This is a genomic window from Kitasatospora sp. NPDC057936 (genome assembly GCF_042887525.1).
Lineage (GTDB): Bacteria > Actinomycetota > Actinomycetes > Streptomycetales > Streptomycetaceae > Kitasatospora.
The window spans coordinates 1-53,519 of record NZ_JBHVPD010000020.1 but is presented as its reverse complement, the minus strand read 5'-3'; the positions used below and the strand labels follow the sequence as shown (position 1 = coordinate 53,519).

At 74.7% G+C, this 53,519-nt stretch carries 58 protein-coding genes and 1 pseudogene; 29 read left to right on the top strand and 30 right to left on the bottom strand.

What is annotated here, in order from left to right; genetic code table 11:
• Positions 1–159 precede the first annotated feature (159 nt).
• Together ACFVU9_RS13745 and ACFVU9_RS13740 are read left to right on the top strand one after the other, a co-directional pair.
• A complete protein-coding gene (locus ACFVU9_RS13745; RefSeq protein WP_387593196.1) occupies positions 160–570 on the top strand; it encodes a hypothetical protein in 411 nt (136 codons plus the stop codon).
• Between the two features lie 120 nt (positions 571–690).
• On the top strand, positions 691–888 hold the full coding sequence (locus ACFVU9_RS13740) for a hypothetical protein (protein WP_387593193.1): 198 nt from the start codon (positions 691–693) through the stop codon (positions 886–888).
• Here ACFVU9_RS13740 and ACFVU9_RS13735 read toward each other — a convergent pair.
• Positions 881–1,468 carry a DinB family protein gene (locus ACFVU9_RS13735; RefSeq protein ID WP_387593190.1) on the bottom strand — a complete coding sequence of 196 codons (588 nt, stop codon included), beginning with the start codon at positions 1,466–1,468 and terminating at the stop codon, positions 881–883. The genes ACFVU9_RS13740 and ACFVU9_RS13735 overlap by 8 nt on opposite strands.
• 111 nt (positions 1,469–1,579) lie before the next feature.
• Here ACFVU9_RS13735 and ACFVU9_RS13730 point away from each other — a divergent pair, with 111 nt between their 5' ends.
• The 5 genes from ACFVU9_RS13730 to ACFVU9_RS13710 all read left to right on the top strand — a co-directional run bounded on the left by ACFVU9_RS13730 (position 1,580) and on the right by ACFVU9_RS13710 (position 9,726).
• Positions 1,580–2,452, top strand: coding sequence for a class I SAM-dependent methyltransferase (locus ACFVU9_RS13730; protein ID WP_387593187.1), 873 nt, complete (start codon positions 1,580–1,582; stop codon positions 2,450–2,452).
• 9 nt (positions 2,453–2,461) lie between these two features.
• On the top strand, positions 2,462–3,067 hold the full coding sequence (locus ACFVU9_RS13725; RefSeq protein ID WP_387593184.1) for a hypothetical protein: 606 nt from the start codon (positions 2,462–2,464) through the stop codon (positions 3,065–3,067).
• A 202-nt stretch (positions 3,068–3,269) separates the two neighbouring features.
• The gene (locus ACFVU9_RS13720; protein ID WP_387593181.1) at positions 3,270–4,238 is read left to right on the top strand and encodes a hypothetical protein; all 969 of its coding nucleotides are present in this window, start codon (positions 3,270–3,272) and stop codon (positions 4,236–4,238) included.
• A 1-nt stretch (position 4,239) separates the two neighbouring features.
• Positions 4,240–6,270, top strand: coding sequence for a hypothetical protein (locus ACFVU9_RS13715; RefSeq protein WP_387593178.1), 2,031 nt, complete (start codon positions 4,240–4,242; stop codon positions 6,268–6,270).
• A gap of 312 nt (positions 6,271–6,582) precedes the next feature.
• Positions 6,583–9,726 carry an error-prone DNA polymerase gene (locus ACFVU9_RS13710; protein ID WP_387593175.1) on the top strand — a complete coding sequence of 1,048 codons (3,144 nt, stop codon included), beginning with the start codon at positions 6,583–6,585 and terminating at the stop codon, positions 9,724–9,726.
• A gap of 22 nt (positions 9,727–9,748) precedes the next feature.
• On the opposite strand, the gene ACFVU9_RS13705 is transcribed toward ACFVU9_RS13710, so the two are convergent.
• Together ACFVU9_RS13705 and ACFVU9_RS13700 are read right to left on the bottom strand one after the other, a co-directional pair.
• Positions 9,749–10,306: a Uma2 family endonuclease gene (locus ACFVU9_RS13705; protein WP_387593172.1), complete on the bottom strand. Its 558-nt coding sequence runs from the start codon at positions 10,304–10,306 to the stop codon at positions 9,749–9,751.
• A gap of 65 nt (positions 10,307–10,371) precedes the next feature.
• Positions 10,372–11,256, bottom strand: coding sequence for a TIGR03084 family metal-binding protein (locus ACFVU9_RS13700; RefSeq protein WP_387593169.1), 885 nt, complete (start codon positions 11,254–11,256; stop codon positions 10,372–10,374).
• A gap of 197 nt (positions 11,257–11,453) precedes the next feature.
• On the opposite strand from ACFVU9_RS13700, the gene ACFVU9_RS13695 reads away from it, so the two are divergent.
• The gene (locus ACFVU9_RS13695; protein ID WP_387593166.1) at positions 11,454–12,242 is read left to right on the top strand and encodes a LuxR C-terminal-related transcriptional regulator; all 789 of its coding nucleotides are present in this window, start codon (positions 11,454–11,456) and stop codon (positions 12,240–12,242) included.
• A gap of 94 nt (positions 12,243–12,336) precedes the next feature.
• Here ACFVU9_RS13695 and ACFVU9_RS13690 read toward each other — a convergent pair whose 3' ends face one another.
• Genes ACFVU9_RS13690 through ACFVU9_RS13680 form a run of 3 tightly spaced genes read right to left on the bottom strand, consistent with a single transcriptional unit; the run spans position 12,337 to position 15,194 of the window.
• On the bottom strand, positions 12,337–13,872 hold the full coding sequence (locus ACFVU9_RS13690) for an AMP-binding protein (RefSeq protein ID WP_380437438.1): 1,536 nt from the start codon (positions 13,870–13,872) through the stop codon (positions 12,337–12,339).
• A gap of 51 nt (positions 13,873–13,923) precedes the next feature.
• Positions 13,924–14,391 (bottom strand): MerR family transcriptional regulator, encoded by a 468-nt coding sequence (locus ACFVU9_RS13685; RefSeq protein ID WP_387593255.1) that lies wholly within the window; start codon positions 14,389–14,391, stop codon positions 13,924–13,926.
• Positions 14,392–14,426: 35 nt separating this feature from the next.
• Positions 14,427–15,194 carry an SDR family NAD(P)-dependent oxidoreductase gene (locus ACFVU9_RS13680; protein WP_380496903.1) on the bottom strand — a complete coding sequence of 256 codons (768 nt, stop codon included), beginning with the start codon at positions 15,192–15,194 and terminating at the stop codon, positions 14,427–14,429.
• A gap of 127 nt (positions 15,195–15,321) precedes the next feature.
• Here ACFVU9_RS13680 and ACFVU9_RS13675 point away from each other — a divergent pair, with 127 nt between their 5' ends.
• The 3 genes from ACFVU9_RS13675 to ACFVU9_RS13665 are packed head-to-tail and all read left to right on the top strand — an operon-like array spanning position 15,322 to position 16,738.
• On the top strand, positions 15,322–15,783 hold the full coding sequence (locus ACFVU9_RS13675) for a group II truncated hemoglobin (RefSeq protein ID WP_380437435.1): 462 nt from the start codon (positions 15,322–15,324) through the stop codon (positions 15,781–15,783).
• A complete protein-coding gene (locus tag ACFVU9_RS13670; RefSeq protein ID WP_380437433.1) occupies positions 15,780–16,346 on the top strand; it encodes a GNAT family N-acetyltransferase in 567 nt (188 codons plus the stop codon). Before ACFVU9_RS13675 ends, ACFVU9_RS13670 begins: the two co-directional genes overlap by 4 nt.
• Before the next feature lie 5 nt (positions 16,347–16,351).
• On the top strand, positions 16,352–16,738 hold the full coding sequence (locus ACFVU9_RS13665) for a VOC family protein (protein ID WP_380496905.1): 387 nt from the start codon (positions 16,352–16,354) through the stop codon (positions 16,736–16,738).
• An 84-nt stretch (positions 16,739–16,822) separates the two neighbouring features.
• Here ACFVU9_RS13665 and ACFVU9_RS13660 read toward each other — a convergent pair whose 3' ends face one another.
• Positions 16,823–17,218 carry a peptidoglycan-binding protein gene (locus ACFVU9_RS13660; RefSeq protein WP_380437429.1) on the bottom strand — a complete coding sequence of 132 codons (396 nt, stop codon included), beginning with the start codon at positions 17,216–17,218 and terminating at the stop codon, positions 16,823–16,825.
• 407 nt (positions 17,219–17,625) lie between these two features.
• Between ACFVU9_RS13660 and ACFVU9_RS13655 the strand changes: the two genes are divergently transcribed.
• Positions 17,626–18,273: an NAD(P)-dependent oxidoreductase gene (locus tag ACFVU9_RS13655; RefSeq protein ID WP_387593159.1), complete on the top strand. Its 648-nt coding sequence runs from the start codon at positions 17,626–17,628 to the stop codon at positions 18,271–18,273.
• Positions 18,274–18,284: 11 nt separating this feature from the next.
• On the opposite strand, the gene ACFVU9_RS13650 is transcribed toward ACFVU9_RS13655, so the two are convergent.
• Positions 18,285–19,067 (bottom strand): dioxygenase, encoded by a 783-nt coding sequence (locus ACFVU9_RS13650; protein WP_387593156.1) that lies wholly within the window; start codon positions 19,065–19,067, stop codon positions 18,285–18,287.
• A 123-nt stretch (positions 19,068–19,190) separates the two neighbouring features.
• Here ACFVU9_RS13650 and ACFVU9_RS13645 point away from each other — a divergent pair, with 123 nt between their 5' ends.
• Positions 19,191–19,667: a MarR family winged helix-turn-helix transcriptional regulator gene (locus ACFVU9_RS13645; protein WP_380496909.1), complete on the top strand. Its 477-nt coding sequence runs from the start codon at positions 19,191–19,193 to the stop codon at positions 19,665–19,667.
• On the opposite strand, the gene ACFVU9_RS13640 is transcribed toward ACFVU9_RS13645, so the two are convergent.
• Positions 19,633–21,267 carry a PucR family transcriptional regulator gene (locus ACFVU9_RS13640; RefSeq protein ID WP_387593153.1) on the bottom strand — a complete coding sequence of 545 codons (1,635 nt, stop codon included), beginning with the start codon at positions 21,265–21,267 and terminating at the stop codon, positions 19,633–19,635. The genes ACFVU9_RS13645 and ACFVU9_RS13640 overlap by 35 nt on opposite strands.
• Before the next feature lie 284 nt (positions 21,268–21,551).
• Here ACFVU9_RS13640 and ACFVU9_RS13635 point away from each other — a divergent pair, with 284 nt between their 5' ends.
• Positions 21,552–22,004 (top strand): molybdopterin-dependent oxidoreductase, encoded by a 453-nt coding sequence (locus tag ACFVU9_RS13635; RefSeq protein ID WP_380437419.1) that lies wholly within the window; start codon positions 21,552–21,554, stop codon positions 22,002–22,004.
• Between the two features lie 35 nt (positions 22,005–22,039).
• Here ACFVU9_RS13635 and ACFVU9_RS13630 read toward each other — a convergent pair whose 3' ends face one another.
• Positions 22,040–22,459 (bottom strand): molybdopterin-binding protein, encoded by a 420-nt coding sequence (locus ACFVU9_RS13630; protein ID WP_380437417.1) that lies wholly within the window; start codon positions 22,457–22,459, stop codon positions 22,040–22,042.
• Between the two features lie 226 nt (positions 22,460–22,685).
• On the bottom strand, positions 22,686–23,828 hold the full coding sequence (locus tag ACFVU9_RS13625; RefSeq protein WP_387593148.1) for a hypothetical protein: 1,143 nt from the start codon (positions 23,826–23,828) through the stop codon (positions 22,686–22,688).
• Positions 23,829–23,917: 89 nt separating this feature from the next.
• On the opposite strand from ACFVU9_RS13625, the gene ACFVU9_RS13620 reads away from it, so the two are divergent.
• The gene (locus ACFVU9_RS13620) at positions 23,918–24,436 is read left to right on the top strand and encodes a GNAT family protein (RefSeq protein ID WP_359974278.1); all 519 of its coding nucleotides are present in this window, start codon (positions 23,918–23,920) and stop codon (positions 24,434–24,436) included.
• A gap of 272 nt (positions 24,437–24,708) precedes the next feature.
• Entirely contained in the window at positions 24,709–25,746 is a 1,038-nt protein-coding gene (locus ACFVU9_RS13615; protein ID WP_380496912.1) for a sphingomyelin phosphodiesterase, read from the top strand.
• Between the two features lie 99 nt (positions 25,747–25,845).
• Here the strand turns inward: ACFVU9_RS13615 and ACFVU9_RS13610 are convergent, their stop codons facing one another.
• A complete protein-coding gene (locus ACFVU9_RS13610) occupies positions 25,846–26,874 on the bottom strand; it encodes a LacI family DNA-binding transcriptional regulator (protein ID WP_387593145.1) in 1,029 nt (342 codons plus the stop codon).
• A gap of 168 nt (positions 26,875–27,042) precedes the next feature.
• Between ACFVU9_RS13610 and ACFVU9_RS13605 the strand changes: the two genes are divergently transcribed.
• A complete protein-coding gene (locus ACFVU9_RS13605; protein WP_387593143.1) occupies positions 27,043–27,993 on the top strand; it encodes a DUF4436 family protein in 951 nt (316 codons plus the stop codon).
• Between the two features lie 46 nt (positions 27,994–28,039).
• Here the strand turns inward: ACFVU9_RS13605 and ACFVU9_RS13600 are convergent, their stop codons facing one another.
• Complete coding sequence (locus ACFVU9_RS13600; protein ID WP_387593140.1) at positions 28,040–29,218, bottom strand: alpha-hydroxy-acid oxidizing protein; 1,179 nt, start codon at positions 29,216–29,218, stop codon at positions 28,040–28,042.
• A 111-nt stretch (positions 29,219–29,329) separates the two neighbouring features.
• Entirely contained in the window at positions 29,330–30,193 is an 864-nt protein-coding gene (locus ACFVU9_RS13595; RefSeq protein ID WP_387593137.1) for a MurR/RpiR family transcriptional regulator, read from the bottom strand.
• A 62-nt stretch (positions 30,194–30,255) separates the two neighbouring features.
• Here ACFVU9_RS13595 and ACFVU9_RS13590 point away from each other — a divergent pair, with 62 nt between their 5' ends.
• On the top strand, positions 30,256–31,110 hold the full coding sequence (locus ACFVU9_RS13590) for an EamA family transporter (RefSeq protein ID WP_387593134.1): 855 nt from the start codon (positions 30,256–30,258) through the stop codon (positions 31,108–31,110).
• Between the two features lie 35 nt (positions 31,111–31,145).
• On the opposite strand, the gene ACFVU9_RS13585 is transcribed toward ACFVU9_RS13590, so the two are convergent.
• The 5 genes from ACFVU9_RS13585 to ACFVU9_RS13565 form a co-directional block, all read right to left on the bottom strand.
• Positions 31,146–31,919, bottom strand: coding sequence for a GNAT family N-acetyltransferase (locus ACFVU9_RS13585; RefSeq protein WP_387593131.1), 774 nt, complete (start codon positions 31,917–31,919; stop codon positions 31,146–31,148).
• 200 nt (positions 31,920–32,119) lie between these two features.
• Positions 32,120–33,214, bottom strand: a complete 1,095-nt coding sequence (locus ACFVU9_RS13580; RefSeq protein WP_387593128.1) for a WD40/YVTN/BNR-like repeat-containing protein — start codon at positions 33,212–33,214, stop codon at positions 32,120–32,122.
• Positions 33,215–33,376: 162 nt separating this feature from the next.
• Complete coding sequence (locus ACFVU9_RS13575) at positions 33,377–34,819, bottom strand: dihydrolipoyl dehydrogenase family protein (RefSeq protein ID WP_387593125.1); 1,443 nt, start codon at positions 34,817–34,819, stop codon at positions 33,377–33,379.
• A complete protein-coding gene (locus ACFVU9_RS13570; protein ID WP_387593122.1) occupies positions 34,816–35,262 on the bottom strand; it encodes an OsmC family protein in 447 nt (148 codons plus the stop codon). The genes ACFVU9_RS13575 and ACFVU9_RS13570 overlap by 4 nt, the downstream gene beginning before the upstream one ends.
• A gap of 185 nt (positions 35,263–35,447) precedes the next feature.
• Positions 35,448–36,182, bottom strand: coding sequence for an alpha/beta fold hydrolase (locus tag ACFVU9_RS13565; RefSeq protein ID WP_387593120.1), 735 nt, complete (start codon positions 36,180–36,182; stop codon positions 35,448–35,450).
• Between the two features lie 338 nt (positions 36,183–36,520).
• Between ACFVU9_RS13565 and ACFVU9_RS13560 the strand changes: the two genes are divergently transcribed.
• Positions 36,521–37,486 (top strand): helix-turn-helix transcriptional regulator, encoded by a 966-nt coding sequence (locus ACFVU9_RS13560; protein ID WP_387593252.1) that lies wholly within the window; start codon positions 36,521–36,523, stop codon positions 37,484–37,486.
• A gap of 8 nt (positions 37,487–37,494) precedes the next feature.
• Here the strand turns inward: ACFVU9_RS13560 and ACFVU9_RS13555 are convergent, their stop codons facing one another.
• Positions 37,495–37,884 (bottom strand): thioredoxin family protein, encoded by a 390-nt coding sequence (locus tag ACFVU9_RS13555; protein WP_387593117.1) that lies wholly within the window; start codon positions 37,882–37,884, stop codon positions 37,495–37,497.
• A 198-nt stretch (positions 37,885–38,082) separates the two neighbouring features.
• On the opposite strand from ACFVU9_RS13555, the gene ACFVU9_RS13550 reads away from it, so the two are divergent.
• From ACFVU9_RS13550 to ACFVU9_RS13540, 3 genes are read left to right on the top strand one after another with little or no spacing between them, the layout of a single operon-like run.
• Positions 38,083–38,709, top strand: a complete 627-nt coding sequence (locus ACFVU9_RS13550; protein WP_380503663.1) for a hypothetical protein — start codon at positions 38,083–38,085, stop codon at positions 38,707–38,709.
• Between the two features lie 33 nt (positions 38,710–38,742).
• A complete protein-coding gene (locus ACFVU9_RS13545; protein ID WP_380437389.1) occupies positions 38,743–39,315 on the top strand; it encodes a sigma-70 family RNA polymerase sigma factor in 573 nt (190 codons plus the stop codon).
• The gene (locus tag ACFVU9_RS13540; protein WP_387593114.1) at positions 39,312–40,043 is read left to right on the top strand and encodes an anti-sigma factor family protein; all 732 of its coding nucleotides are present in this window, start codon (positions 39,312–39,314) and stop codon (positions 40,041–40,043) included. The genes ACFVU9_RS13545 and ACFVU9_RS13540 overlap by 4 nt, the downstream gene beginning before the upstream one ends.
• A gap of 44 nt (positions 40,044–40,087) precedes the next feature.
• On the opposite strand, the gene ACFVU9_RS13535 is transcribed toward ACFVU9_RS13540, so the two are convergent.
• From ACFVU9_RS13535 to ACFVU9_RS13520, 4 genes are all read right to left on the bottom strand, one after another.
• Positions 40,088–40,750, bottom strand: coding sequence for a hypothetical protein (locus ACFVU9_RS13535; protein ID WP_387593111.1), 663 nt, complete (start codon positions 40,748–40,750; stop codon positions 40,088–40,090).
• A 25-nt stretch (positions 40,751–40,775) separates the two neighbouring features.
• Positions 40,776–41,396 (bottom strand): hypothetical protein, encoded by a 621-nt coding sequence (locus ACFVU9_RS13530; RefSeq protein WP_387593249.1) that lies wholly within the window; start codon positions 41,394–41,396, stop codon positions 40,776–40,778.
• Between the two features lie 79 nt (positions 41,397–41,475).
• The gene (locus ACFVU9_RS13525) at positions 41,476–41,985 is read right to left on the bottom strand and encodes a DUF1990 family protein (protein ID WP_387593108.1); all 510 of its coding nucleotides are present in this window, start codon (positions 41,983–41,985) and stop codon (positions 41,476–41,478) included.
• Positions 41,986–41,998: 13 nt separating this feature from the next.
• Positions 41,999–42,874, bottom strand: a complete 876-nt coding sequence (locus tag ACFVU9_RS13520) for a YndJ family protein (protein WP_380503654.1) — start codon at positions 42,872–42,874, stop codon at positions 41,999–42,001.
• A 209-nt stretch (positions 42,875–43,083) separates the two neighbouring features.
• On the opposite strand from ACFVU9_RS13520, the gene ACFVU9_RS13515 reads away from it, so the two are divergent.
• Positions 43,084–43,353: a DUF1876 domain-containing protein gene (locus ACFVU9_RS13515; RefSeq protein WP_380437379.1), complete on the top strand. Its 270-nt coding sequence runs from the start codon at positions 43,084–43,086 to the stop codon at positions 43,351–43,353.
• 277 nt (positions 43,354–43,630) lie between these two features.
• Here ACFVU9_RS13515 and ACFVU9_RS13510 read toward each other — a convergent pair whose 3' ends face one another.
• The 3 genes from ACFVU9_RS13510 to ACFVU9_RS13500 form a co-directional block, all read right to left on the bottom strand.
• The gene (locus tag ACFVU9_RS13510) at positions 43,631–44,071 is read right to left on the bottom strand and encodes a PPOX class F420-dependent oxidoreductase (RefSeq protein WP_380496934.1); all 441 of its coding nucleotides are present in this window, start codon (positions 44,069–44,071) and stop codon (positions 43,631–43,633) included.
• 267 nt (positions 44,072–44,338) lie between these two features.
• A complete protein-coding gene (locus ACFVU9_RS13505; RefSeq protein ID WP_380503648.1) occupies positions 44,339–45,868 on the bottom strand; it encodes an MFS transporter in 1,530 nt (509 codons plus the stop codon).
• Positions 45,869–46,027: 159 nt separating this feature from the next.
• On the bottom strand, positions 46,028–46,711 hold the full coding sequence (locus ACFVU9_RS13500) for a TetR/AcrR family transcriptional regulator (RefSeq protein WP_380496936.1): 684 nt from the start codon (positions 46,709–46,711) through the stop codon (positions 46,028–46,030).
• Positions 46,712–46,863: 152 nt separating this feature from the next.
• Here ACFVU9_RS13500 and ACFVU9_RS13495 point away from each other — a divergent pair, with 152 nt between their 5' ends.
• Both ACFVU9_RS13495 and ACFVU9_RS13490 read left to right on the top strand, forming a co-directional pair.
• Positions 46,864–47,439 carry a Uma2 family endonuclease gene (locus ACFVU9_RS13495; protein WP_387593103.1) on the top strand — a complete coding sequence of 192 codons (576 nt, stop codon included), beginning with the start codon at positions 46,864–46,866 and terminating at the stop codon, positions 47,437–47,439.
• Positions 47,440–47,563: 124 nt separating this feature from the next.
• Entirely contained in the window at positions 47,564–48,352 is a 789-nt protein-coding gene (locus ACFVU9_RS13490) for a VOC family protein (protein ID WP_380437371.1), read from the top strand.
• Here ACFVU9_RS13490 and ACFVU9_RS13485 read toward each other — a convergent pair.
• Together ACFVU9_RS13485 and ACFVU9_RS13480 are read right to left on the bottom strand one after the other, a co-directional pair.
• The gene (locus ACFVU9_RS13485; protein ID WP_387593100.1) at positions 48,336–48,809 is read right to left on the bottom strand and encodes a hemerythrin domain-containing protein; all 474 of its coding nucleotides are present in this window, start codon (positions 48,807–48,809) and stop codon (positions 48,336–48,338) included. The genes ACFVU9_RS13490 and ACFVU9_RS13485 overlap by 17 nt on opposite strands.
• Before the next feature lie 95 nt (positions 48,810–48,904).
• Positions 48,905–49,501: a TIGR03086 family metal-binding protein gene (locus tag ACFVU9_RS13480; RefSeq protein WP_387593097.1), complete on the bottom strand. Its 597-nt coding sequence runs from the start codon at positions 49,499–49,501 to the stop codon at positions 48,905–48,907.
• Positions 49,502–49,686: 185 nt separating this feature from the next.
• Here ACFVU9_RS13480 and ACFVU9_RS13475 point away from each other — a divergent pair, with 185 nt between their 5' ends.
• The gene (locus tag ACFVU9_RS13475) at positions 49,687–50,256 is read left to right on the top strand and encodes a DoxX family protein (RefSeq protein WP_380496942.1); all 570 of its coding nucleotides are present in this window, start codon (positions 49,687–49,689) and stop codon (positions 50,254–50,256) included.
• A 72-nt stretch (positions 50,257–50,328) separates the two neighbouring features.
• Here ACFVU9_RS13475 and ACFVU9_RS13470 read toward each other — a convergent pair whose 3' ends face one another.
• Positions 50,329–51,090 (bottom strand): PP2C family protein-serine/threonine phosphatase, encoded by a 762-nt coding sequence (locus tag ACFVU9_RS13470; RefSeq protein WP_387593094.1) that lies wholly within the window; start codon positions 51,088–51,090, stop codon positions 50,329–50,331.
• Positions 51,091–51,341: 251 nt separating this feature from the next.
• On the opposite strand from ACFVU9_RS13470, the gene ACFVU9_RS13465 reads away from it, so the two are divergent.
• From ACFVU9_RS13465 to ACFVU9_RS13455, 3 genes and pseudogenes are all read left to right on the top strand, one after another.
• Positions 51,342–52,349 (top strand): Dyp-type peroxidase, encoded by a 1,008-nt coding sequence (locus ACFVU9_RS13465; protein ID WP_380503642.1) that lies wholly within the window; start codon positions 51,342–51,344, stop codon positions 52,347–52,349.
• A 16-nt stretch (positions 52,350–52,365) separates the two neighbouring features.
• Entirely contained in the window at positions 52,366–53,211 is an 846-nt protein-coding gene (locus tag ACFVU9_RS13460) for a family 1 encapsulin nanocompartment shell protein (protein WP_380437359.1), read from the top strand.
• Between the two features lie 195 nt (positions 53,212–53,406).
• Positions 53,407–53,519 (top strand): annotated as a pseudogene (locus tag ACFVU9_RS13455) (electron transfer flavoprotein subunit beta); the annotation flags it as partial.

Below are 53,519 nucleotides of genomic sequence, written 5' to 3'. Positions count from 1 at the left end.
GTTGGGGATACGGCTGGAGGGTGGCTTGCCCGCAAGCGAGGTGCCGTGAACCCCGTCCACCTCCGTGGTCGGTGCCCCTGGGGCGTCTGGTTGCATGTGCGGCATGAATGCCATGGTCACGAGCATCATCGCGGTCCTCGGCACGCTCCTGGGTCGACGGTGACGCACGTCTTCCAGCGGCGCGCCGCACTCCGCACGGAGTACAACGCCCGCCTGGAGCGCGGTCGGCAGGAGCGGCTGGAGGCCTTCGGCTCGTACGCCGGACTGCTCGTGGAGTACCGGCAGGCCGCACTGCACCACTGGTTCTGCGTGCACGAGGGGCGTGACGCCGAGGACGAGGTCGAGTTGCGCAAGCGGTCGTTCGAGACGCGCTCCGGGGCGCAGCGGGCCCTGTTCCAGCTCCAGTTGCTCGTTGACGAGCCCGAGCTTCTGGCCGTTGCCGGGGAGGCCTTCGAGCGGATCGGCAGGATCGACCGGGCGGCGGTGGACCGGCAGGACGTCACCGCCCGGCGGGACGGCAGCCGGGAGTCGATCGACGCCTTCGTCGCGACGGCGCGCCGGTACGTGTAGCCGGTGCTCGGCGGACGTAGGCCATGGCCCATCAAATCCCGTTGCGGGCCGTCTCGTACCCGATCAGGGTGAGGACCTGCGGAAGCACACCCGCACCCATGCCCACTGATGGAGCGCCACATGACCGACGACGCCGACACCGGCACGAGCGCCGACACCAGCACCGGCACTGGCACCGGCACTGGCGCCGACGACGGCATCGACGAGAGCCATCTGGCCATGTACAGCCTGCTCGGCAGCCGGCTGCTGCGGGTGACCACGGCCCGGCGCCACGCCGCCGGCGGTCTCCGGCTCGCTGCGGACGCCGAGGTCAGCTGAGCCCGGCGTCCCGCGCGGCGCGCTCCACGCGGGCGTGGTGGGCGGCCCACCAAGGGGCGTCGCCCGGAGCCGTGTTGGCGCCGTCGGGGCGCTGGCCGGTGGCGCCGTCGACGAGTTCGCGGACGAGGTCGGCGTGGCCGGCGTGCCGGTGGGTCTCGGAGACCATGTGGACCAGGACCCGGTGGAGCGTCTGCTTCGACCGTGCGCCGAACGGCACCTGGCCGACCGCGTCGAGGGGCAGCGCCTCGATCGTCTCGTCCGCGTGCGCGCAGGCCCGGCGGTAGCGCCCGACGACGTCCTCCGTGGTCTCGTCGGCCCTGGCCCAGAGGTCGGCGTTCGGTTCGGCGGCGCCGGTGATCCAGAGCGGGGTGGGTTCGGGGAAGGGGCGGCCGAAGGTGTCGCCGAAGTAGAGCGCCTCGGCGCCGGTGAGGTGCTTGACGAGGCCGAGCAGGTTGGTGCCGGTCGGGGTGAGCGGGCGGCGGAGGTCGTACTCGGAGAGGCCGTCGAGCTTCCAGAGCAGGACGTCGCGGGCGTCCTGGAGGTAGACGCGGAGATCGGCCTTGGGGTCGGTGGCGGTCATGGGACCAGTCTGTGGACGGCCCCGGGGCTGTCCACCGGTTTTCGCCGGACGGATGTGGCGTAGCGTCACATCCGCGGATCCGAGGCGGGCGAACCCTGGAAGGCGGCGGCCATGATCGACGGCTGGACGTGGGACGAGACGCTGTTCGCGGGCACGGCCGCGTACTACGAGCGCGGCAGGCTGCCCTACGCGCCCGGCCTGGCGGACGCGCTGGCCGGGGTGCTGCGGCTGGACGGCCGGGGGCGGCTGCTCGACGTGGGCTGCGGGCCGGGGACGTTGGCGCTGCTGCTGGCGCACCGGTTCGAGGAGGTCGTCGGGGTGGATCCGGACGCCGGGATGATCGCCGCGGCCCGTCGGGCGGCGAAGGCGGCCGAAGTGGCCGGCCGCAGCACCTGGTTGCGAATCCGGGCGGAGCAACTTCCGGCCGGGCTGGGAACGTTCACGGTGGCGACGTTCGGCCAGTCCTTCCACTGGATGGACCGTGACCTGGTGGCGGCGACCGTCCGCGGCATGCTGCGTCCCGGCGGAGCGCTCGTGCACGTCTCGGACCTGAAGCCGGACCTGAAACCTGGCGCGGAGTTTCGCGACCCCCGCCCCGCCGAAGGCCTCCCGCACCCGCCCGTCCCCGACGCGGCGATCGGCGAGCTCGTCCGCCGCTACCTGGGCCCGGTCCGGCGCGCGGGCCGGGGCCTCCTGGCCGCCGGCACTCCCGGCAACGAGTCCGCCGTCCTCGCCCGGGCGGGCTTCGCGGGCCCGGAGCGCGTGGTCGTCCCCGGCGGGCTGGTGCTGGAGCGGACGGTGGACGACGTGGTGGCCGGGGTGTTCTCGATGTCCTTCTCGGCGCCGCACCTGTTCGGCCCCGGGCGGGCGGCGTTCGAGGCCGACCTGCGCCGGCTCCTGGCCCGCGCCTCCGCGGCGGGCCGCTTCTCGGTCCGTCAGCCGGCCACCGAGGTGTTCGTCTGGCGGCCCGTCGGCGTGCCCTAGCCTCGCCGCATGGGTGTTGACATCACGGTCCTGGTCGTCGACTGGGACCACCTCATGGGCATCGCGCCGGACGACCGGGCGGACGCACTCCAGGACGCGGCGTACCCGGACGACGACGACCGCGTCGTCCACGCCGGCTGGGTGTGGTTCGAGCCGGGCCCGTCGTGGCTGGGACGGTTCGAGTTCGACGGCATCAGCGGCTCGTACAAGTCGCACTTCTGCGCCGCGGACGGCTGGGACCACGCCCGGCGCGGCGTGGGACGCGAGCCGCGGGCGCTGCTGGACGACTTCCTCGGGGCGCTGATCTGGTGGGGTCCCGAGATCGAGACCGACACCGAACAGGTGGAGGCCGGCGTCTTCCCGCCCGACGACCCGGTTCTGCGGTCCGGGCCGCTGATCGCGTGGGGCCCGGCTGAAACGGCGCGGCTCAGCCGCCGCTGGCGGGAGATCGTCCCGGTCCTGCCGAGGGTGCGGGAGCCGTACGACCGCCTCGCGGCCTCCCCCGGCGGCAGGATCGAGGGCTTCGACGACTTCGCGGGGCTGCTGTCCGGGTGGGGGGAAGTGGTCGGCGAGGCCGAGCGGCGCGGGTGGGGGATCGTCGGGCTCCCGATCTGAGGCTTGCAGGGCGCGGAGGCCGTGCGCACGGCTCTCACCTCGCCTTTCGGCGCTGCTTGTCATGTCCCCAGCAATACGGAGCGTGACGGGTGGGGTGGCCCATTCGGACTTGAATCTTTGCGAACGAATGTTCGATCCTGGGGGTGTGCTCGTTATCGAACCCGTTTTCGAATCCACCGGAGGGCGGCCCACGCTCCGACCGGTGGTGCCGACGGCTGCGCCGACGGAGGCCACGGCCGCCGAACGGGGACTGCTGCCGGTGGTGCCCGCCCTGCGGGAGCTGCTGCCGGAAGGCGGGCTGCGCCGGGGCACCGCCGTGTCCGTCGCGGGCGGGGACGCCGGGCTGCTCCTGGCGCTCGCCGCCGGGGCGAAGGACACCGGAGGCGGCTGGGCGGCGGCCGTCGGCCTGCCCGACCTGGGGCTCGCCGCCGCCGAGGGGTACGGGCTGGACCTGCGGCGACTGCTGGTCGCGGACGACCCCGGGCCGCACTGGGCCGAGGTGGTGTCGGTGCTGGCCGGCGCCGTCGAACTGGTGATGCTCCGCCCGGACGGCCCCGTCCCGCCCCGCCTGGCCGCCCGGCTGGCGGCGGTCCTGCGGCGCAGCGGCTGCGTGCTGCTGGTGGCCGGACCGTGGCCGGGGGCCGCCCTGCGGCTGGGCGTGCGCTCCGGGCGCTGGTTCGGACTGGGGGACGGGTACGGGCAGCTCGCCGGGCGGCAGGTGGAGGTGGTGGCCGAGGGCCGCGGCTCGGCCGCCCCCGGCCGCACCGCCCGCCTCTGGCTCCCGGACGAGCACGGCGCGGCCCGCCCGGTCGGCGAGCCCGCGGGGGGCGCAGGGGAGACGGACGCGTTCGAAAACGGCGCGGCCGACGCCTCCGATGGGGTGCACCCGCTGGGGGAGGTGGCCGGAGCGGTCGTCGGGACGGAGCCGTTCGGACGTGTGCGCCGCCTGCCTGGCGCGTCCGGCGCCGCCGGGGCGGTGCATCCGCTCGGGGAGGCGCACCCGCGCGGGCGCCGCCGTCCCGCCGAGCCCGTTGCTGCCCTTCAGGCCGCGCGGGTTGCCAAGGTTGCCAAGGTTGCCCAGGTCGTGCAGGTCGCGCAGTCGGCCGAGATCGGCGAGATCGGCGAGATCGGCGAGGTCGGCGAGGCCGCCGAGCGCGTGGCGGTGGTGTGAGATGGCGGGCGGAGGCACGCCGCGCGTGCTGGTGGTGTGGTGCCCGGACTGGCCGGTGGTGGCCGTCACGGGCGACGACCCGGTGGCGGTGACCGAGGGCGGGCGGATCCTCGCGTGCTCGGCGGGAGCCCGGGCGGCCGGGGTGCGGCAGGGGCAGCGGCTCAAGCTGGCGCAGCGGCTCTGCCCGGCGCTGGAGCTGCGTGACCGGGATCCGGAGGCGGAGACACGGCGGTTCGAGCCGGTGGTCGCGGCGGTGGCGGGGTTCACGCCCCGGGTGGAGGTGATCCGTCCGGGCCTGTGCGCCATCCCGGTGAAGGGGCCGGGCCGCTACTTCGGCGGCGAGGAGGCGCTGGCGTCGAAGGTCCGGACGGCGGTCGCGGCGGCGCTGGCCGAGGAGCCGGTCCCGGACGCCGTCCCCGGTGGGGACGCGGTGCCCGTGCGTCGGGACGCAGAACCCGTGCGCCGGGACGCGGAACCCGCGACGGCCACCGCCCCCCACGCCCAGGTCGGCGTGGCGGACGGCCTGTTCGCCGCCGTGCTGGCGGCCAGGGCCGGGGTGCTGGTGCCGGCCGGCCGGACGGCGGAGTTCCTCGCGCCGTACCCGGTGAGCGCGCTCGGCGACGAGGACCTGGCGGAGCTGCTGGGGCGGCTCGGGCTGCCCACCGTCGGGGCGTTCGCCGCGCTGCCGCCGGAGGCCGTCGCGGACCGGTTCGGCCCCACCGGGACGGCCGCGCACCGGCTGGCCCGGGGCCTCCACCCGCGCCCGCTGGTGCCGCGCGGAGAGGGGCCCGACCTGGCCGTCGAGCAGCGCTTCGACCCGCCGGAGACACTGGCCGAACCACTGGTGTTCGTCGCCCGCACGCTGGCCGAGCAACTGCACCGGCGACTGGCCGCGGCGGGACTGACCTGCCAGCGGGTGGCCGTCGAGGTGGAGTGTGCGGACGGCCGGACGGCGTCGCGACTGTGGCGGCACGAGGGCCGGCTTTCGGCGACGGCACTGGCCGAGCGGGTCCGCTGGCAGCTCCAGGCCTGGCAGAGCGCTGGCGCCTTCACCCCCGCACCCGGCCACGCCGCCGACCGGACCTGGCCCGATGGCACCTCCGGCACCGACCACCCCCGACGGGACAGCGGCGCGGCCGGACCCGACGGCCACGCCGCCGTTCGGGCCCGACCTGATGGCACCTCCGGCCCCGGAACCAGGCCCGGCGGTCCCGCTGACGCTCCGGCCGCCGGCGGCGCTCGCTTCGGCGGCAGCTCCGGACCTCGGCCGGGCGGCCCCGACGCCGGCCTCGCCCGCCCCGACGCCGGCCTCGCCCGCCCCGACACCGGCCGCACACGCCCCGACACCGGCCCAGTCCGGTCCGTCGGCCCCACCCGCGGGTCCGTCGGCCCCGCCCGCAGGTCGGCCGACCCCATCCGCCCCGACGGCACCGCCGACGCGGCCACCCGGCCCCCCGCCCCCGCCCCCGACACCGGCTTCGTCCTCCTCCGCCTGGCCCCCGACGGCCTGTCGCCCGACGAGGGGCGGCAGTTGGCGCTGTGGGGCCAGGCGGTCGCGGACGACCGGGTGGAGCGGGCGGTGGCGCGGGTGCAGGCGGTGCTCGGGCATGCCGGGCTGCGGCGGATCGAGCCGGGGGGCGGGCGTGGTCCGGCGGAGCAGGCGGTCAGGGTGCCGTGGGGCGAGCCGTACGAGGCGGCGGCGCCGGCCGGTGCGCCGTGGCCCGGGCGGTTGCTGGACGTGTGGCCGGCCGTGGTGCTGCGGGAGCCGGTGCCGGTGCGGGTGCTGGACGAGGACGGGCGGCCGGTGGCGGTGGACGGCCGGGCGGGGGTGTCGGGCCGGCCGGCCGTGGTCGTGGTGCGGGGGCGGGAGGAGCGGGTGGACGGCTGGACCGGGCCGTGGCCGGCGGTCGAGTACTGGTGGGACCAGTCGCTGGCCCGCCGTCGGGCGCGGTTCCAGGTGGTGGTGGGCGGCCGGGCGCTGCTGCTGACCGTGGAGGGGGGTGGGTGGTACCTGGAGGCCGGCTACGACTAGCGGCCACCGAACCGACCCGAGGGGGGAGCGAGAGCACGAGAACGAAGGCGATCCCCGATGGGCTTCACCAGCCACCCCACCGTCCCCTGGAGTGAGCTGCGCCGCCGCATGACCGGCGAAGCGTCGGACAAGGTCGTCCCGCTGCACCGCCCCACCCGGGACGGGGAGGCCCGAGACGGGGAGGCCCGAGGCAGAGAGGCCCGGAACGGAGAAGAGGCCCGGAACGGGGAGGAGGCCCGGAACGGAGAGGGACGCGACGGAGACGTTCCCCGTCCCGCCCCCCGCCCGAGCGAGCCCTGGGCCGAGTTGCACGTGCACTCCGCCTTCAGCTTCCTCGACGGCGCGAGCGACCCGGAGGATCTGGTCGCCGAGGCGCTGCGGCTGGGCGTGGAGACGCTGGCGCTCACCGACCACGACGGTCTGTACGGTGCCGTCCGGCTCGCCGAGGCCGCCCGGGGGACGGGGCTGGCCACCGCCTTCGGCGCAGAACTGACGATCCGTCACGAGGGGGGCCGTGCCGAGCACCTGCTCATCCTCGCCCGCGACCCCGAGGGCTACCGCCGCCTCTCCGCCGCGATCGCCGCCGCACAGATGGCCGGTGGCGCGAAGGGCCGGCCGGCGTACGACGTGGAGGCGCTGGCCGGGGCGCACGACGGCCACTGGGCGGTGCTCACCGGCTGCCGCCTCGGCCGGGTGCCCGCCGCCCTGTCCGCCACTCCGCCGGCGAATCCGCCCACCACCCCGTTCAGGCCTTCGCTCGCGCCACCGCCCGCCACCCCGTCCGCGCCTCCGCCCGCCCCCGGCAGCCCGGCACGCCAACTCCACACCCTCACCGAGCTGTTCGGCCGCGAGAACGTCCACGTCGAGCTGATCGACCAGCGCCTGCCCGGCGACGACCGGCGCAACGACGCCCTCGCCGCGCTCGCGGCCCGGCTGCGCCTGCCCGTCGTCGCGTCCACGAACGCGCACCACGCCGGCCCGGCCCAGGGCCGCCTCGCGCAGAGCCTGGCCGCGCTGCACGAGCGCCGCACGCTGCAGGACGCGGCCGGCTGGACGCAGGCGTCCGGCACCGCGCACCTGCGCTCGGGGCGGGAGATGGCGGCCCGCCTGGCGCGTTTCCCCGGGGTGCAGCGGGCGACCGCCGAGCTCGGCCGGAGCTGCGCCTTCGACTTCGCGAAGCTGGATCCGGAGCTGCCCGGCTACCCCGTCCCCGAGGGCGGGAGCGAGATCGGCCACTTGCGCGCCCTGGTCGCGGCCGGCGGCCCGGCCCGATTCGGAGCGGGCAACGCCGCCGCCCGGCGCCAGCTCGCCAAGGAGCTGGACGTCATCGAGGACCTCGACCTGGCCGGCTACTTCCTGATCGTGCACGACATCGTGGACTTCTGCCGCCGCGAGGACATCTGGTGCCAGGGCCGGGGGTCGGCGGCCAACTCGGCGGTCTGCTTCGCCCTCGGGATCACCGCCGTCGACCCGATCCACTACAAGCTGCTGTTCGAGCGCTTCCTGTCCACCGCCCGGGACGGGCCTCCCGACATCGACCTGGACATCGAGAACCGCCGCCGCGAGGAGGTCATCCAGTACGTCTACCGCCGTTACGGGCGCGAGCACGCCGCCCAGGTGGCCAATGTGATCACCTACCGGCCCCGCCTGGCGATCCGCGACGCGGCCCGGGTGCTCGGCTACCCGCAGGGGCAGGTGGACGCGTTCAGCCGGCAGACCGACTTCCGCTCGGCGCCCGGCGCGGACGCCGTCATCCCGGCCGACGTGCTGTCGCTGGCTGAGCAACTCCACGGATTGCCCCGCCACTTGGGCATCCACTCGGGCGGCATGGTGCTCACGAAGGAGCCGATCGGCCAGATCTGCCCGACCGAGTGGGCCCGGATGCCCGGGCGTTCGGTCCTGCAGTGGGACAAGGAGTCGACGGCCGGGGCCGGACTGGTGAAGATCGACCTGCTCGGGCTCGGCATGCTCGCCGCGCTGCACGACGCGTGCGACCTCATCGCCGAACACCACGGCCTGCGCTACGACTTGGCGTCCATCCCGGACGACGACAAGGGCGTGTACGCGATGCTGCGGCGGGCCGACACCGTCGGGGTGTTCCAGGTCGAGTCGCGGGCGCAGATGGCGACGCTGCCCCGGCTCAAGCCGGACCACTTCTACGACCTGGTGGTCGAGGTGGCGCTGATCCGCCCCGGCCCGATCCAGGGCGGTTCCGTCCACCCGTACCTGCGCCGGCGGGCCGGGGCCGAACCGGCGGGCTGCCCGCACCCGTTGATGGAGAACGCGCTCGGCAAGACGCTCGGGGTGCCGCTGTTCCAGGAGCAGATGATGCAACTCGCCATCGACTGCGCCGGGTTCACGCCCGCGGAGGCGGACCTGCTGCGGCAGGCGATGGGGGCCAAGCGGTCGCACGAGCGGGTCGCCCGGCTGCGCGAGCGGCTGCTGACCGGCATGGCGGAGCGCGGCATCCCGCCCGAGGTGGCCGAGGACGTCTACGGCAAGATCGAGGCGTTCTCCAACTACGGCTTCCCGGAGAGCCACGCGATCAGCTTTGCCTACCTGGTGTACGCGAGCGCCTGGCTCAAGTACCACTTCCCGGCGGCCTTCGCCTGCGCCCTGCTGGCCAACCAGCCGATGGGCTTCTACTCGCCGCTCAGCCTGGTCTCGGACGCGCGGCGGCACGGGGTGCGGGTGCGCGGGGTGGACGTCAACGCGAGCGGGGCGCGGCCCGGCCTGGAGCCGTACCGGGGGCCGACGCCGGCGCCGCCGCTGACGGCGGGCCGTCCCCAGCCGGCGATCCGGCTCGGGCTGGAGACCGTCCGCGGCATCGGTTCCCCGCAGGCCGAGGCGATCGTGGCCGGGCAGCCGTACGCCGGCCTGGAGGACTTCGCCCGCCGGACGGGTCTGACCGCGCCCGTGCTGGAGGCGCTGGCGACGGCCGGTGCGTTCGACTGCTTCGGGCTGACGCGACGTCAGGCTCTGTGGTCGGCGGGCGCGTTCGCCGGAATCTCGGCCGATCTGCTGCCCGGCACCACCCCCGGCACGGAGGCGCCGGAGCTGCCCGGCCTGAGCCCGGTCGAGGAGACCATCGCGGACCTGTGGGCCACCGGCACCTCCGCCACCAGCCACCCGCTCCAGCACCTGCGCGCCCACCTGGAGCGCGGCGGCGCGCTCTCCGCGGCCCAACTCCCGGACGTCCCACCGGGGACGGCGGTGGTGGTCGGCGGCCTGGTCACCCACCGGCAGCGGCCGCCGACGGCCGGCGGGGTGCTGTTCCTCAGCCTGGAGGACGAGACCGGTCTGATCAACGTGATCTGCAACCGCCCGGTCTGGGAGTCCCAGCGCCGCACCGCCCTCGACCGGGCCGGCCTCCTCGTCCACGGCCACATCGAACGCGACCGCGGCGCCACCAACCTGATCGCCACCCGGCTCACACCACTGCGGATCGGCCTCTGAGGCCTCAGAGCCCTCGGGTCACTCAGTCGGGGTAGCGCACGAGCCCGCTCAGGTCCAGATCGAAGCCGAAGGGATCGGGGATGCGCATGCTGTCGCCGAACTTCCGGTCGTGCCGTGCGTGGTAGCGGTCGTGGTTCGGTTCGGAGAACAGCGTGACCGTGCCCTCCCGCGGATCGATGATCAGGTAGAGCGGAATGCCCATCACCGCGTAGTCGCGGAGCTTGTCCACCCAGTCGTTCCCCGCATTGGACGGCGAGACCACCTCGACCGCGATGAGGGCTTCCTCAGCGGGAGTGGTGTTGCCCTCCCGAGCGAAGGAGGCGATCGGAAGATAGGTCAGATCGGGGGAGCGCTCCTTCGTCACGTCGGGGGTGGTCAGCGCGCTGTTGCCGCTGAAACCGTAGTCGTCCGGGACGTGGCGCTCGAACTGCCGCTGGACGAGCATGATGCTCAGCTGGTGAATGTTGGGCGGAGCCGCCTGCATGATCAGCGTGTCGCCGGACCATTCGACGCGGACGCCGTCGGGGGCCGTGCGCAGCACCTCCTCGACGAATTCGCGGTGCCGCTCGTAGAAGCTCATGGTGCCTCCTCCGGTAGGTGCGTTCGGCGGCCTCGCAGTCTATGCGCGAAACCACCCCGGGCCGTTCAGGCGCCGGAGGCCGGCCCGCGTCCCTTGCCCGGGGGGCCGGCGAAGACCTGGGCGATGGGGAGCCAGGCGGTGGCGGTCGGGCCGGTGGCGGTGAGGGCGAGGTCGTCGTGGTGGCGGCGCTGGGTGACCAGGAGGCAGAAGTCCAGTGCCGGGCCGCGCACCACGTCGGTGGCGTCGGCCGGGCCGAAGGTCCACGACGTGCCGTCGGGGGCGGTCAGTTCGAGGCGGACCGGGCTCTGCGGGGCGGGGCGGCCGTGCAGGGTGAAGGCGAAGCCGAGCGTGCGCAGGCCCAGGTGGGCGATGTGCCGCAGGCGGGCCGAGGGCTCGCGGGTCACCCCGAGGGCGTCGGCGACGTCCTGGCCGTGCGCCCAGGTCTCCATCAGGCGGGCGGTGGCCATCGAGGCGGGCTTCATCGGCGGGCCGAACCAGGGCAGCTTGACGTCGGCCGGGGTGGCGGCGAGCGCGGTGTGCACCGCGTCGCGTCCGGTGCGCCAGCGGGCGAGCAGGGCGGTGGGCTCTTCGGCGGCGCCCGCGACCGCGCCCTCGTCGACCGGGTCGCGGCCGGCCGCGAGGAGGTCGCCGAAAGCGGCGCCGGCGGCCGCGGTGAAGGCCTCGCCGTCGTGGGCGGCGCGGACCGTCCAGTCGTCGGTCCAGGCGAGGTGGGCGATCTGGTGCGCGACCGTCCAGCCCTCGGCGGGTGTGGGGCGGGCCCAGTCGGCCGCGGGGAGGTCGGCCACGAGCGCGTCCAGGACGGCGCTCTCGGCGCCGAGGTCGGCGAGCAGGCCGCGCAGGACGTCCTGCGGGCCGTCCTGTGGGCCGTCCTGCGCGGCGTCTTGTGGGCCGTCCTGCGCGGCGTCCTGCGGGGCGTTCGGATCCGTCATCGGTTCCCCTTCCTCCGGTCCCGGCGCATTACCCGCCGGTAATCCACGGCCACGGCCGCACCCTACGCCGGGCGCGGCCGCCACGCCCGCCACTCCGCCGAATCAACGCTGCCGGACCCGCACACCGGAACCCTCGCCAGCGCCCGTGCCGCGTGTGACAATCTCGCGATGCACGCGATGCGAAGGGCAGTCTCGCGATGACAGGGGCCGCGGAGATCCTCACCGCCGCGCCCCCGGACGACCCCGGGCTCGGGGCGCGCGCCGCCGAGTTGGTCAGGGACGCCGTGCTCGGCGACCTCGCCCGCCGGGTGGTGGCGGAGTGCGGTGCCGACGTCGGCCTGGTGGGCGTGCCGGAGCCGTTGCCGGTGGCGCTGCCGGGGCACCGGGCGGGCGAGGACGGACTGGTGCTGCGGCACTGGGCCGGCACCAGGGCGGACCTGCTGCACGACCGTCCCGTCCCGGCCGGCACCGGACTGGGCGGGCGGGCGCTCGCCGAGCGGGCTCCCAGCTGGGTGCCCGACTACCGGGCCGCCACCACCATTTCGCACCACCACGACGCGGCCGTCAGCGCCGAGGGCCTGTACGCCATGCTCACGGTGCCCCTGCTGCACGGCGGCACCGTGCACGGCGTGGTGTACGCCTCGCTGCGCGCCGTCGTGCCGTTCGGGGACGTCAGGATCGCGGCCGTCGGCGAGCTGGCGGCGACCGCCACCCGGGCACTCGCCGGCGCCGCCGCCTGGAGCCGCGCGGAGCCCGGCCCCGCCGGGAAGGACCGGGCCGCCGCCCCCGCACGACCCCTGACCCCGCGCGAGCACGAGGTGCTGCGCTGGGCGGCGACCGGCCGGACGAACCCGGAGATCGCCGCCCGGCTGGGGCTGACCTGCAACACCGTGACGGGCTACCTGAAGTCCGCCATGCACAAGCTCGGCGTCCGCAACCGGACCGAACTCGCCGTGGCGGCCAGGGAGTCGGGACTGCTCGGCTGACCCGGACCGCCCGCGGCCCCGCCGACTCGGTCGACCTGCCCGCCCGGTCGACCAGCCTGCTCGGTCGGCCTGCCTGCTCAGTCGGCCTGCCCGCTCAGTTGACCTGCCGCTCCTGCCCGCTCCAGTACGGCTCGCGCAGCCGGAACTTCTGCAGCTTCCCGGTGGCGGTGCGCGGCAGTTCGTCCCGGAACTCCACGGAGGTGGGCGACTTGTAGCCGGCCAGCCGCTGCTTGCAGTGCGCGATCAGCTCGGCCGCGGTGACGCCGCCGTGCCCTTCCCGGAGCACCACCAGCGCCTTGACGGTCTCGCCCCACTTCTCGTCCGGCACGCCGATCACCGCGGCCTCGGCCACCGCCGGGTGGGCGTAGAGGCAGTCCTCCACCTCGATCGAGGAGACGTTCTCCCCGCCGCTGATGATGACGTCCTTCTTGCGGTCGGAGATGGTGAGGTAGCCGTCGGTGAGGAAGCCGCCGTCGCCGGTGTGGAACCACTCGTCCCGCAGGGCCTCGGCGGTCGCCTCGGGCTGCTGCCAGTAGCCGTCCAGGACGGTGTTGGAGCGGACGAGCACCTCGCCGGACGGGTCGACCCGCAGCTGGGTGCCGAGGGAGGGGGCGCCGGCCTGCACGAGCTTCTCCGCCCGTTCGGCGGCGGGCAGGGCGTCCCACTCGGCGCGGGTGCGGTTGACGGTGACCACCGGGGAGGTCTCGGTCAGGCCGTAGAGCTGCATGAACTCCCAGCCCAGTTCGGCCTCGACGCGCTGGACGACGGAGGTGGGCGGCGGGGCGCCGGCCACGATCATCCGCACCCGGTCGCGTCCTGGCACCGGGCCGTCCCAGTCGGCCGCCGCGTCCAGCACCATCTGGACGACCGCGGGCGCGCCGCACAGGAAGGTCACGCCGTGCCGGTCGATGCGGCGCAGGATCTCGGCGCCGTCGACCTTGCGGAGCACGATGTGCTGCGCGCCCAGGCCGGTGAGGGCGAACGGCAGCCCCCAGCCGTTGGCGTGGAACATCGGCAGGGTGTGGAGGTAGACGTCGCGGTCGCTCGCGCCGTAGTGCAGGCCCATGGTCGTCGCGTTGAGCCAGATGTTGCGGTGGGTGAGCTGAACGCCCTTGGGGCGGGCGGTGGTTCCGCTGGTGTAGTTGATGGTGGCGGTGTCGTTCTCGGAGATCGCGTACCGGCGGGGGGAGTTGTCGAAGTCGTAGAGGACGGCGTCGCTGTCGGCCCCGATCACGAACTTGTGCTTGGCCACCACCCCGTGCAGCGCATCGGCGAGTTCGGGGTCGACGAGCAGGACGGAGGCGCCGCTCTGCTCGACGATGTACGCCACCTCCTCGGCCTTGAGCCGGAAGTTCACCGGCACCAGTACCCGGCCGTACCCGCTCACCCCGAAGAAGGAGGTGAGCAGCCGGGCGGAGTTGTGGGACACGATCGCGACCCGCTCGCCCGGCCCGACGCCGAGCCGGTCCAGCCCGGCGGCCTGGGCCCGGGCCAGCTCGGCGATCCGGCGGTAGTCGAGCTCGCCCCAGGGGGCGGCCGGCTGCACGGGTTCGTCGACGATCCCGACCCGGTCGCCGTAGACGAGCTCGGCCCGGTCGAGGAAGTCCATCACGGAGAGTGGAATCTGCATGCGCCCACTGTCCTCTCCGGACCGCTCCCTGCACACCCCCGATCGGGGGTGTCACCCGTCCGAACGCGGCCCCGCGGCCGTGGTGCTGGCAGCAGCGTTGCCCGTGGCCGCGTACCCCGTGACCGCCTTCCCCGTCACCGCGTTCCCCGTGACCGCCTTGCCCGCCACCGCGTTCCCCGCCGCCTCCAGCGCGGCGAGCAGCCGGTCCCTGGCCTCGGTCTGGGCGGCGATCCGCCGTTCCAGGACGGCCAGCCGGTCGCGGGCGATCCCGAGGACCCGCGCGGACGGCGGCTGTGCCATGACGTCGCCGTCCAGGCAGCCCAGGAGGGGCCGGAGGTCGTCCAGGGTGAGCCCCGCGCCGAGCAGTGCACGGATGTTGCGCACCCGGACGGCGTCGGCCTCCCCGTACTCGCGGTAGCCGTTCGGCGCGCGCCCGGCGGTGAGCAGCCCGGCCTGTTCGTAGTGCCGCAGCGCGCGGGCCGTCGCGCCGGTCAGCTCGGCCAGTTCCCCGATCCGCACCACGCACCGCCCCCGATGGCTCCGCCCGTCGCGCGTCATCCCACGAGCGCGCCCCCGTCGACCGACAACACTACTCCGGTGACGAACGACGCCTGCGGCTCGGCCAGTTGAACGATCGCCCAGGCCACCTCCGCCGGTCGGCCGATCCGGCCCAGCGGGGTGTGCGCGATCTGCCACGCGCGGACGGCGGCGCGCTGCTCGGGGCCGAACGCCGCGTGCTCGCCGATCGGCGTGTCGATCGCCCCGGGCGCCACCGCCACGACCCGGATGCCGCGCGGCGCCAGTTCGACCGCCCAGCTTCGGGTCACCGTCTCCAGCGCGGCCTTGCTCGCCGCGTACACCGCGTTGGACGGCCACCCGCGCTGCCCGACGGCGGTGCTGACGTTGACCACGACGCCCCGGCTCGCCGCCAGCGCCGGCACCGCGGCCCGCCCGAGCAGGACGGGGGCGACGAGGTTGGTGGCGAGCAGCGCCTCGACGCCCGCCCTGTCGTGGTCGCCGACGGCCTGCCCGGCGCGCACGATCCCGGCGTTGTTGACCAGGACGTCCAGCCGACCGTACCGCTCCACCGTCTCCGCGACGATCGCCTCCGGCGCGTCCGGGCCGGTGATGTCGGCGGCCAGCGGCCGGATCAGCCCGGGGTGGGTCGCGGCGGTCCCGGCGAGCGGCTCCGGCCGCCGTCCGACCGCGACCACCCGCGCGCCCCGGGCGGCGAACGCCCGCGCCGTCTCCCGTCCGATCCCCGTTCCGGCCCCGGTGACGAGGACGACGCGCCGCTCCACTGCTTCCTCTTCGGTGTTCATGCGCCCACCCTCCGACCCTGACGCCAACGACAACGTCAAGCGCGGAATGCGGAGAACCGCCGAGGAGTTGTGCCGGACCTGCTAGGAAAGTCCCGACGCACGGTCACCACCACAACGGGGAGCACCAATGAGCGACGACCAGCGGCCCGACAGCCTCTACGAGGCCGTCGGCGGCATCGAAGCGCTGCGCAGACTCAGCAACACCTTCTACGAGGGGGTCCTCGCCGACCCCCTCCTCGCACCCGTCTTCGAGCACTTCACCACCACGCACATCGAGCACGTCGCCGTGTGGCTGGCGGAGGTCTTCGGCGGCCCGGTCCGCTACACCGAGGAGCTCGGCGGCCACCAGTCGCTGCTCCGCGCCCACCTCGGCCTCGCCATCACCGAGGAGCAGCGCCTGCGCTGGATGGAGCTGATGGCCGCCGCCGTCGGCAAGGAGCTCCCGGACGACGAACTGCTGCGCCGGCGGGTGCTGGAGTACTTCGACTGGGGCACGAGGATCGCCGAGGACGTCTCGGCCTCTCCGGCCGGCACCGACCTCGGCGACCCGGGCCCGACGCCCCGCTGGGGCTGGGAGGGACTGCGGTGACCCTCGCCCCCACCGCCCTCCCGGCGGCGGGCGGCCTGCTGCTGCGCCCCTTCGAGGACGGGGACGCCCCCGCGCTGGTCGAGGCCTACCGGGACGAGACGCTGCGCCGCTTCACCCGCGTCCCGGTGGACGACGCCGACCAGGCCGCGCGCTGGCTGGAGCTGCAGCTCCGCGGCTGGTCGGAGGGCACCCGCTACAGCTTCGCGGTCCTGGACGCGGACGGGGCCGACCTGGTCGCCAACGTGGTGCTCAAGCGCGGCACCCCGGGCGGCGAGGGGGCGGAGGTCGGCTACTGGACGGCCGCCGCCGCCCGCGGCCGGGGCGTCGCACCGCGCGCGGTGGAGGCGCTGACGGCCTGGGCGTTCGCCGCGTTCGCCGACGAGGGCCTGGCCCGGATCGACCTGCTGCACCAGGTGGACAACGCCGCCTCGTGCCGCGTGGCGGAGAAGAGCGGGTACGCGTTCCGGGAGGTGCTGACGGCTCTGCCCCCGGAGTTCCCGCTCGACGGCCACCGGCACTCCAGGAATCGGCTGGACGGATTCGAACGGCCGGGGCCAGAGTAGGGGGCATGGCTTCTCTGGTACGACACGTGACGATCGATTGTGCTGACCCGTACGCTCTGGCGGGCTTCTGGGCCGAGGTGCTGGACGGCACCCTCGGCAAGGACGACAACCCCGGGGACCCGGAGGTGCTGGTGGAGTCCGCGGGGGCTGCGCTGCTGTTCATCCGGGTGCCGGACGGCAAGTCGGTGAAGAACCGGATCCACTTCGACCTCCAGCCGCAGGACCGCTCCCGGGAGGAGGAGGTCGAGCGACTGCTGGCCCTGGGCGCGCGGATGGTCGACGACCGCCGCACGGCGGACGGGCGCGGCTGGGCCGTCCTGTCCGACCCCGAGGGCAACGAGTTCTGCGTCGAGCGCAGCCAGGCCCAGCGCGTCGCCACCGGCGAGGCCTGATACCGGTCGAGGCTGGTTCCGCACCGTGCGCACGGTGCGGAACCAGCCTCGGTCAGCCGCTCATCGCCGGGGAAGTGGCGACGGTCAGCCGGGGATCTGGCTGTTGCAGTTGCTCATCCACGAGCCCAGGACCTGCTGGGTGTTGTAGTCGCCCGAGCCGTGCGCCGCACGGTAGGAGTTGTAGATGTCGGCCTTGATGTCGCCGCCGGTCAGCGGGCCGACCTGGCCGTCCTGCTGCAGGTTGCTCTTCGAGCCCTGGTACGCGTACACGGCGTTGTAGGTGTTCTGGCCGAACTGGCCGTCGACCGACAGGCCGGCGTTGTCGAGGTAGTTCATGGCCTGCTGGACGCACACCACCGGCTGACCGGTGGAGCCCCACTGGATCAGGGACGCGGCGTTGGCCGTGCCGACCGCGAGGCCGAGCGCGGCGCCGGCGCCGATGGTGAGGGTAGCCGCACGAAGTGCCCACTTCTTCTGCATGTCGAGTCTCCTCAGTCGCACAAGTCGCATGGGTAACAGGAGCGTTGTCGCATCGCTCCGGTCCCTTCGATCGTGCGCCGTCACGTCCGTGCGGACCAGGCCTTGCGGCGGGGTTGGCCGAAAGCCCGCAAGGCGGCGGGGAGTTCCCGTGCGGCGTCGCGTCCGGCTCGGTGGAAGGGCACCGACCGGCCGACCGGTCGGTTAATTTCGACAGTGGTCGACGTATTGGCCTGGAGCCATCCGAAGTCTTTACCGACCGCCCGGCCGGGTTCGGGTCCGTGGCGGAATTCCGGCCTCCGCCCGGGCTGTCGCGACGCTCCCCGGCGACCGGTTGGCCGATAATCGCCGGTGCTTGACGGAATGTCAGGACACCGCACACCGCCACCGAACGGACAGGCAGGTACCCCATGGCCACAATCGCCGTGATCGGCGCGAACGGCACCATCGGCAGCGCCGTCGTCGCGGAGGCGCGGGCGCGCGGGCACGAGGTCGCGGCGGTGGTGCGCGATCCGGGTCGGTACCGGGGCGACGCGGCGGCCGTCGAGCGCGGCGACGTACTGGACCCGGCGGACGTGGCCCGGGTCGCGGCCGGGCGGGACGTCCTGGTGAGCGCCGTGGGCGGCGGCGACGGGCCGGGGCACGCCGCGCTGATCGAGCCCGCCGCCCGGTCGCTGGTCGAGGGCCTGCGCGCGCTCGGCGGCGCCGCGCCGCGGCTGATCGCGGTCGGCGGGGCGGGCAGCCTGGAGACCGCGCCGGGCGTGCGGGTCTGGGACGCCCCGGGCCTGCCGGGGCCGGTCCTGCAGATCATGCACGCGCACGGCGAGGCCCTGGACTACTGCCGGACGGTCTCCGACGTCCGCTGGACGGTGCTCAGCCCGGCCGCCGAGATCGGCCCGGGGGAGCGGACCGGCCGCTACCGGACGGGCCTGGAGCAGCTGCTCGCCGACGCGGCCGGCCGCAGCCGGATCTCGGTGCCGGACTACGCGGTCGCCCTGGTCGACGAGATCGAACAGCCCGAGCACATCGGCGAGCGCTTCACCTGCTGCGCGCTGTGAGACCCCGGCGGCTACCCGAGCTGGATCGAGCGCTTCGCGAGCCCCATCCAGAAGCCGTCGATCACGCTGCGCTGGCTGTCGAGGTCGGCCTCGCCGGCGCCGAGCGTGACGAACAGCGGCGCGAAGTGCTCGGTGCGCGGGTGCGCCAGCTTCCCGGCCGGGGCCTTGTGCTCGAAGTCGAGCAGCGCGTCGAGGTCGTGCGCGGCGAGCGCGCGCCGGCCCCAGTCGTCGAACTCGGCCATGACCGAGCTGATCCGTCCGTCGCTGCTGAGCGCCCGCAGGTTGTGGGTGAAGAAGCCGCTGCCGACGATCAGCACGCCCTCGTCGCGCAGCGGGGCGAGCCGGCGGCCGATCTCCATCAGCCGCTGCGGGTCGAGCGTGGGCAGGGAGACCTGGAGAACGGGGACGTCCGCCTCGGGGTACATCTCGACGAGCGGGACGTAGGCGCCGTGGTCGAGGCCGCGGTCCGGGATGTCCTGGACGGGCGTGCCGGGGGCGCGCAGCAGCTTGCGCACGCGCTCGGCGAGCTTCGGTGCGCCGGGCGCGGCGTACTGGACCCGGTAGTAGTGCTCGGGGAACCCCCAGAAGTCGTAGACCAGCGGCACGGTGTCGACGGCGCCGAGCGCGAGCGGGGCCTCCTCCCAGTGCGCGGAGACCATCAGGATCGCCTCGGGGCGGGGGAGGTCGACCGACCAGGCGGCGAGCTGGTCGGGCCAGACCGGGTCGTCGGCGAGCGGCGGCGCGCCGTGCGAGAGGTACAGGGCGGGCATGCGCTCGGGGGCCGCGGTGCTCATGGCGACTTCCTCTTCCTCGATCCGGCTCGATCCGGCTCGATCCGGGATAGTTCAAATTTGAACCTCTATCGACCGACGGTACACCTTCGTTCGAATTTGAACAACGGGAGTAGGCTGAGCCCCATGTCCGCACCCCGTGAGCCCCGCTGGCTCGACGAGCACGAGATGGCCGCCTGGCGGGGTTTCGTCGTCGCGAGCAACCTGCTCAACCGCCGCCTGGAGCGCCAGCTCAAGGAGGACTCCGGTCTCTCGCACACCCAGTACGAGATCCTGGTGCACCTCTCCGCCGCCCCGGCCGGCTCGCTGCGGATGACCGAGCTGGCCGAGAAGCTGGTCACCTCCAAGAGTGGCCTCACCTACCAGGTCACCCAGCTGGAGCGGATGGGCCTGGTCGGCCGCCGCTCCTGCCCGAGCGACGTGCGCGGCGTGATGGCCGAACTCACCGACCGGGGGCGCGAGGCGGTCCGCCAGGCCGCACCCGGACACGTCGCCCTGGTCCGCGAGCTGCTGATCGACGTGCTCACCCACGAGCAGCTCGCCGTCCTCGCGGAGGGGCTGGGCGAGGTCAGCGCCCGGCTGCGGCTCGATGACGTCCCGTAACCACCGGACCGGAGCCCCGGGCCGCGCGGGTGCCGGCACCCGCGCCCACGGCAGTCCCCGCCCCTGACCCCGTCCCCGATCCCTGTGCCGGGACCGTGGCCGGCTCCGGGGCGCACAGCAGCGCCGCCCGCAGGTCGAGCCGGTCGTGGAGGCGGGCCAGGTTGCGCCCGGTCAGCTCCTCGATCCGGCGGATCCGGTAGTGGACGGTGTTCACGTGGATGTGGAGCTGTTCCGCCGTCCGCGCCCACGAGCCGTCGTGGTCCAGGAACACCGCGAGCGTGCCCAGCAGGGAGACGCCGTTCTCCCGGTCGTGGGCGGCCAACGGTGCCAGCAGCCGGGTGTGGAAGGCCGCCGTCACCTCCGCCGGGATGCCGCGCAGCAGCCCGGCCAGCGAATCGAGCTCGACCGCGCTGGCGACCGGTCCGGCCGAGCCCTCCAGCACGTAGCGGGCCTGCACCAGGGCCGCCCGCAGGGCCGCGGGGTCGGGCGGCGCGGCCGGGCCGACCCCGACCCGCAGGGCGCGCCGCCCGGTGAGCCGGGCCTGGAGGCCCGGCCGGGCCCGGCGCAGCCGCTCGGCGACCCGCTCGGCCGGCGCGGCCACCAGCGCGGCGGCCCGGCCGGCCCGGTCCGTCCCGGCCGCGAACGGCACGCCGAGCGGGTGCAGCGCCTCGGCCAGCGCGTGTGCGGCCCAGGCGGCCGGTGCGCTGCCGTCGCCGTCCGGTTCGGCCCGTGCGTCGTCGATGCGGGCGGTGACCGTCACCAGCGCCCGGGCGTCGCCCAGCTCGCAGGCCGCGAGCGGCTCGGCGAGGCCGCCGTCCCCGGCGAGGGCGTCCAGCAGCCGTCCGGCGGCCCTGTGCCGGGCGTCGGCGGCGGCGCGGTCGCGCACGGCGAGCGGGGCGAGCAGGTCGGCCAGCGCGCGCAGCATCGGTTCGGCCGCCGCGGCCCGGGTGTGCGGGCGCAGCCGCCAGCCGTCGAACGGCGAGCCGTCCTGCGGGCCGACCGGCAGTCCGGCGTCGCCGCGCACGACGGACGGCACCGGGGTGGCGGTGGCGGCGACGGGCCGGCCGCCCGCGGTGGCGATCGAGCAGTCCGGCACGCCGAGCCGGCCGACCGCGTGCGCCAGCACCTCGCCGGGTTCGGCGCCCGCGTGGATGAGGTCGAGCAGGTCGTGCCGGACGGTCTCCGGGATGGCCGCGGTGTCCTGCGAACCGGCCCGCAGGTCGCCCCAGAGCCGCAGGTAGACGCGGTCGGTGACGGCGCGGAAGCTGGTCCCCGCGGGCACCGCGAGCAGCGGGATGCCGTGCGTGCGGCAGGCCTCGGCGAGGCTGTCGGGGATGCTGCCGTGGGTGCCCTCGCCGGCCAGCAGGGCGGCCACGCCGGCGCTGCGCAGCGCGGTCGCGAAGCGCAGCGCGCCGGTGGCATCGGCGGGCCGCCACCAGACCAGGCCGGTGAGCACGAGCTCGCCGGGCTGGAGGTAGCGGGCCGGGTCCTGGAGGTCGGTGGAGCTGATGCCGGTGACCGGGCGGTCGAGGAGGTCCGGCGTGCCCCAGGCCAGCCGGATGTCGAGGTCGTCGAGGTGCAGCAGGTCACCGACGATCATTTTTCGCCGCCTCTCGCATTTGCAAGGTTCACATTCGCATGGGCATCGTAAATGCAAGTGGCGGAGGGGGGGTTCTTCTCGTGGGATCATCCAGTGCGGGCGGTGGCGGCAGGGTGTGGAACCGGCCGTCCGGACGATTGCAGTTGCTGGCCCTGAGGCGCATCATCCATCGCAGATGCGGCTGAAAGGTTCCTTTCATCGCCGCATGTGCGAATGCCGTGGATCCCGTTCGGGTACTCCTCCTCCCGGGCTGCGGCGGCGCGGCCCGGGAGGAGGGCGAGCACATGACCCCGGCGAGACCCACCGTCCGGCTGCACGGGCACCTGGACCGGCCCGCCGAGCTGACCGTCGACGAGCTGCGCACCCTCCCCGCGCACCGCGTCGAGGTGAGCTTCGACTGCCGGACGGAGGGCGAGCAGCGCCACGGCTACGAGGGCCCGGCCCTGTGGGACGTGCTGCGCGCGGCCCGGCCCCGGATCGACTTCAGCGGCCGCAAGCAGCGGCTGCGCTTCCTGCTGTCGGTCGGCGGCGCGGACGGGCACCGGGCGGTCGTCTCGTGGGCCGAGATCGACCCGGACTTCGGCGGCCAGGAGATCCTGCTGGCCACCAGCATGGACGGCGCCCCACTGGACGCCGCGGGCCCGCAGCTGGTCGTCCCGGACGACCACTGCGGAGCCCGCTACGTCAGCGGGGTCACCGACGTCTGGCTGGGCCCGCTGGGCGAGTCCGCGTCCTGAGGAAGCGCCGGACGGTTGCCCCGGGTGGCGGCCGCTCAGGCGGTCGCGAGCGAGATCTCGGTCGACTTGATCAGGGCCACGACCGACGAGCCGGCCGCGAGGCCCAGGTCGGCGGCGGCGTCGGCGGTGATCGCGGCGGTCAGCGCGCCGCCCGCGACGTCGACCTTGACCCCGGCCATCGCGCCGCCGGTGGCGACCTCGGTGACCGTGCCGGGGATCTGGTTGCGGATGCTCAGTCCGGCGACCGGACCGGTGGCCAGGGCGACCTCGGTGGACTTCACGAGGGCCTGGACGGAGCTGCCCGCACCCAGCCCGAGGTCCTTGACGGCGTCCACGGTGACCGCGGCGGTGAGCTCCTGGCCGGAGTCGAGGCGGACCTTGACGGTGGCCATCACCTCGCCGGTCGTGACGGAGCTGACGGTGCCGGGCAGCTGGTTGCGGATGCTGAGGCTCATGAGGGGTGCCTTCCGATCGTGCCCCCCGGGCGGGGGCGGGGGAGTTTCCGGCCGTGTCCAATCCCCACCTTACCGATCGGAAAACCGCAGGTCAGGCCGGGTTTGACGGTCCCTCTGGCGGCCCGTCGCAGCTGCCAGGACGATCACCTCCGAGCCCTCGCATCCGCCGCCCCGGGCCCGGTTCGGCGTTCGAACCGGGCCCGGGGCGACAACGGTGCGTCGCGCGCTACATGACCTGCTTCCGCGCCGCCTTCGGCCGGAGCTCCGGCGCCAGCGGCTGTGCGCCGGAGCGCTGGACGGCCGTGCCGCGGGCGAGGTCGAAGGCCGCCACCGGGTCCTCGGCGTCGGTCCACGGCGTGCTGCCGCACCACGGGCCGATCGCCCGGAACTGCTCCAGGGCGACGTCGTACAGCTCCGCCTGCATCGCGTAGTGCGCGAGCCGGTGCCGCAGCACCGGCATGCGCTCGTCGTCCGGCCGCACCTGAGCCAGGGCCTGAGCGACCCGCCGCAACCGGGCCTTGCCGTCGCCGCTCGCCAGCACCGGCGCGTGGGTCTCGCGCTTCTCCAGCTCGCTCAGCGCGTGCAGGTAGATGCCGGGCAGCGGGCTGCCGGCCGGGGCGGTGTCCATCGCGCGCTCGGCGAAGGCCGTCATCCGCTCGTCCGAGCCGAACCACTTGGCGCACCAGTACTGCATGCCCTGCCAGTGGGCCTCGTAGTGGTGCGGAGCCCGCTCGGCCAGTCCGCGCCACAGCTCCTCGAACTGCTCCGGCTCGTACTGCGCACCGCGCGCGGTGGTCACCATGACCACCCAGGGCGCCGGGTTGGCCGGGTCGAGCAGCGAGGCCCGCTTGGCCGCCTCGATGGCGGCGGGCAGTATCGAGCGGAAGGCGTTCATGTCCTCCTCGGGCACCTCGTGCGCGTACTTGGTGCCGCGGATCGCCCACGCCGCGTGGACCATCCGGTTGGCCTCCAGCGTCGCCGCGTCGCAGTTGCCCGGGTCGGCCGCGCGCCAGGCCTTCAGCCAGCCGTCGTCCTCGCCGGCGATGGAGTCCAGCAGCGACAGCCGGGTCCAGCGTTCGTCCCAGTCCTGCCCGGCGGCCGCGACGTACGCGGCGGCCGGCTTCCAGTTGCCGCTCCAGGCGGCGTCGGCTATCGCCTGGGACTCCTTGCGGAGGTGCGGGGCGCGCGGCGGGCCCGAGCGCCGGGGGTCGAGCCGGTCGCGCGGGACGAGTCCGTAGGCCGCCGCGTCGTAGTCGATCCGTGCCGGTGCCGGTGCCGCGGCCTCGGGCCGCGCGGTCCGGGACTTCAGGGCCTTGCTGATCACCGTGGAGACGGCGATGACCAGCAGGAGGAGGATGAGGTGTGTCACGGCGGAGCATCATCCCTGGTCGCGGGGGGTGCGGGCAACGCCCTTCAAACCACTCGCCCGACGCCCGTTTCCGTGCCAACATGCCGCATATGGGGACGATCCTGCACGGCACCCTCGTCACGCTCAGGCCCGCCACCGGGGACGACATCCCGGCGCTGGCGGCGATCCGCGGCACGCCCGAGGTCTACGCCCGCTGGCGCGGTGGCGAGGACCTCGTGGACGAGGTCGCCACCGACCTCGAATCGCCCGACACCGAGACCCTCGCCGTCGAGCTGGGCGGCAAGGTGGTCGGGGCCATCCAGTGGTACGCGAACAACGACGACGACTACCGCCACGCCGGCATGGACCTCTACCTCGACCCGGGTGTCCACGGCCTCGGCCTCGGCACGGACGCGGTCCGCACCCTCGCCCGGCACCTCGTGCGCGACCACCACTACCACCGGCTGATCATCGATCCGGCCGCCGACAACGCCGCCGCGATCCGCTGTTACGAGAAGGTCGGCTTCCGGCCCGTCGGCACCATGCGCCGCTACGAGCGCGGCCCGGACGGCACCTGGCACGACAACCTCCTGATGGACCTGCTGGCGGAGGAACTCGTCGACGGCTGACGGGCCGTGCGGCCGTCGACGGGGCGTCAGCCGGCGGTGGTGCAGCGGGCGGCGCGGCTCGGCGGACGTGCAGGAGCCGCAAGGGTGTGACGTGCAGGAGCCCCAAGGATGTACAGACATCTCGTCGTACATCTGGTCAGGGCTGTACAGACATCTCGCGTTCTTCCCGATGTACCGGGCAGTAGCTACCGTTCCGCTGCCATCCCCGAGCGGCCGTGACCCCTTCGGCCGCCGGGATCCGCAGGGTAGACGAATCCCCCAGGAGAACGCCCATGCTCTCGCGTCGCACGGCCACCGCCCTCACCTCGGCGGCCGCCGCCGCACTGCTGCTCGGCGGCACCGCCCCGACGGCCGTCGCCGGCACCCAGGCGGCCCCGGCCACGCTGTCCGTCTTCGCCTTCAACGTCGACCTCGGCACCGCCGTCGTCGACAGCACCCAGAACGAGCAGGCCGCCCGCCGCACCCCGGTGATCGAGCAGATCGTCCGTCAGCACGACGCGGACGTCGTGATCCTGGACGAGCAGTTCAACAACAGCTCGACCGCCGACATCAACGCCAAGCTCGCCGACCTCTACCCCTACCGCACCCCGGTGGTCGGCCAGACCTGCTCCGGCGGCGGCTGGACCGGCATCAGCGGCAACTGCTCCAGCTCGTGGTTCGTCATCAACGGCGGCACGATGATCCTCTCCAAGTACCCGATCACCGCCCAGTACGCCCACGTCTTCAGCAACTCGACCTACGGCACCTGGGACTACCACGCCAACAAGGGCGCCGCGCTGGTCCGGGTGAACAAGAACGGCTCCACCGCGTGGGTCGTCGGCACCCACCTCCAGGCCGACGAGTCGGACACCTCCACCGACACCACCCAGGCCACCCGGCTCGGCCAGCTCGGCGAGATCCGCAGCTGGGTCAACGGCATCGCCGGCACCGGCGCGCCGGTCCTGATCGGCGGCGACCTCAACGTCGAGTACTTCCACGGCCAGGCCCGCGGCGACTACGCCAACGCCCAGTACGCGGTGGACGGCGTCCTCGGCACCCCGGCCACCGACCCGAACCAGACGCTGAACACCATGGACTGCCCGGCCTCGGCCTGGTGCCAGTACATGTCCGGCGTCGAGACCTTCCCGAAGGACTACCGGGACGACCTCGACTACATCGGGTACCTCAACGCCCCCGGCCGTCCGGTGCCGTCCGCGATGTCCACCGTGCGGGTCGACTTCGACCCGCAGGCGGGCTGGACCCCGGGCCAGGTCGACACCAACGCGCCGAGCGACCACTACCCGGTCGAGGCCACCTTCCAGCTGAACTGACCACCGCGCCTCGGGAGTTCCCCGCCCGCACGCCCCCTCCGGCGGTCGCCCATCGGCCGCCGGACGGGCTCGGGCCGGACGGGCTCAGGTCGGACGGGCTCAGGCCGGGCCGGACGGGTTCGGGCAGCCGCACGAGCGGCGCAGCACCAGCCGGGCCGGGAACGTCCGCGCGCCGGTGACCCGCCCCTCGGCGCCGCCGAGCACCAGGTCCACCGCGGCCCGGGCCATCTCCTCTTGTGCCGTCCCGACGGTGGTCAGCGCCGGGCCGGCGATCACCGCCTCCGCGATGTCGTCGAACCCGGCCACCGCGAGCTCCTCCGGCACCCGTATCCCGAGGTCGTCGGCGGCCCGCAGCAGGCCTATCGCCTGGTCGTCCGTCGCGCAGAACACGGCGGACGGACGGTCCGGCCGGGCCAGCAGCCGCAGCGCCTCGGCGTGCGCGCGCACCCGGTCGAAGGGCGCGGGGACGAGTCGGCCCTCGGCGGGGATCCCGGCGTCGGCCAGTGCGGCGGCCCACCCGACGGTGCGGGCGGAGACGGGGTCGGCCGGGCTGAGCGAGAAGGTGCCGCCGAAGCAGTGCACCCCGGGGTGCCCGTGGCCGAGCAGGTGGCGGACCACCTCGGCGGCGCCGCCCTCGTCGTCCGCGACCACGGCCACGCCGCGGGCCGTCTCGGCGCGGTGGTGCAGGAGCACGACGGGCGTCCCGTCGGTCGCGTCGAAGCCGCTGACGCCGGGGCCGGCCGGGTCCTGGGTGACCAGGACCAGGCCGTCCACCTGCATGCCGAGGAAGGCGCGGATGTAGTGCGCCTCGCGCTCGTCCGCGTAGTCCGAGTTGCCGATCAGCAGCAGCCGGCCGCGCTCGGCGGCGGCCTGCTCGACCTGGTGGGCGAGGCCCGCGAAGAAGGGCTGGCGGGCGTCCGGGACGACCATCCCGATCAGGTCGGTGCGCTGGCGCGCCATGGCCTGCGCGACCCGGTTGGGCCGGTACCCCAGCTCCTCGACGGCCGCGAGCACCTTCGCGCGCGTGGCCGGTGCCACCGGACGCGGCCCGTTGTTGATCACATAACTCACGACGGCCGTGGACGTCCCCGCCGCCCTCGCCACATCGTCCCGCGTCACCCTCGCCATGCCAGCGAGCCTACACACCGCCTCGGACAGTGACCTTTCCGTGATCGGGGGGAGATCCGCCCGCCCCGGTAGGGTGAATTCCGCTTGCGGGCCGTGACGCCCGGCGCCGACGGTGGCGGGACGGGGGCGTCCGCCCCCGCGCCACTCGACCGCCCCGCGAGGAGGCCGATGAACGCGTCGCCGCGCCTTCCGGGCCGTCCGCGGCGACCGGGCCGGCCCCGGGTGCGGATCCACGCCCGGTCCCGGGCCGCCGTCGAGCCGCCGGCCCGGACCCCGCGGGTGCGGCCGTGGCGGCCGGTCGTCGTCGTGGCGCTGATCGCGGCGCTGGTGGCGGCCGGGATCGGCCTCTACTTCGACGAGCGGTCGAGCCGTGAGCAGCCGCAGGCCGTCGGCAGCGCTACCACGCAGGACTTCCTGGAGCTGGACGTCGTCCTGCAGCGCGTCGACGCGACCGCCCTGACGCTGGCCGCCAAGGTCCTCGTCCAGCCGCACGGCGGCCTGGCGGCGCCGAACGGCCCGCTCGTGCCCGCGCAGGACGTGGTCGTCGAGACGACCTCCCTGGAGCAGGCCGCGCTGAAGTACCCGGCGAACCAGCAGATCAGCTTCAGCACGGTGGCGTTCAACCTGACCGACGGGCGGCTCTCGGACTACCCCTTCGACAGCTACCGCGCGCCGATCGGCTTCCGGGCGACCGTCGGCGGTCGTCAGGTGCCCGTCGTGCTGAACGTCCAGGAGGCGGACCCGTTCTTCGCCCTGCGCCGGAGCGGCCAGGAGAGCGAGGACGGCGCCGTGGAGGTCACCGAGCGGATCAGCCGCTCGCGCAGCACCTTCATCCTGGCCTGGTTCATGATCATCGCGATGTGGGCGCTGGGCCTGTCCGCGCTGGTCGCCGCCTTCCTGATCGTGCGGCAGCGGCGCGGGCTGGTCTGGCCCGCCCTGGGCTGGATGGCGGCGACGCTGTTCGCCCTCGTCGGCATGCGCAACGCGGCGCCGGGCGGTCCGCCGATCGGCTCGCTGCTGGACTACTCGGCCTTCTTCTGGGCCGAGGCGCTGGTCACCGCGAGCCTGACGATGGTGGTGGTCCGGGGGGTCCGGGTGGAGGGCCGGCACCCCACCTGACCGGCGCACCCCACCTGACCGGCCCCGCGCCCGCCGCGGCCGGGCCTCACAGCGGCCGCAGCGCCCCCTCTGCCCGCAGGTCGGCGATCGTGGGGTAGCCGTCCACCGCCATGATCAGGTCGGCCTCGGCGAGGATCGAGCGCAGCACGTGCACGATGCCGTCCGTGCCGCCGAGCGCGAGCCCGTAGGCGTACGGGCGGCCGACGGCGACCGCGGTGGCGCCCAGCGCGAGCGCCTTGACCACGTCGGCGCCGGTCCGGACGCCGGAGTCGAACAGCACCGGCAGCCCGTCGGCGGCCTCGACGACGCCGGGCAGCGCGGCGAGCGCCGGCAGTCCGCCGTTGGCCTGCCGGCCGCCGTGGTTGGAGCAGTAGACCGCGTCCGCGCCGCCGTCCTTCGCGCGGCGGACGTCCTCGGGGTGGCAGATGCCCTTGAGCACGATCGGCAGCTCGGTGATCGAGCGCAGCCAGGGAAGGTCGTCCCAGGTCAGCGGGTTGCCGAAGCCCTGCGTCCACTCCAGGACGGCGGCCCGCGGATCGGCCTCGGGCGGATTCGCCAGCCGGGCGCGGAAGACCGGGTCGGAGGTGTAGTTGGCGAGGCAGTGGCCGCGCAGCTGCGGGAAGTTGCCCGTCGCGAGGTCGCGGGGGCGCCAGCCGGTGATCCAGGTGTCGAGGGTGACGACGATGGCCTTGAACCCGGCGGCCTCGGCCCGGTGCACGAGGCTCTCGGCGAGCGCGCGGTCGGTCGGGGTGTAGAGCTGGAAGAAGCCCGGGGTGTCGCCGAACCCGGCGGCGACGTCCTCCATCGGGTCGACGGACAGCGTGGAGGCGATCATCGGCACACCGGTGCGGGCGGCGGCGCGGGCGGTGGCGAGGTCGCCGTGGCCGTCCTGGGCGCACAGGCCTATCACCCCGACCGGGGCCAGCAGCAGCGGCGACGGCAGGGTGAGGCCGAACAGGTCCACCGTGAGGTCCCGCCGGGCGGCGCCGACCATCATGCGGGGGACGAGCCCGTAGCGCTCGAACGCGGCGGTGTTCGCCCGCTGCGTGGTCTCGTCGCCGGCGCCGCCCGCGACGTAGGAGCGCACCGAGGGCGCCAGCGCGGCCTGCCCGCGCTCCTCCAGGTCGGAGGGGGACAGGGGCAGGGCGGGGAGGACGCCGAAGAGGCCGTCGAAGTAGATCTCGTTCTGGTAGTCGCCGAACTGCGCCTTGGCGTTCACGTCCACGCGCTCTGCCGTCCTCTCGGAACCGGGGCAAGGGGCCGGGGCCGGCCACCCGCTCACCGTGCCCGGGTGGCGGCCGGATTTCCAGACCCCCGGGTGCGCGTGGCCGGACGCTCAGTACAGCTGGCGCCCCATGACGTCGGCCGACAGCTCCAGCGCCCGCTCGGCGCGCGGGCCGCGCACCGCGAGCAGGGCCGCGGTGAGGGCGTCGACGACGGCCAGGTGGGCGATCCGGCTGGCGGTCATCTCCAGCCCGAACACCAGGTCCTGCCCGCCCGCGAGGAGGATGTGGGTGGCGGTTTCGGTGAGCGGGGAGCGGGCGTAGCTGGTCAGGGCCAGCACGGCGGCGCCGGCCTCGCGGGCGCGGCGGGCCGCCTCGACGACGACGGGCGTGGCGCCGCCGTGGCTGACGACCAGGCAGACGCCGGTGGGCGTGAGCTGGGCCGCGGCGATCTGGGCGGTGAGCGAATCGGCCGGGGCGTCGACCGCCAGGCCGAGCGCGCGCAGCCGGTAGGCGAGGTCGAGCGCGATGGCGCCGGAGATCCCGGAGCCGGCCAGGAGCACCCGGTCGGCGCCGTCCAGCAGCTCGGCGGCGGCCCGCAGGTCGGCCGGGGTGACGGTGGCGGCCACGCCGTCCAGGGCCTCCCGGGCCGCGCCCAGGGCGTCGGCGAGCGCGCGGGCGGCCGGGTCCCGCCGGTCGGCCGGGGCGGGGGCCGGGCGCGGGGCCTGCCGGGCGGCGGCGATCTTCAGCTCCTGGAATCCGCGGAAGCCGAGCCGCTGGCACGCCCGCACCACCGAGGACGGCGCGGTGCCGGCCAGCTCGGCGACGTCGCTCACGCTGAGGTGCACGAGGTCGGCGCCGCGGTCGAGGACGACCCGGGCGACGCGTGCCTCGGTGCCGCGCAGGTCGCCGAGCCGGGTGCGGACCAGTGCGGCCAGCTGGGACTCCAGCGGAGAAAATTCGGAACGCTCTTCCATGGATCCAGTGTACCGTGGAATTCCGTTCCAAGCCTGATGCTTCGTCGGAGGGGAGTCCCGCCATGCCGGAATCCGCGTCGGCCGTGCCCGTCGTCGTGCTCGCCGCGGCACTGCTGCACGCCGTCTGGAACGGTCTCGCGCACCGGATCCCGGACAAGCTGGTCGGCTTCGCGCTGATCAACCTGACGTACACCGCGTGCGCCGTCGTCCTGGTGCTGCTCAACCCGCTGCCGGCCGCCGCCAGTTGGCCCTACCTGCTGGCCTCGACGGTGGTCCAGACGGTGTCGACGGTGCTGCTCCTGCGGGCCTACCAGCTGGGGGACTTCGGGCAGATGTACCCGGTCGCGCGCGGATCGGCGCCGCTGCTGGTGGCGCTGATATCCGTGGCGGTGCTGGGCCGGCACCCGGGCGCGGGCGAGCTGTCGGGAGTCGCGGTGATCTCCTGCGGCCTGATCGGGCTGGCCTTCGCCAAGGGGGTGCCGGGGCGGGCGCAGCTGCCCGCGCTGGGGGCCGCGGCGGGCACCGGGGTGATGATCGCGCTCTACACGGTGCTGGACGGCAGCGGGGTCCGGCACGCCGGCACCGTCGGCGGCTACGTGGCCTGGCTGTTCCTGCTCCAGGGGCCGGCGCTCGTGCTGGTCGTGTGGCTGCGGCGCGGCCGCTCGCTGCTGGTCGGGGTCGGCCGGGTGGCGCCGCTCGGCATCGTGGGCGGCGTGCTCTCGCTGACGGCCTACGGGCTGGTGGTGTGGGCGCAGTCCCGGGGGGACCTCGCGACGATCGCGGCGCTGCGGGAGACGAGCATCGTGATCGCCGCGCTGATCGCCACGACGGTGTTCCGCGAGCGCCTGGGCCGGCTGCGGCTGACGGCCAGCGTCACCGTGCTGGCCGGGATCGTGGTGCTGGAGCTGGCCCGGTGACGGGTCGCCGGGGGCACGGCGGCTGCCGGTGGCGGTCAGCCGGCCGCCGGGGCGCCGCCCGGCACGATCACGGTCAGGGCCGTGTGCACCAGGGCGAAGCCGAGCCGCTCGTACACCCGGCGGGCCGGGTTGCCCTCGGTCACGGTCAGCTGCACCTCGGCGAGCCCGCGGCGGGCGCAGTCCGCGACGGCCCGGCGCAGCAGGTCGGTGCCGAGCCCGGGGTAGCCGCGCCCGGGGTGGCGGAAGACCTCGCCGACCCACGGCACACCGGCCCGGTCGGTGAGCACGACGCCGCCCACCACCCAGTCGTCCGCGTCCACGGCGAGCAGGCTGGCGGGCAGCACGGGCCCGATGGCCGTGCCGGCGAGCAGCGGGGCGAGCCGTTCGGCCAGCGCCCGGCGGTCGTCGCCCGCGAACCGGTCCACGTGTCCGGGGGCGAACGCGGCCCGCCACGCGTCGAACAGCTCCTCGGGCGCGCGGTCGCAGGGCGCCGCCCGCAGGCCGTCCCGCAGTGGCGCGTCCGTCCAGTCGGCGGGCGGCGGGTCGGCCACCAGGTCGCGCCGCAGCGAGTGGGCGTGCCGCAGCGGCGTGGCGCCGCGCGCCAGCAACTCCCGGCCGAACTCGGCGGATCCGGAGACCGCCCACCCCGGCATGGTGTCGCGCACGAACTCCACCGGGTCCACCCCGCCGGATCCGTCGAGGACTTCGAGCAGGTCGGCCCACGGCAGGCCCTCCCGCTCGCCCCGCCGGTACCGCACCACCGGCACCCCGTCGGAGGTCCGCCCGATCACCCAGTCCGTCTCCGCCACGCCTGCCCCATCGTCGAGATCGTTCGTGTTCCGGCCATACTGACCAGCCCGGACGACCGGGGGCAACGGTTTGTTCCGAATACAGGCTTCGTGCAGGCCCTCTGTCGGCCTCGTACCGGCCTCGTACCGGCCTCGTACCGGCCCCGTTCCGGCCGCGTGCCGGCCGCGTGCCGGTGTTCCGGGCCGACGGCGGCCCTGCGTCAGGAGATCACGGCCGCGCGCACGCACAGCACGTCGGGCAGGTGGGACTTGAGCAGCGTCCAGCTGTCGCCCTCGTCGTGGCTGGCGTACACGTCACCGGTGCGGTTGCCGAAGTAGATGCCGGCCGGGTCGGCGTCGTCGGTGCGCAGGGCGTCGCGCAGCACGATGCCGTAGTGGTCCTCGCCGGGCAGGCCGTCGGCGAGCGGCTGCCAGCTGTCGCCGGCGTCCTCGGTGCGGAAGACCCGGCAGCGGCGGCCGGGCGGGATGCGGTCGCCGGAGCCGCCGAGCGGGAACAGGTAGGCGGTGTCGCCGCGGCGCGGGTGCGCGGCGATCGCGAAGCCGAATTCGGCGGGCAGCCCGTCGACGATCGTCCGCCAGCTCGCGCCCCAGTCGTCGCTGCGGTACACGCCGCCGTGGTTCTGCAGGTAGAGGCGGTCGGGGTGGACCGGGTCCGGGGCGATCTTGTGGACGCACTGGCCGAACTCCGGGTACTGGCTCTCCTCGGGGAAGAACTCTGCGCGCAGACCGGTGTTGGACGGCTCCCAGCTCTCGCCGCCGTCCTTGCTGCGGTAGACGCCGCCGCTGGAGACGGCGACCAGGAGCCGCTGCGGGTCGCGCGGGTCGGTGAGGATGGTGTGCAGGCCCTGGCCGCCGTAGCCGGCGCCCCACTGGGAGCGCTGCGGGTGGTCCCACAGGGCCCGGACGAGGGCGAAGGTCTCGCCCCCGTCCTCGGAGCGGAACAGCGCGGCCGGTTCGGTGCCCGCGTACACGACGCCGGGCGCCTCGGGCCCGGCGGGCTGGAGCTGCCAGACCCTGGTGAGCGAGGCGCCGGTGCCCTCGGGGAAGCGGATCGCGGGCTCGGCGGGCTCCTTCCAGCTGGTGCCGAGGTCGTCGGAGCGCCACACCGACGGGCCCCAGTGGCTGCTGTCGGCGCCCACCAGCAGCCGGGCGCGGCCCTCGCGGCGGTCCACGGAGACGGAGTAGATCGCGTTCATCGGGAAGTGCGGCCCGCTGAACTCCCAGCTCAGCCGGTCGCGGCTGCGGCCGAGAAAGAGGCCCTTCTCGGTTCCGACGGCCAACAGCACCTCGGTCATGCCAACACACCACCTGGTCACGAGAAACCGCCCCCCGGGACGTCCCCCGACTGCCAGTCTCCCGCCGTCCACCCGAGGTCACATCTCGCCGCGCCGAGCAGCGCCGAGCAGCGCCGAGCCGGTGACCTCGGGGGACGGCGGACGGAGGACGGGATCAGGCGCTCAGCCCCGGCAGCCCTCCAGGAGCCGCAGCCACACCTCGCTGATCGTCGGGTACGCGGGCACGGCGTGCCAGAGCCGGTCGATCGGCACCTCGCCGACCACCGCGACGGTCGCCGAGTGCAGCAGTTCGGCGACCGCGGGGCCGACCAGGCAGGCGCCGACCAGCACCTGACGATCCAGGTCGAACACCACCCGGGCCCGGCCGCGGTAGTCGTCTCCGTACAGCGAGGCCCCGGCCACGGCGCCGAGGTCGTGGTCGACGGCCTTGACCCGCAGCCCGGCCCGCTCGGCCGCCGCCAGGGTCAGGCCGACGGCGGCGACTTCCGGTTGCGTGAAGACGACCTGCGGCGCGCCGGCGCTGTCGGCCGACGCGGCGTGCGCGCCCCAGCGCGCGGTGTCCAGCTCGCGCCCCTGGGCCCGGGCCGCGATGGCCGCGCCGGTGATCCGCGCCTGGTACTTGCCCTGGTGGGTGAGCAGCGCCCGGTGGTTGACGTCCCCGGCGGCGTAGAGCCACTCGCCGGGCACACCGAGCACCGTGCAGCTGTCGTCCACCTCCAGCCAGTCGCCCGGCTTCAGCCCGACCTGCTCCAGGCCGATGTCCGCGGTCCGCGGGGCCCGCCCGGTCGCGTACAGCACCTCGTCGACGCTCAGCCGCTCGCGGTCCGAGAGCGTCAGCACGACCGGTCCGGAGTCGTCCGCCCGTTCCAGCGCGGTGACCTCCACCCCGAACCGGACGTCCACCCCGGCCTCGCGCAGGCCGTCGCCGACGAGCTCGCCCGCGAACGGCTCCATCCGCGGCAGCAGCCCGCCGCCGCGCACCAGCAGGACGACCTCCGCACCCAGCGCCCGCCACGCCGTCGCCATCTCCACGCCGACCACCCCGCCGCCGACCACCGCGAGCCGCCCGGGGACGGCGGGGGCCCCGGTGGCCTCCCGGTTGGTCCACGCCCGGGCCTCCGCCAGCCCCGGCACCCCGGCCGGCAGCACCGGGCGGCTGCCGGTGCACACGGCGACGGCGTGCCGGGCGGTCAGCACCCGCTCGCCGCCGTCCTCCGCCTCGACCGTCACGGTCCGTGCGCCGGCCAGCCGGCCGTGGCCGCGCACCAGCTCGATGCCGGTGTCGCGCAGCCACTTCACCTGGCCGTCGTCCCGCCAGTGCGAGGTGAAGGAGTCCCGCCGGGCCAGCACCGCGGCCGCGTCGAGCCGCCCCTCGCCGACGGCCTCGCGCGAGCCTGCCACCGCGCGGGCGTCGGCGAGCGCCGCCGCCGGGCGCAGCAGTGCCTTGCTCGGCATGCAGGCCCAGTACGAGCACTCGCCGCCGACCAGTTCGGCCTCGACGATCACCGTGCGCAGTCCGGCCGCGACCGTCCGGTCGGCCACGTTCTCGCCGGTCGGCCCGGCGCCCAGGACGATGACGTCGAACTCCTCGGGCGTGGTGGTCATGCGCGGTCCTCCGTCGTGTCGATGGTCACCCCGGACCCCAGGGCCAGCGTGACGGGCGTGCGCTCGCAGATGTCGAGCAGCCGGGCGCGCTGCGCTTCGTCGAGCGCCCCGGAGAGCGCGACCCTGCGGGTGATCCGCCCGCGCGCTCCGTTCGTCTCGTACCCGAGCCTGACTCGGACCGCATCCAGCGGCCACTCCTTGCGTTCGGCGTACATCCGCAGGGTGATCGCCGTGCACGAGCCGAGCGAGGCGAGGAGGAGGGCGAACGGTTCCGGGCCGCTGTCCGAGCCGCCGCGCCGCGCCGGCTCGTCGGCGGTCAGCGGGTGGGTGCCGGCCTTGACGTCGACGTGGTACGGCGCGTCGGTGGCGCTCCCGGTGACGACGGTGGTGGTGACCCGCTTGAACTCCGGCTCGGTGGTGGTGCCGGCGGGCTGTTCGCTCATGGGCGGTGCTCGCTCTCCGTTCGGGTCCGGTCTCCCTGCCGGACCGGCGCCGGACCGCGTGCCCGGCGCCGTGCCCATCCTGCGCCGACGCCCGCCGTCCGCGCAGGCGAACACGCGGACGGCGGGCGATCGAGCAGACGTTCAGCAGGTGGACGCGCGGCGCCGGGGGCGGCTCGGAGCGTCGCTCAGAGCGCCGCGAGTTCCGCCAGCACCGTGGCCGTGTCGGCCGGCCGGGAGAACATCGGCCAGTGCCCGGTGGGCAGTTCGCGCAGCTCCCAGTTCGGCCCGTCCAGCCCCGCGAACCACGGGTGGCCCGCCTCGATCATCGCGCGCACCTGGGCGAGCGGGAACGAGCAGGCCACCAGCGCCTGCGGCAGCGCGGCCCCGGCGCCGGTGAGCCGGAGCCGGTCCGGGTAGGCGCCGACGGGGTGCGGGGTGGTCCGCGCGCCGATCCGGGCGAGCATCGCCTCGTCCAGGCCCTCCGTGCTCGCGCCGTGCTCGGCGATGGCGCCCCAGGACGGCATCGGCAGCCGGCCGTCGACCACCGAGGCGTCGGCCCAGGCGCGGTAGTCGGGCTGCCACAGGTCGTACACCGAACTGCCGTCGACCATCGGCCCGCTGTCCAGGTAGACCACCCGGCGCACGCGTTCCGGCATCCGGTCGGCGATCCCGCCGACCGGGGCGCAGGCGCCGCTGTGCGCGACCAGCACCACGTCGTGCAGGTCCTCCCGAACCAGCAGGCCGGCCAGGTCGGCGATGTGGTCCTCCAGTCCGAAGTCGCCCTCCTCTCCGGCGCGTTCGGCGAGCCCGGGCAGGCTCACCGCGTACACCGCGTGCCCGGCCGCGCGCAGCGGCGCCGCGACCTCGTCCCACGCCCAGGCACCGAGCCAGAAACCGGGGACCAGTACGAACGTGCTCATGGTGGATCGCTCCTTCGCGTCGGCGGGAACCCGGGGGCCTGCCCCCGGCGCCGACGACTCTAGGATCGAATCCGGACAGAACCCGCCCGGATAAGAACGGGGGAACCGATGGACCACCCGGTCAGTCGCGTACCAAGGGCCTGTCGTCAGACTCCCGCCTGCCGGGCGACGCCGGGGCACGCGCCTCGCCGCGTTGTCGTCGGTCGCCCGATGTCCCCCAGCCTGGCGGCCGGGAGGTGCCCCCACCGCATCGCCTCCCTCCTCCGCCTTGCGATGCACGCACCCCAACGCCGCCCGGCCCGCCCTACGGGCGGACGACGGGAGTCTGACGACAGGCCCTGGCCCTGCTGGAACTGCTCCAGGACCACCCGGGCCTTACCGCCGCCGAACTCGCCGCCCGCCTGGACGTCGACGAGCGCACCGTCCGCCGCTACACCGCCCGCCTGGCCGACCTCGGCATTCCCGTGCGCGCCGACCGCGGCCGCTACGGCGGCTACCGCCTGCTGCCCGGCTACCGCCTCCCTCCCCTCATGCTCACCGCCGACGAGGCCGCCTCCGTCGTGCTGGGCCTCCTGGCCGGGCGCAGCACGGGCCTGACGGTGGGGGAGCGGGCCGCCGGGACGGCGCTCGCGAAGATCCGGCGGGTGCTGCCGCCCGCCCTGCGCGAGCGGATCGACACCGTCGAGCAGACCCTCGGCCTGACCGCCGCGCCCGCCGCCGGGCCGGGTCCGGCGGCCGCCGCACTGTTCACGCTGGCCGACGCGGCCCGCTGCCGGCGTCGGGTGCTGCTCGTCTACCGGGACCGCGAGGACCGGCCCAGCGAGCGGGAGTTCGACCCGTACGGCCTGGTCTTCCACTCGGGCCGCTGGTACACCACCGGGCTCGACCACCGCAGCGGCGAGGAGCGGACGTTCCGCCTGGACCGGATCGTCCGGGCCGAGCCGCGCGGGACCGGGTTCGAGCCGCCGGCCGACGTCGACCCGGTGCAGCGCGTCGTCGAGTCGCTGGCGGGGGTGCCGTGGACGCACCGGGTGGAGGTGGAGCTCGGGATGACGCTCGAAGAGGCGCGCAAGCGCCTGCCGCGCGCCGTCGGGACGGTCACCGAGCTGGCCGAGGGGCGCGTGCTGCTGCGCGCCCGGGCGCAGAACCTGGACGGCGTCGCCGTGCTGCTCGCGGGCCTCGGCCGCCCGTTCACCGTCCGCACGCCGGACGCGCTGCGCGACGAAGTGCGGGCGCTGGCGGCCCGGCTGGCAGCGTGGAGCGGGCCCGGGGAGGACGACTCCCCGGGCCCGCCCGGGAGTTGATCAGCAGGTCACGCCGTGCCCTGCGCCGCCTGCTCCTCGGCGACCTTGCGCTTCACCTCGGCCATGTCCAGCTTCCTGGCCTGGCCGATCAGGTCCTCGAACACCGCCTCCGGCATTGCGCCGGCCTGCGAGAAGACGAGCACGCCCTCGCGGATGATCGCCAGCGTCGGGATCGACTGGATCCCGAACGCGGACGCCAGCTCCTGCTGGGCCTCGGTGTCCACCTTGGCGAACACGAGGTCCTGGTGGCGCTCGGCGGCCATCTCGTACACCGGGGCGAACTGGCGGCACGGCCCGCACCACCCGGCCCAGAAGTCGATGAAGACGAAGTCCTTGCCCTCGGGGCCGGGGACGATGTCGTCGAAGTTCTCCTTGGTCAGCTCGACCGTGTTGCTCATCTCGCGATTCCTTCCCTTCCGGAGGAGGCGGTTCGGACCTGTGCACGCCACAACGGCACGCCGGCACGGCCTATTCCACCGCCCACTTCCACCGTTCTCTTCCACCGTCCTCCCCCGGTGCGGCGCCCCGGTGAGCAGCGCGCCGCCACCGTCCGTACAGAAGGGTGTCCACTCCGCCCCCGACCACGGGAGCCCACCATGCGCAGCAACCCCCGCACGCGGCGGGCCGCGCTGCTCGCCGCCTCCGGCCTCGCCGTGACCGCCCTCGTGGCCGGCTGCGGGTCCTCCGGCTCCGGTTCGAGCGCCAAGCCCAGCACCCCGAGCACCCCGAGCGCGCCGGCCGCGCCGAGCACCCCGGCCCCGGGCACACCGGCCCCGAGCCAGCCCCCGGCCGCCGGCGGCACGACCCTGCAGACCGCGACGGACCCCAAGCTCGGGACGATCATCACCGACGGCTCCGGCTTCACGCTCTACCGCTTCGACAAGGACGAGAGCAGCCCGCCGGACTCGTACTGCAACACCGGCTGCTCCTCGCTCTGGCCGCCCGAGCAGTCCACCGGAAACGTCACCGTCAAGGGCATCGACAGCAAGCTCGTCGGCTCCTTCACCCGCGACGACGGCACCAAGCAGGTCACCGTCAACGGCTGGCCGGTCTACCGGTACGCACCGGACACCAAGCCCGGTGACACGATGGGCCAGGGCTTCGGCGGCATCTGGCACGCGCTGACCCCGACCGGCGACAAGGCGGGCGTCGCGACCGGCACCACCCCGATGCCGAGCGCCCCGGCGACCCCGAAGCCCACCGCGCCGAGCAGCGGCTACTGACCCGTGACGACGTGACTCGCTCGGGAGGCAGGGGTGCGCAACGATGAAGTGGTGACCGAGGAGCACCCCCGCGGTGAGGCCGCCGCACGCGGGCCGGGGGCGTCGGACGAGGAGCTGATGCGCGCCCTGTACCGCGAGCACGCCGGTCCGCTCTACGGCTTCGTGCTCCACCTGGTCGCCGGCGACCGCCAGCGCGCCGAGGACGTCGTGCAGGAGACGCTCGTCCGGGCCTGGCGCAACATCCACAGGCTCGACCCGGCGGCCCGCTCGCTGCGCCCCTGGCTGGTCACGGTCGCGCGGCGGATCGTCATCGACGACCACCGCAGCGCGCTCGCCCGGCCCCGCGAGGTGGACGCCGCGCCGCTGGAGCTGATGCCCGCCGACGACGAACTCGACCGGGCCCTGCGGATGATGACCATCGCGGACGCCCTCGGCGACCTCTCGCCCGCCCACCGGGAGATCATCGTCGAGACCTATCTCAAGGGCCGCACCGCCAAGGAGGCGGCCGCCGAACTCGGCATCCCGGCCGGGACCGTCCGGTCGCGGGTGTTCTACGCACTGCGCTCGCTCAGGCTCGCACTGGAGGAACGGGGAGTGACATCGTGACCGACCGCCCCGACCCCGGCCCCGGCGGAGCCGACCACGTCGACGCCGGCGCGTACGTCCTCGGCCTGCTGGAGCCCGCCGAGCGCGCCGCGTTCGAGGAGCACCTGGCCGGGTGCCCGCAGTGCGCGGCGCAGGTCGCGGAGCTCGGCCCGGTCGAGCCCGTGCTGGCCGACTACGCTGCCTCGGCCGCGGCGCTCGGCCTCGATCCGGCCGGGCCGGCCCCGGGCCCCGACCCCGCCCTCCTGGACCGGCTGGTCGCCGAGGTCTCGGCCGGCCGGCGGCGGGGCCGGGTGCGGCGGCTGGTGCTGGCGCTGGCCGCGAGTGCGATGGTGGCCGCGGGCCCGGTGGTCACGGCTGCGGTGGTCAGCGGCAGCGCCACGCCCGCGGTGGTCGCCGTCGCGCAGCAGTTCTCCGCGACCGACCCGCAGACCGGTGCCCAGGCCGTCGTCGGAGTGGACGGCGTCACCTGGGGCAGCCGGGTGAGTCTCCAACTGTCCAATGTCCAGGGCCCGTTGACGTGCACCCTGGTCGCGGTCTCGCACGGTGGGGAGCGCCAGACGGTCACCACCTGGAACGTTCCGGCGGACGGCTACGGCGAGCCGGACAGCGGGGACACGCTGCACACCGGTGGGGGCACCGCGCTCCAGCCGGGCCAGATCGACCACTTCGAGGTGCGTGTCCAGGGCACCGGCGCCGTGCTCGTCTCCGTCCCGGCCCACCGGGCCTGAGCCCGTCGCACGCCAGGCCCGCCGCGATTCGGGCCCGTGGCGGTTCAGGCCCGCCGAGGCCAGTGCGGGCTGGGCGTGCCCTCGTCGGTCATGTGCGAGCGCCGCCAGATCCCGCGCCAGGCGCGCGGCGCGGACGGCAGGAGCTCCCGGTGCCGCTGCCCGCACGCACCGCACGGCCGGAGCACCAGCGCGCACGCCGGGCACACCTCGGCCGTGCCGTGCCCGGTCGGGACCGCCACCGCGGCCCCCTCGTCCCCGCAGGCCGGGCACCCGGGCAGCTCGGCACCGTCCAGCAGCGCGTTCTGCCGGCGGACGTAGTCGGGCAGCCGCAGCGCCGGATGGCGGAACGGGTCGTCGTACCAGGCCTCGTTCCCGACGCTGTCGTACCTCCGCAGCCACCACGGCCGCGGAGCCGGCACGGACCTGCGCCCGGCCCGCTTCTGCGCCCGGCGCTGCGCCGCGAACTCCGCCGCGCGCGCGAGCCATAGCGTCCGCGCCTCGTGCAGTTCCTCGACCGCGCGGACGAGCGCGTCCGGATCCGCCTCCAGTCGTCGCGGGATCCGGGCGCTCAGCGTGAGGTGGTGGTACGTCGCCCTGAACCCGTACGGCGCGAAGCAGGTGACGCACGTGCGCAGCGCCGCGTGCCGCCGCCGGACGGGGAGCCGGGCGTCGTGCACGAGGGCCCGGTGGGTGTGGAAGCTGGTCACGTCCTCGGTCCTCGGTTTTCGGTGTTCAGTCCTCCGTCACCGGGTCGGGTATCCGCGCGAGCGCGGTGGCGATCCCGGCGGCGTGCTCCGGGAGGTACCGCTCGGCCCAGCGCTCGGCGAGCCCGACGAAGTCGCGCAGGTCCTGCTCGGCGCGCACGACCAGGGCGCGGAGCTCGTCGACGGGCACCTCGATGACCGGGCTGTCCTGCTTGAGGCCCATGTCGACGGTCAGCCGGACGACGTCGCCGAGGCGCTGGGCCAGCGGGGTCGGGCCGTGGCCGAAGCCGCCGGTGCCCTCGCCGTCGAGCACCTCCAGCCACTCGCGCCACTCTTCGAGGCCGTTGCAGCAGCCGGGGTCGAAGACCGTCCCGGTGGCGGTGTCGGTGACGCGGAAGCCGCCGGGTGCGTACGGGTACGGGCTGTTGAGCAGGCCGAACAGGAACGCGGCGACCGGGTCGTCCGCGTCGTCCGGGTCGGGGGCGTCGCCCTCCCAGGGCGTGGTGCCGTCGGCGATGCTCGCGAGCGCCGTGCCGACGTCGGTGGGCGCCGTCCGGCCGTCCACGACGATGAACCCGTAGGGCGTGGACGTGCCGATCGGCCACAGGTCGAAGTCGTCGAGGGCGGCGGCTTCCAGCACGGGCTGCATCAGGATCACCCCGGCATGATGGCGAATCGGCGGCCCGCCGCGCCATGGCTTTTCGCGGCCGCGCCACGGCCGGGCACCGTCACCCGGCGTCGGCGGCGATGTGCGCGAGCACCCGCCCGCACCGCCGGGCGAAGGCCTGCTGGGCGAGCGGCAGGACGGGCCCGGCCAGGCGGGCGTACAGGGCCACCGGGCGGCTGAACGCGGTGACCGTGAACCAGACCGCCCCGTCCGGCCCCAGCTCCACCCGGAACGTCTCCTCGCCGCTGGCCAGGTGGCCGCTGCGGGTGCCGTACGTGAGGCCGTAGCGGTCCGGGCCGGTCTCGGTGCGCAGGACCCGGTTCGGGGCGCCCGCGCGCAGCGGGCCGACGCCGATCGCGCACCGCACGGCGAGGCCGGGCACGGCGTCGGCGTCCGCGTCGATCCGCACGCCGGCCAGGCGGTGCATGCGCCAGCCGAGGATCGCGGCGCCGGCCACCTCCAGGGCGGCCCGGCCGTGGCCGATCCGCACACGGTGCGTCAAGTGGTTGTACCCGTCGGGCAGTTGACCGGTCGAGCTGGCGCCGGCTTCGGGGTAGCTGAGGTCGTCCACGGGAGGCCCTCGTTCATCGGTGGGTGGTGAGCGGGAGGTCGGTGCGCAGCGGCGGTGGTGTCTCCGCCTGCAGCCGGCGCCAGGCGAGCAGCGAGCACAGGGCGAAGCCCAGCGCGTTGCCGACGCCGTGGGTGGCGGCCATCCAGGTGAGCGTGGGGTGGGGCAGCCCGGACGCCTGGCCGAGGGCCCACCACAGGGCGAGCAGCATCGTGAGCGCGAGGACCGCCGAGGACACGGCGAGCAGGCGGGCGGTGACCGGGTCGGCCGTGCGGGTGCGCAGTTCGCGCCAGGTGAGGAGGCCGACGAGCCACATGCCGGTGGTGAGGACGACGGCGCCGGCGAACTGCATCCAGGCGCCGAGGAAGTAGCCGGCGAGGACCAGCAGCGTGCCCGCCGGGACGCTGAGCGCGGCGGCGCGGGCCGCCACGGAGTCCGGCGCGGCGGCCCGGCAGACGAGCCCGGCGACCAGGGCGGCGGTGAACCCGGCGAAGTGGAAGTGCGGGACGGTCAGCGCCAGGACGTGCGGCTCGAAGCCGAACAGCGGGTACCCGGCGCGCTCGGCGACCAGGGCCGTCCCGGCCACCGAGGGCGTGGCGAGCGCCATCAGGACGGCGATCTCGCGCGGTGCGAGCGAACGCGTGCGGGCCAGCCGCAGCGGCGCGTGGGCGGCGACGGCGAGCGTGCCGAGCAGGTACAGCACGGCGCACCCGGCCGCGAACCCGCCGCGCGGGAGCCAGAGCGACAGGGCCCCGGGGACGGCGGCGAGCGGCCAGAGCCGGCGGACGCGGGCGAGCCCGGGTCCGCCGATCAGGCCGAGGCCGAGCGGGACGACCGCGCCCATGCCGAGCAGGATCACCAGGTCGACCAGCTCGGTCGTGCCCCTCCCCATCCCTGACATCCCCGTCCCGGACAACCGGGCACCTCCTTGAACGTGTTCAAACTTACTCGCAGCCGCGACTCTACGCCGCCGACTTGAACGTGTTCAACTCGCCCCCCGGATCGCTCCGGACCGCTCCGGCCGGGTGCGGACCGCTCTGGCCTGGTGCGGACGCCGGGTGCGGCGCACTCTGGAGGAGTAACCGATGGAGGTGATCCGCCATGCAGACTCTGGTCGGTTGGCACATCGAGATGGAGTTCCGCGAGGAGGGCCCGCGGACGACCGCCGCCGCCCTGCTCCGGCTGAGCGACGGCAGCGAGGTGCGCGCCCACGGCTACAGCAGCCGCCACCCCTCGGACCCGGAACAGCTGCGGGTCGGCGAGGAGATCGCGGGGGCCCGGGCGCTCAACGACCTCGCGTCGCAGCTCCTGACCAAGGCCCACGGCGAGATCCAGGACGTCAGCCCGATCCCGACCCACCCGCTGACGTGACCGGCCCCGGCGGCGGCCCGGGTCCCCGCGGAGACGCGCGGGGGCACGCCCGGGAAGGCGAACGGGATCCGAACCGGCCGCGCATCCCGCTGATCTGTCCGCGCTGCGGGCACGAGCAACGGGTCGTGCCGGGCGGTCCCGAGCGGGCGGTCCGGGTCGTGCACGTGGCGACCGGCCGGGAGGCCTGCGAGCCCGGGGACCTGGCCCGGGCGCCGGACGACGGGGACTGAACCCGGGCCCTCGCGAGGGGGCGGCCGAAGGCGTGTCCGCCGCGGGTTCAGTTCGGGCAGTACGTCGTCGGCAGCTGCCACTCCGGCCCGACCAGCCGCTGCTCCAGCTCGTCGATCGTGATCCGGATGCCGACCGTCCCCGCGAGTCCGACCCGGAAGCGGCTGCGGGCCAGTACGAGCAGGGCCGTCAGGCCGTACTTGTTGATCAGCGAGGTGCGGTAGCGCGCGGTGGAGTCCGCGTCGCAGACCCGCGCCCGGGCCGGGATCCGGCGGCCGGTCGGGCGCCCGTGGGCGTCGCAGGGGCCTACCAGCACCCTGGGGTGGTGCCGGATCCGCTCGGCCGCGCCCGAGTGGGCCGGCGTCCAGACCCCGAGGGCCGGGCCGTCGGCGACCACCCAGATCTGCGACTCCAGGCGGCTGCCGTCGTCGCCGAACGTGGTGAGCAGCAGGTACCTGCTGTCGGAGAGCTGCTCGGTGCGGTCGTGCACGATGTCCTCCCGCTGGCGTGGGGGACCGGGGGCCGGACCGGTGACGGCGGCCCGCGGACATCTCGCGGTACCCGTCATTCTCGTCGATCGGGGCCGCCGCTTCGAGGGGGCGGGGGCTGCCCGGGTGCACCGGGCGCCCGGTCGGCCCGGAACGGCGAGAAGGACGGCGAACGGCCCGCCCGGAAAACGGCGAACGGCCCGCCCGGTGCCGTGAGACACCGGACGGGCCGCGTACGCACCCGGAGTTCCGCCCGTCGGGGCCGGGGGTCAGTGCGCCAGCACCGGCACCTCGACGGCCTCCTCGGCACCGGCGGCCGAGCCGCTCGTCGCGCCGGGACGGCCCGCGTTGACGAAGGTGAAGGCCACGGCCGAGGCCGCCACCAGGATCCCGAAGGACACCCAGATCGCGGTCGAGAAGCCGTGCACCATGCCCTGGAACTGCAGCACCTTGGCGGCGGCCGGGTCGGCCGCGGCGGCGGCGGTCAGGTGCGAGGCCAGCCAGCCCGTGGTGGCGCTGGCCGCGATGGTGTTCAGCAGCGCGGTGCCGATCGCGCCGCCGACCTGCTGCGAGGTGTTGACCATCGCCGAGGCCACGCCCGCGTCGCGCGGCTGCACGCCGTGCGTGGCAAGGCTCATGGCCGGCATGAACGCGGTGCCCATGCCGAGGCCCATCAGGATCAGGCCGGGCAGGATGTGGACCGGGTAGGAGGAGTCCAGGCCGATCTGGGTGAGGATCAGCATGCCGATCGAGGCGACCAGGAAGCCGGGCGCCATCAGGAAGCGCGCCGGGACCCGGGTCATCAGCCGGGCGCCGATCTGGGTCGAGCCGGTGATCATGCCCGCCACCATCGGCAGGAACGCGACGCCGGTCAGGACCGGGCTGTAGCCCAGCACGATCTGCAGGTAGTAGGTCAGGAACAGGAACAGGCCGAACATGCCGATCACGGCCATGCCGAGCGACAGGTAGACCCCGCCGCGGTTGCGGTCGAGCACCACGCGCAGCGGCAGCAGCGGGGCCTTCACCCGGCGCTCGACCACGACGAACGCGGTCAGCAGCAGGGCGGCGGCGACGAACAGGCCCAGCGTGCTGCCGGCCGTCCAGCCGCTCGTCTCGGCGCGGGTGAAGCCGTAGACCAAGGAGACCAGGCCGGTGGTCACCAGCAGCACGCCCGGGACGTCCAGGCGGTTGCGGTTGCGGCCCTCGGCGGGCTCGCGGATCACCAGGACGGCGCCCGCGGCGGCGATGATCGCGAACGGGATGTTGACGAAGAAGGTCCAGCGCCAGTTCATGTACTCGGTGAGCAGGCCGCCGAGGATCAGACCGATGGCGCCGCCGCCGCCGGCGATCGCGCCGTAGATGCCGAAGGCCTTGGCGCGCTCCTTGGCCTCGGTGAAGGTCACCGCGAGCAGGGACAGCGCGGCGGGCGCGAGCAGCGCGCCGAACGCGCCCTGGAGGGCGCGGGCGCCGAGCAGCATCGCGGTGTTGGCCGCGGCGCCGCCGAGTGCGGAGGCGAGGGCGAAGCCGGTCAGGCCGACGATGAAGGTGCGCTTGCGGCCCCACAGGTCGGCGATCCGGCCGCCGAACAGCAGGAGGCCGCCGAAGGCCAGCGCGTAGGCGGTGATGACCCACTGGCGGTTGCCGTCGGATATGCCGAGGTCGCGCTGGGCGGACGGCAGGGCGATGTTCACGATGGTCGCGTCGAGGACGACCATCAGCTGGGCGAGGCCGATGAAGATCAGCGCCTTCCAGCGCCTGGGATCGGGCAGCGTCGCCGGGCGGGCGTCGGTTTCGGGCATGGCGGTACTCACTTCACGGGTGCGTGCGGGGCGGGAGAGGGGTCGACGGGCTTACGGCGCGCGCGAGTCGGCGCCGTACGCGGGCATGCCGGGGTCAGGCCTCGCGGCCTGGGGGGCTCCGGTCGGTCGGGGGCGTGGGGCTCTGGGGGTCGGAACGGATCAGTGGTGGGCGGCCTGGAAGTCCTCGAAGGTGGCGGGCCGGCCGGGCAGGACCGAACGGGCGGGTGCCCGCAGGCCGTCCAGGAAGAGCTGGAGGTGCCGGTGCACGAAGTCGTCGAGCATCCGGCAAGAGGTGTTCGGCAGGGGACGGGAGAGCTGGGCGATCGCGATGAACAGGTCGCCGTGGTCGACGTCCGGCCGCAGCTCGCCCGCCGCGCGGGCCCGCTCCAGCAGGCCGCCGACGGCCGCGCGCATCCGGTCGCGGATCTCGACGACGTCCGGGTCGAACGGGTCCACCCGGGTGCCGAAGACCGTGCACAGCGCGCCGACCTTCTCCTCGACGGTCGCGTGCGCGAACCGCTGGAGCGCGTCGAACGGGCCGGTGCCGCCGTCCGCGTCCGCCTCGGCCGCCGCCGTCTCGGCGAGGGCCAGGATGCGGCCCTTGACGAGCAGCGCCACGGCCTTGATCAGCGACGTGCGGTCCGGGAAGTTCCGGTACAGCGTGGCGTTGCCGACCCCCGCCCGCTTCGCGATCTCGTCCAGCGGCACCTCGGCACCGTGCTCGACGAACGCGTCCCGGGCCGCCAGCACGATCCGCTCCCGGTTCCGGGTGGCATCGGCACGCAACTTGGGCGCCCGGACGCTCTCCGCGGAACGGGCCGGCTTGGTGGCGGCGGTGGTCACGACGACTGCTCCTCATCAGGATACCGGGGAACTTCTCCCCGCTTCTGCCTACAAGAGTCCAAACGGGGATTCCGTCCCCGGATATTTCGCCATCGAATGTGACCTGCATCACGATGCACTGTGTGTCGGGCTCGTGTCCTAGAGTCACCGCCATGAGCGTCGATCGGCCCCACATGCTGCCCGAAGAGTTCGATGAACTCGCCCGAATCGCTCCTCGTGCGGTCGAGGGCATCCGTCTGGAATTCCTCGGCGGGCGGCTGCGGGTGAAACCGTGGGCGGACGGCAATCACGGCTGCGTGCGGGAATGGCTGACCCGGCTGTTCCTCCGCGAGCGTCCGGACCTCTTCCTGCACGGTCAGGGCCTCAAGGTTCAGGAGGACCGCTGCGGGCGCGCCCTTCCGGACGGGGTGCTTGCTCCCAGCGAGGGGTTCGTCGGGCAGGGGGAGTGGGCCGAAGCCGGAAACGTGCTGATGGCCGTGGAGGTGACCCTCTATGACGTTGATGCCGATCGACACGCTCGCGTCGACAAGCCCGGGGCGTATGCCGGTGCCGGCATCCCCGTCTTTCTGCTGATCGACCGGGACAGCGCCGAGGTCAAGGTCTACAGCCAGCCCGACGGCGTCCGCTACGAGACCGTCCAGATCCTCCCCTTCGGCAAGACCGTGGATCTGCCCGAGCCCGTCGGCATCTCCCTGGACACCGAGCCGCTCAAGAACTGGGTGCGCTGAACGCGGCCGTGTCGGGCCGGGCGGGGGTACGTCCGTCGGCCTAGGCTGTGGGCGTCCCGGGCGGCCGGTGGGCCGCGGGTGTCGGGAGGGGCCCGGCGGCCGGGTGGTGGCGAGGAGGTCCGCGATGGGCAGCGGTGAGACCGCCCGGGTGCGCTGCGTGGCGGCCGTTCCGTGCTGGGTGAGCCTGACGGCCCGGGACCTGGGGGACGCGCAGGCGTTCTACGGGCCGCTGCTGGGCTGGGAGTTCGAGCCCGGGCCGGACCGCTTCGGCCCCTACGTGCACGCGGTGGTCGGCGGCGAGGCGGTGGCCGGGCTGGGTGTCGCGGGCGGCGGCTGGGCGATCCCGGTCGCGTGGACGAGCTACTTCGGGACGGAGAGCGCCGACGCCGCCGCCGACGCGGTGCGCGAGCGCGGGGCCACGCTGGCCGTCGGGCCGCTGGCCTTCGACGTCGGGCGGATCGCGTTCGCCGCGGACCCGGCCGGCGCCGCGTTCGGCATCTGGGAGGGCCCGCCGGGCCGGGCCCGGCGGCTGGACCTGCCGGGCGCCCCGGTCTGGATCGAGCTGCGCACCCCGGACCCGTTCGCCGCGGCCCTGTTCTACGGCGAGGTGTTCCGCTGGGACGGCCGCGACCCGGAGCGGTTCGACGTGCGCTGGGAGCACGACCGGGTGGTGCTGCGGGCGGAGGGCCACAGCGTCGCGGCGCTCGCCAAGGAGCAGGCGGGCGGCCCGGCGGGTGCGCCGCCGCACTGGGAGGTGTCGTTCTCCGTCGAGGACACCGACCGGGCGATCGTGATGGCCGAAGAGCTGGGCGGTTCGGCGCTCGGCCCCGCCTTCGACTCCCCGTACGGGCGGGTGGCCCGCCTCCAGGACCCGGCGGGCGGCCGGTTCGCGGTGATCAGCCCGAAGGGCTAGCCGGGCCGGCCTCGGCGATCTCCTCGCGGTCGGCCCGCAGCCGCTCGCCGAGCGCCGCGCGGGCCGCCGCGGGCAGGGCCTTGCGGGCGGCGGGGAAGAGCTGCTTCTCCTCGGTCGCGTGGTGCCGCCGGACGGTGTCGGCGAGTCCGCCGAGGAGGGTGGCGAAGGCGGGGTCGCCGGGGGAGAGCCCCTGCAGGTCGGACAGGTACTGCCCGATCGCCAGGTGGTCGTGGATGCAGCCGAAGACCAGCGCCCCGCCGTCGGGCACGTCGTGCTGGACGACCGGGAAGAGGTGCTCCTCCTCGGCGGCGCAGTGGGTGAACAGCAGGTCGGTGAGCGTCGCCAGCAGGTCGGTGCGCTCGGCGGTGCTGTCGGGCGCGGACTCGATCCGGGTGAGCAGCTCGGCGACCGCCCGGTGGTCGGCGGTGAACTCGCCGAGGATGTCCGGCCTGCGCATGGCACGCCCGCCTCTCGCACGGAAACGTCCCCCTGGCTACCTCCAGTGTCCGGCATCGGCTGGCGTGGACGGCGAATCCGCAGGTCATCGGCCTCCTAGGGGTGGTCGCGGCGCCCGGTGAGGGCGAGCAGGCGGGTCTGGGGGTCCGCGTCGTCCGGGACGGGGACGGGCGGGGCGAACGCGCCGGTGCCCGACAGGTCGCCGTAGCCGCCGAGCGCGGCGAGGGCGAAGTCGACGAGGCCGGCGGGCAGCCGGGTCGGGTGGCCGACGCCCTCGGCGAGGTCCCAGGCGTGGATGACGAGGTCGGTGGTGACCTGGTCCAGGTAGTACTGCCCGGAGACGTCCCCGAACGACAGGTGGACGGTGAGCCCGGTGGCGCCGGGGACGGCGAAGGCGTGCCTGGCGGCGTCGGCGGCGGCCGTCCACGCGGCGACCGGGTCGTCGCCGAGGACGTCGCCGTCGAAGCGGCCGCCGACCTCCGCGACGGTGGCGCCCATCAGCAGTTCGGGGATCCACAGTTGCTCGCCGGTGAGGTGGTTGACGAGGTCGCGGACGGACCAGTCGGTGCACGGGGTGGGGGCGTCCCACTGGCCGGGGCCGATCAGCCGGACCTGCTCGCCGAAGGCGGCGAGGGCCTCGGGGTAGGGCGTGCCGGGAATCGCGGCCAGTTCGTGGTGCGCGCTTTCAGCCATGCCTCCACCCTGCCCCGCGCAGGGCCGGGCCCGCGAGTTGTCGGCGCGCCGTCAGTTGTTCAAATTCGAACTCCAAGGTACGGTCGAGGAGCGGCCGGTTCAACGTTAAACAAAGCGGGGTGTCCGAGCTCGGCCGCATCACCACACCCGCCCCGCGACCGACCCCCCCATCGATGGAGACGCGCATGCCGAGCAGCAGCCCGAGCACGACCGCCCCCACCACTTCCGCCCGTTCGAACCGGGTGACCTCCGGGCCGGCGGAGACCTCCCCGCACGCCTACGACGCCGGGCTCCTGCTCCTGCGCCTCGTGCTCGGCCTGACCATGGCCGCGCACGGCAGTCAGAAGCTGTTCGGCTGGTTCGGCGGCGGCGGGATCGACGGCACCGGCCAGTTCTTCACCGCGAGCGGCTACCCGGCGGGCAACGCCATGGCCGTCGTCGCGGGCCTCACCGAGACGGCGGGCGGCCTCGCGCTCGCGATCGGCCTGCTCACCCCGCTGGCCGGCGCCGCGATCCTCGGCACGATGGTCAACGCGATAGCCGTCACCTGGGGCGGCGGCTTCTTCCTGCCGAAGGGCAACGAGTACGAGCTGCTGCTCACGGCCGGCGCCGCCGCGCTCGCCCTGACCGGCCCCGGCCGCTACGCCGTGGACCGCTTCCTGCCGGTGGTGCGGGCGCACCGCCTGGCGTACGGCGCGGCCGCCGTCGTGGTCGGACTGGTGACCGCGGGCGCGATCCTGCTGCTCCGCAAGTAGGCATCAACTCCCTTGCAGTGAAGCCGTGGTGACGGATCGTCACCACGGCTTCGCCGTTCGCTCCGCGCCCGGTCACCCGCCGATCCGCACCAGCGCCAGCGTGATGTTGTCCGGCCCGCCGGCCTCGATCGCGGCCCGCCACAGCTCGAACGCCGCCTTTCCGTCCGACCGGTCCGAGTCCCCGGAGGTCCGGGCCAGCAGGTCGGCGAGTTCCTCCTCGGGCACCGGGTCGGTCAGCCCGTCGCTGCACACCAGGTAGCGGTCGCCGGCGGCGAGCGGGGCCGTCCGCACGTGCGGTTCGACGAAGGTCAGGCCGAGCGAGCCGCCCAGCGTCTGGGTGACCATCGAGGTGGTGCGCCGGCCTGGCGGCAGCGGCGGGCTGTCGTCCACGCTCACCAGCCGCAGGCCGTCCGCGGTGACCCGGTAGACCCGGCTGTCGCCGACGTTGAACGCCACCGCCCGCTCGGGCAGCAGCACCAGGCCGGCCACCGTCGTGCCCATCGCGGCCAGCTCCGGCTCCTCGGCGGCGGCCGCGTAGACGGCGCGGTTGCACTCCTGGAGCTCCTCGCGGACCGCCTCCTCGTCGCCGAGCCCGGGACCGTCCGCGGCGAGCCGGCGGGCCACCAGCGCGCTCGCCACCTCGCCGCCGGGGTGGCCGCCGAGGCCGTCGGCGACCGCGACGACGCAGGGCGGGCCGAACGGGAAGAGCAGGGTCTGCGGGTTGGTGGTCACCGTGGCGCAGAGCGTCCACGGTCCGATCGTGAGGCTGTCCTCGTTGTGCTCGCGCACCAGGCCCTCGTGGCTCAGCGCGCTCACCGCGATGTACGGCGCCATCGGTTCGCCGCCCTTCGGGAGCTCTCATCCCATTGTCGGGGGGACCCGCGGCCCGGCGCGAAGCGGGAAGTGGACGCCCGAAGCAGGGCGCGGGACGGGAACCGCGACAGATCGAAGGTTCGACGACCGGCCTCGCGCCCAGGTGCGCGCCGCCCGCGCCGATCCTCCCGCCCTGCGGTGTAATCGTACGAATGATCAGATTCGCGCCTTCCTGACGGCGCCTTCCTGACGTCCCCCGGAGGGAACCGCCCATGCAGCCCGAGCCGCCCGAGCCGCAAGCCGTCCTGTCCCCGCTGACCGGCGCGGCCGTCTTCCTCGTGCTCACCGTGCACTCCGGCGGCGAGGACACCGTCCGCGCCCTCCTGCCCGACCTCGCCGGACTGCGCCGTTCGGTCGGCTTCCGCGCTCCCGAGGGTGGTCTGACCTGCGTCACCGGCATCGGCTCGGACGCCTGGGACCGGCTCTTCGCGGGCCCGAGGCCGGCCGGGCTGCACCCGTTCCGCGAGGTGGCCGGCGCCCGCCACCGCGCCCCGGCCACCCCCGGCGACCTCCTGCTGCACGTGCGGGCCGAGCGGACGGACCTGTGCTTCGAGCTCGCCGCCCGGCTCACCGAGCGCCTCGCGGGCGCGGCCGCCGTCGTCGACTCCGTCCAGGGCTTCCAGTACTTCGACGACCGCGACCTGCTCGGCTTCGTCGACGGCACCGAGAACCCCGAGGGCCGCGCCGCCGAGACCGCCGCGCTGGTCGGCGACGAGGACCCGGGCTTCGCCGGCGGCAGCTACGTCGTCGTCCAGAAGTACCTGCACGACCTCGACAAGTGGAACGCGCTGAGCACCGAGGAGCAGGAGGGGGCGGTCGGGCGCACCAAGCTCGGCGACATCGAGCTCGACGACGACGTCAAGCCCGCCGACTCGCACGTCGCGCTCACCGTCCTCACCGGGCCGGACGGCGGGGAGCGGAAGATCGTCCGCTTCAACATGCCGTTCGGCTCCTTCGAGCGCGGCGGCGAGTACGGCACCTACTTCATCGGCTACGCGCGCACCCCCGAGGTGACCGAGGAGATGCTGCGCAATATGTTCGTCGGCCGCCCGCCCGGCACCACCGACCGGCTGCTCGACTTCTCCACCGCCGTCACCGGCTCGCTGTTCTTCGTCCCGACCGCCGACTTCCTCGACACCCCTCCGCCCCCGCCGCCCGGGCCGGGCGCCGTCCCGGGGGACGGCTCGCTCGGCATCGGCAGCCTCAAGCGGACCCCCTGACAAGGACCTTCGCACCATGGACAACCTGCACCGGGACCTCGCCCCCGTCTCCGCCGCCGCCTGGGCCGAGATCGAGGAGGAGGCCCGCCAGACCTTCACCCTGCACGTCGCCGGCCGCCGCGCCGTCGATCTGCGCGGCCCCGACGGCGCCGGGCTGGCCGCCGTCGGCACCGGCCACCTCGCCGCGATCGACCCGCCCGCCGACGGCGTCCTGGCCCACGCCCGCGAGGCCCGGCCGGTGGTCGAGCTCCGCGTCCCGTTCACCGTCGCGCGCGAGGCCGTCGACGACGTCGAGCGCGGCGCCCGCGACTCCGACTGGCAGCCGGTCAAGGACGCCGCCCGCACCCTCGCCCTCGCCGAGGACCGCGCCGTCTTCGAGGGCTACCGGGCCGCCGCGATCGAGGGCATCCGCGCCGCCGCCACCAACCCGCCCGTCCCGCTCCCGGCCGACGTCCGCGACTACCCCAACGCCGTCAGCCGCGCCCTCACGGCGCTGCGCCTCGCGGGCGTCGGCGGCCCGTACTCGCTGCTCCTCGGCGCGGACGCGTTCACCGCCGTCAACGAGACCAGCGACCACGGCTACCCCGTCCACAACCACCTCGCCCGGCTCCTGGACGGCGAGATCATCTGGGCCCCCGCCATCGAGGGCGCCCTCCTGCTCTCCGCCCGCGGCGGCGACTTCGAACTCGTCCTCGGCCAGGACGTCTCGGTCGGCTACCTCTCCCACGACGCCGACTCCGTCCGGCTGTACCTCCAGGAGTCGCTCACCTTCCGCGTCCACACCGGCGAGGCCGCCGTGGCCCTGGGCGGACCGGCGCCGCAGGACGGCCCGAGGGCCCCGGGCCACCGTGAAGGGTACTGAGTTCCTTTACGAGGGGTACTGAGTGCCGTATTGTCGTCCCGGAGCCTCTGACGCCAGTCGAAGAGAGCCGACACGGCATGCCGGTCCAGGTGGCGCTTGCGGGCGCATGGCGCGGCCGGGCCGGGATTGGCACTCAGTACCCTCGGCATGACCTGAGGCCAAGGATCCAGTGCACCCGTGACAGGAGAACCGCTCATGACCTTGAGGATCGTCGTCTGTGTGAAGCACGTGCCGGACGCGACGGGTGACCGTCGTTTCGCGGACGACCACACCACCGACCGGGAGGGCGTGGACGGCCTCCTGTCGGA

Coding starts and splice junctions, on each gene's coding strand:
- ACFVU9_RS13515 (WP_380437379.1), top strand. CDS start 43,084: ATGCAGACTCTGGTCGGTTGGCACATCGAGATGGAGTTCCGCGAGGAG.
- ACFVU9_RS13640 (WP_387593153.1), bottom strand. CDS start 21,267: ATGATCGTCGGTGACCTGCTGCACCTCGACGACCTCGACATCCGGCTG.
- ACFVU9_RS13570 (WP_387593122.1), bottom strand. CDS start 35,262: ATGAGCGAACAGCCCGCCGGCACCACCACCGAGCCGGAGTTCAAGCGG.
- ACFVU9_RS13520 (WP_380503654.1), bottom strand. CDS start 42,874: ATGGGGAGGGGCACGACCGAGCTGGTCGACCTGGTGATCCTGCTCGGC.
- ACFVU9_RS13565 (WP_387593120.1), bottom strand. CDS start 36,182: ATGAGCACGTTCGTACTGGTCCCCGGTTTCTGGCTCGGTGCCTGGGCG.
- ACFVU9_RS13690 (WP_380437438.1), bottom strand. CDS start 13,872: ATGCAGATTCCACTCTCCGTGATGGACTTCCTCGACCGGGCCGAGCTC.
- ACFVU9_RS13595 (WP_387593137.1), bottom strand. CDS start 30,193: ATGGAAGAGCGTTCCGAATTTTCTCCGCTGGAGTCCCAGCTGGCCGCA.
- ACFVU9_RS13660 (WP_380437429.1), bottom strand. CDS start 17,218: ATGCAGAAGAAGTGGGCACTTCGTGCGGCTACCCTCACCATCGGCGCC.
- ACFVU9_RS13675 (WP_380437435.1), top strand. CDS start 15,322: ATGAGCGACGACCAGCGGCCCGACAGCCTCTACGAGGCCGTCGGCGGC.
- ACFVU9_RS13635 (WP_380437419.1), top strand. CDS start 21,552: ATGACCCCGGCGAGACCCACCGTCCGGCTGCACGGGCACCTGGACCGG.
- ACFVU9_RS13490 (WP_380437371.1), top strand. CDS start 47,564: ATGGGCAGCGGTGAGACCGCCCGGGTGCGCTGCGTGGCGGCCGTTCCG.
- ACFVU9_RS13655 (WP_387593159.1), top strand. CDS start 17,626: ATGGCCACAATCGCCGTGATCGGCGCGAACGGCACCATCGGCAGCGCC.
- ACFVU9_RS13725 (WP_387593184.1), top strand. CDS start 2,462: ATGGGTGTTGACATCACGGTCCTGGTCGTCGACTGGGACCACCTCATG.
- ACFVU9_RS13485 (WP_387593100.1), bottom strand. CDS start 48,809: ATGCGCAGGCCGGACATCCTCGGCGAGTTCACCGCCGACCACCGGGCG.
- ACFVU9_RS13665 (WP_380496905.1), top strand. CDS start 16,352: ATGGCTTCTCTGGTACGACACGTGACGATCGATTGTGCTGACCCGTAC.
- ACFVU9_RS13705 (WP_387593172.1), bottom strand. CDS start 10,306: ATGAGCTTCTACGAGCGGCACCGCGAATTCGTCGAGGAGGTGCTGCGC.
- ACFVU9_RS13730 (WP_387593187.1), top strand. CDS start 1,580: ATGATCGACGGCTGGACGTGGGACGAGACGCTGTTCGCGGGCACGGCC.
- ACFVU9_RS13475 (WP_380496942.1), top strand. CDS start 49,687: ATGCCGAGCAGCAGCCCGAGCACGACCGCCCCCACCACTTCCGCCCGT.
- ACFVU9_RS13465 (WP_380503642.1), top strand. CDS start 51,342: ATGCAGCCCGAGCCGCCCGAGCCGCAAGCCGTCCTGTCCCCGCTGACC.
- ACFVU9_RS13590 (WP_387593134.1), top strand. CDS start 30,256: ATGCCGGAATCCGCGTCGGCCGTGCCCGTCGTCGTGCTCGCCGCGGCA.
- ACFVU9_RS13460 (WP_380437359.1), top strand. CDS start 52,366: ATGGACAACCTGCACCGGGACCTCGCCCCCGTCTCCGCCGCCGCCTGG.
- ACFVU9_RS13575 (WP_387593125.1), bottom strand. CDS start 34,819: ATGACCACCACGCCCGAGGAGTTCGACGTCATCGTCCTGGGCGCCGGG.
- ACFVU9_RS13630 (WP_380437417.1), bottom strand. CDS start 22,459: ATGAGCCTCAGCATCCGCAACCAGCTGCCCGGCACCGTCAGCTCCGTC.
- ACFVU9_RS13580 (WP_387593128.1), bottom strand. CDS start 33,214: ATGACCGAGGTGCTGTTGGCCGTCGGAACCGAGAAGGGCCTCTTTCTC.
- ACFVU9_RS13505 (WP_380503648.1), bottom strand. CDS start 45,868: ATGCCCGAAACCGACGCCCGCCCGGCGACGCTGCCCGATCCCAGGCGC.
- ACFVU9_RS13480 (WP_387593097.1), bottom strand. CDS start 49,501: ATGGCTGAAAGCGCGCACCACGAACTGGCCGCGATTCCCGGCACGCCC.
- ACFVU9_RS13695 (WP_387593166.1), top strand. CDS start 11,454: ATGACAGGGGCCGCGGAGATCCTCACCGCCGCGCCCCCGGACGACCCC.
- ACFVU9_RS13470 (WP_387593094.1), bottom strand. CDS start 51,090: ATGGCGCCGTACATCGCGGTGAGCGCGCTGAGCCACGAGGGCCTGGTG.
- ACFVU9_RS13715 (WP_387593178.1), top strand. CDS start 4,240: ATGGCGGGCGGAGGCACGCCGCGCGTGCTGGTGGTGTGGTGCCCGGAC.
- ACFVU9_RS13620 (WP_359974278.1), top strand. CDS start 23,918: ATGGGGACGATCCTGCACGGCACCCTCGTCACGCTCAGGCCCGCCACC.
- ACFVU9_RS13550 (WP_380503663.1), top strand. CDS start 38,083: ATGCGCAGCAACCCCCGCACGCGGCGGGCCGCGCTGCTCGCCGCCTCC.
- ACFVU9_RS13650 (WP_387593156.1), bottom strand. CDS start 19,067: ATGAGCACCGCGGCCCCCGAGCGCATGCCCGCCCTGTACCTCTCGCAC.
- ACFVU9_RS13735 (WP_387593190.1), bottom strand. CDS start 1,468: ATGACCGCCACCGACCCCAAGGCCGATCTCCGCGTCTACCTCCAGGAC.
- ACFVU9_RS13605 (WP_387593143.1), top strand. CDS start 27,043: ATGAACGCGTCGCCGCGCCTTCCGGGCCGTCCGCGGCGACCGGGCCGG.
- ACFVU9_RS13555 (WP_387593117.1), bottom strand. CDS start 37,884: ATGAGCAACACGGTCGAGCTGACCAAGGAGAACTTCGACGACATCGTC.
- ACFVU9_RS13680 (WP_380496903.1), bottom strand. CDS start 15,194: ATGAACACCGAAGAGGAAGCAGTGGAGCGGCGCGTCGTCCTCGTCACC.
- ACFVU9_RS13740 (WP_387593193.1), top strand. CDS start 691: ATGACCGACGACGCCGACACCGGCACGAGCGCCGACACCAGCACCGGC.
- ACFVU9_RS13610 (WP_387593145.1), bottom strand. CDS start 26,874: ATGGCGAGGGTGACGCGGGACGATGTGGCGAGGGCGGCGGGGACGTCC.
- ACFVU9_RS13645 (WP_380496909.1), top strand. CDS start 19,191: ATGTCCGCACCCCGTGAGCCCCGCTGGCTCGACGAGCACGAGATGGCC.
- ACFVU9_RS13615 (WP_380496912.1), top strand. CDS start 24,709: ATGCTCTCGCGTCGCACGGCCACCGCCCTCACCTCGGCGGCCGCCGCC.
- ACFVU9_RS13530 (WP_387593249.1), bottom strand. CDS start 41,396: ATGCAGCCCGTGCTGGAAGCCGCCGCCCTCGACGACTTCGACCTGTGG.
- ACFVU9_RS13495 (WP_387593103.1), top strand. CDS start 46,864: ATGAGCGTCGATCGGCCCCACATGCTGCCCGAAGAGTTCGATGAACTC.
- ACFVU9_RS13700 (WP_387593169.1), bottom strand. CDS start 11,256: ATGACGGATCCGAACGCCCCGCAGGACGCCGCGCAGGACGGCCCACAA.